The following is a 55,688-nucleotide window of genomic DNA, read 5'->3' on the forward strand; positions in this document are numbered from 1 at the left end:
TGACGCTCACCCTGCGGGCCTCGGCGGCGGCCGCGCACGCCGGTGAGACGCACCGGGCCGTCTCCCTCACCCGGGCCGCCCTGGCGGGGATCGGCGCGGACGCGGACGCCGAACTCGCCGCCCGGGTCCGCTACACCCTGGCCGGCAACCTCATGAGCGTCGACAGTCTCACGGCCGCCTTCGCCTACAGCAGCGAAGCGCTGTCGCTGATCCCCGCCGAACCGCCGAGCCGCACCTGGGTGTGGGCCGCCGCCACGCACGTCATCGCCGCCCGCCACATCGGCGAGAACGACGTCGCGCTGCGGGTGGCGCGGCATGCGCTGGGCGTCGCCGAGCAGTTGCGGGTGAAGGACGCGCAGGCCGACCTCCTCGTCTCCCTGGCCGTCCTGGGCCCCGGCGGCCGCGGCGGGGCTGCGGGGCGCGCACAGCTGGCACAGGCCCGGGAGCTGGCCCGCGCCGCGGGCAACGCGCCCGTGGAGATGCGGGCCCTGTTCAACCTCGCCATCGGCAGCTTCGAGGCGGGCGACCTCGAGGAGTGCCTGCGCTGGGTGACGGAGGGCCTGGAGCGCGCCCGCCGGGCCGGACTGCTGTCCTCGCCGTACCCGCTGGAGATGCGGTACCTGCATCTGGTGGCGCTGTACACGCTGGGCCACTGGGACGAGTGCCTGCGGGCCGCGGCCGCCGACGCGGCGGTGCTCCCCGCGGCGGGCGGGTACGCCATGGCCCCGGCCCTGTACGTGGCGCTGGCGCGCGGTGATCTGGAGGCCGCCGAGCGGGCGCGGTCCCTGCTGGAGGGGCCGTTCGACTGGATGGCCACGCTGGTCGCCGGCATCGTGCTGACCGAGGCGGCGGTGCTGCGCGGCGACCCGCGGGAGGCGGTGGAGCGGGTGCGGGCCACGGTCGGAGCGCTGACCGACGAGACGGGCACCCGCCCCGACGTGACCGTCCGGCTGGCGGCGCTGGCGCTGTCGGCGGTGGCCGACGCCGCGGTGGAGCTGCGGTCGGCGGGCGGCGAGCCCCACCCGTGGCGGGAGAGCGCCGACGAGCTGCTCGCGCTGGCCCGCGAGGTGGCCCGGCGTGACGCGGACGCCCCGCCGCAGGGCCCCGAGGGCCGGGCGTGGCTGGCCCGCGCCGAGGCGGAGTGGACGCGGGCGGTCTCCGGGCCGGACGCGGCGGCCTGGGAGAAGGCGGTGGCCGCGTTCGACTACGGAGACGTGTACGAACGGCTGCGCTGCCAGGTGCGCTACGCGGAAGCCCTGTTGGCGGCCGACCAGCGGCAGGAGGCGGCCGCCGAGGCGAGCGCGGCGCGGGCGGTGGCCGAGCGGCTCGGCGCGGCGCCCCTGCTGGAGCGTCTGGACGGGCTGATACGCCGCGGCCGGCTCGCCGCCGGCCCGGCGGACGGGGAGCGCAGTTCGCCGCTCACGGCCCGCGAGCAGGACGTGCTGCGGCTGCTGGCCCGGGGCCGCAGCAACCGGCAGATCGGCGAGGAGCTGTTCATCACCGGCAAGACGGCGAGCGTGCACGTCTCCAACATCCTGGCCAAGCTGGGCGCGGCGAGCCGTACGGAGGCGGTGGCGATCGCCTACCGGCAGGGGCTCGTCACGCCCGAGCACCAGGCATCCGGCTGAGCCGGCGTCCTCACCTCCGTCCGGTGCAGTCGAGGCGCGCGAGGTCGACGGCGTCGGCCATCGCCTGCATGCCCTTGTCGTTGGGATGGATGTGGTCGCCGCCGTCGAAGAAGGGCAGCATCCGTTCGTGGTCGTAGGGGCTGCGCAGGATGTGGTCGAAGTCGGTGACCGCGTCGAAGTCCCCGCTGCCGCGCAGGTAGGTGTTGACCTCCCGGCGTACCGCCTCCGCCGCCGGGTCCCACTCGGACCAGCCCTTGAAGGGGGCGACGGTCGCGGCGACGACGCACTTGCCCGCCGCGTGGACCCGCCGGGCGATCTCGCGGTAGCCGGCGATCAGGTCCTGGGCGGTGACCCCGGTGTGGGCCTTGAGGTCGTTGACGCCCTCGAAGAGGAAGACGGTGCGCACGCCCGGCTGGGACAGGACGTCGCGCCGCAGCCGGTTCAGGGCGCTCTGGCCGGCGCCGTCGGCGAGGACCTTGTTGCCGGAGATCCCCTCGTTCGCGACGCCCTTGACCTGGGTGTGGGCGGTGCGCAGGCGGCGGGCGAGGTAGTCGGGCCAGCGGCGGTCGAGGTCCGTGGTGGACTGCCAGCCGTCGGTGATGGAGTCGCCGAGGGCGACGACCGCCGCCGTGCCGGTGGGCGGGCGTACGGAGACGGCGTCGAGGTAGGTCCAGGACCCGGTCGTCTCCGTCCAGGACCGGGCGCTCTCCTCCGCGGTGTGGTCGCCCTGGGTGGCGTAGGAGGTCTGCATGGCCATCCAGTGGCCGGTCGCCGGGCCCGCGGCGTCCGGTGTGTGGATGCTGATCACCAGGTCGGCCGCGGCCGGGACCCGGCCCGGCAGTGGGTCGCTGAGGGCGACGCCGCCGGCGGGGACGACCACGGAGCGCGCGCCGGAGAAGGTCAGCGGGCGGTTGCTGCCGTGGACGAGTTCCGCGCCGTCCCCGCGCAGACCGGCGTAGACGCTGTCGAAGGTCACGGGCCGGTCCCCGAAGGCGTTGGAGAGCCGGATGCGCAGATCGCCGCCGCCTACGCTGGTACGGACGACCAGCCGGTAGCTGCGGTCGGCGACGGCGTCGCCCATCCGGTCGGCGCTCGCGCCCCAGGTCACGACGTCCCGCCGGTCGGGGGTGCCCAGGACGGTGAACGGGTGCGCCACCTCGGATGCGTGCACCGGTGCCGCCTGGACGGTGCCGGCCAGCACCAGCAGGGCGGCCAGCCGGGCGGCTCGCGCGAATCGGCCCCTCACCGCACGAAGTCCTTCCCCTTGAGGATCATGGAAGCGCCGGGTTCCACGATCACGGTCCGGGATGCGCCGCGGTAGGCCACCGTCGTACTGCGGCCGCCCACGCTGCGGATGCGCACCTCGGTCGGCCTGCCGTCCGTCCAGCGTAGGTCGACGACGAATCCGCCGCGCGCCGGAGCCCCGGTGAGGGAGCCGGAGGCGGCCCAGGCGTCGGGCAGGGCCGGGAGGAGCTCCAGGTGGCCCGGGCGGGAGTACAGGAGCATCTCGGTCACGGCCGCCGGGGTGCCGAAGTTGGCGTCGATCTGGAAGATGCCGTCGCCCGGGCCGAGTTCGTAGATGTCGAAGAGGTTGAAGGCGGTGCCGTTGCCGCCGCCGGTCGACGGGCGGAGGTTGTTGACGATCAGCCGGTAGGCGTTGTCGGCGTGCTTCAGGCGGGCCCAGCACAGGCTTCGCCAGGCGTTGGCCCAGCCGAAGCTGTTCATGCCGCGGGCGGTGAGCAGCGCGGTGGCGCCGGCCACGATGTCGGCCGGGGTGGAGCCGTCGGGGCGGATGCGGTCGCCGGGGAACAGGCCGACGAGCGGGGAGAGATGACGGTGGGTGGTCTCGCCGAGGTTGTCGGGGGACATCCACTCCTCCAGCCAGCCGGTCGTGGGGCTGACCTGGGGAAGGTAGAGGCGCTTGCGCAGGCCGGCGACGGTCTGCGCGAAACCGCCGTCGCGTTTCAACGCGGCCGCGGCCACGAGGTAGTTGCCGAACAGGGCGTGCACGAGCTCCTGGGCGTACGTGATCCCCTTGGCGTCCAGCGGGCCCTGTTCGGGCGACCAGTCGCTGTCGGCGATCAGCACCTCGCGGGTGGTGCCCGGCAGGGTCGTGGTCAGCAGCCGCGCCTCCCAGAACTCGCAGGCACCCTTGAGGAGCGGGTAGATCTTCTCCAGGTGGGAGCGGGAGAGGGTGTACTCGTAGTGCTCCCAGAGGGTGTTGCACAGCCAGGCGTTGCCCGCCGGGTGCCACCACCAGCCGCCTCCGCCGTAGGGGTTGGTGGAGATGGCGACGGTCCAGCCGGCGTTCTTGCCGGTGGAGTTGCGGTAGCGGTTGCGCGGATCGTCGAACAGGCGGCGGGTCAGGTCGGTCCAGGACGGCAACTGGGCGACGCAGTAGTCGGTGAACGCCTCGAAGCAGCCGGACAGGCCGACGCGGTCGGCCATCCAGTAGTTCATCTGGATGTTGATGTCGGTGTGGTAGTCGCCCATCCACGCCGGGTCGTTGCCGTCGAGCCACAGGCCCTGCAGGCCCATCGGCAGGCTGCCGCGCGACCCGGAGATCATCAGATAGCGGCCGAAGTGCACGTACGCGGCTTCGAGTTCGGGATCGGGCTCGCCGTCGCGGGCGCGGGCCCGGATGCGCTCCCAGGTGTCCAGGGAGCGCTGCTCGGGAGTCGAGGCGCCCAGGGTCAGGCCGAAAGCGCCGGACTCCGCGCGGTAGTCGGCGACATGGGTGCGCAGCAGGGTGTCGGCCGAGTGGGCGACGGCGTCACGCACCTTGGCGCGGGCGAGCTTTCGGGGGTCGAGCGAGGGGTCGCGGTAGTTCCTGGCCGCGTCCGGCGCATAGTTGGTGCCGCCGCCGACCACGACGGTGAGGTCCTTGCAGCCGGAGAAGGAGATGTGATCGCCGTCCACGGTGACGCGGCCCGCGGTGCTTCGGGCGGTGACGGCGGCTCCGTACTTCAGGCCGTTGGGGAAGGCCGCCCCGAACGAGACGTCGGGGTCCTCGCCGTGGGTGCCGGCCAGCGTGACGGTGCCGGTGTAGCGCCCTCCCCCGCTCTGGGTGAAGTGCAGGACGATGACGTCGTCGGGGCGGCTGGCGAAGATCTGCCGCCGGTAGGTGACGCCGGAGCGGACGTACGACGTGGTCACCACGCCCCGCTCCAGGTCGAGGGCGCGGCGGTAGCCGGAGACGGCGCCGAGGTCGTGGTCGGGGAGGTCGACGGCGAGCCGGGCCAGCAGCGTGAGGGAGCCGAAGTCGTCGCGGCCGTAGGGGAACTGGCCGTCGGCGTCGAGGGTGTCGTTGAGGCCCCCGGTCCACATCGTGGCGTCGGTGAGCAGGAGGAGTTCGTGGCCGGGGTCGTTGCTCGCGAGGGCGCCGAGGCGGCCGTTGCCGACCGGGAGGCCCTGTTCGATCAGGGAGTTGTCGTCGGCGGGGGCCTGCCACCACAGCTCGTGGCGTGGGTCGGCGCCCTGGGCGGTCTCGGCGGTGGTGGGCCGCTGGGGTGCGGCGGACGCGGTGAAGGCGGGCAGGGTGGCGAGGGCGGCGCCGGTCGCGGTGGCGAGGGCGAGCACGTCGCGTCTGGGCAGCGGGGTGTTCATGGCGGCTCCTGGTGGCTCGGTCAGGACGACTTGGGTACGTCGATCCGGTCGATGTCGGGCGCGTAGCCGTTGCCGCTGTCGAAGGTGATCGTGTTGGAGCCGGCCTTGAGCGTCAGGGGCACGCTCACCGTTTCCACCGTCGACCAGTCGCCGGTCGAGGGGAACTTGTGATGCGTCGCGCCGCCGCCGTTCACGGAGACGGCCGCCGAGCGGGCGTCACCGCTGACGTAGGCGATCTTCACCTGGTAGGTGCCCGCCTTGGGGACGACGACGTCGTTGACCGTGAGCTTGCCGCCCAGGTAGAGGTTGCCGACCTTCTTGCCGCCGGAGCAGGCGGAGCAGTCGGCGACGGAGGCGTTGCCGCCGAGCGTGTTGCCGCTCGCCTCGGCCTCGTAGCCGGTGAAGGCGAGGGCGGTGCCGTGCGGGGTGACGGTGAACAGGCGGGAGCCGTGGGCGGGCAGGGCCTCGGTGACCTTGTCCTTGAAGCTGCCGAGGTTCTCGTGGTTCCACAGGTCCCGTACGGCGGCCTTGCCGGTGAAGCCGAGGGAGGCCCAGGAGGCGGAGACGGCGGCGGGGCTGTCGGCGAGGTTGAACAGGGCGACGGTGTAGCTGCCGTCGGGGTTCTTCGCGGCCCACACCTGCTGCGGGTCGGAGGGGGTGATCGGGCGTGCGGGCGGGGTGCCGCCCTGGTTGAGGGCGATCACCTCCTTGTTGGTGAGCAGCGAGAGGCCGTAGGAGTCGAGGCGGGTGAGGTCGTCGCCGGTGTAGAGGGGGGACTTGGCGATGGCCCACAGGGTGGCGTAGCTCTGGCGCTCGGCCTTGGTCAGGCCGTCCATCGCGCCGTTGCCGACGTCGAGGGAGTCGAGGTCGTTCCAGCCGCCGGGGCCTGCGTGGCGGGTCCAGCCCGGGGCGTCGTCCCAGCGGTCGTCGACGGAGTTCTCCCAGCTGACGAGGGTGTTGCAGTAGCACTCGACGTCCGTGTCGATGCGCCAGCCGTTGGAGTACTTCTTCCAGTCGGCGGCGTGGCCGATGTCCAGCGACCAGGAGACCTCGAGGTGGATCGGGCGGCCGCTGGTGGCGATGGCCCGGTGCCAGGCGGCCACGTCGGCAACGTTGTCGTACTGGTCGCCGCTCTTTCCGGAGCCGGGGCCGACGCCGTCGAGCTTGAGGAAGTCATAACCCCAGCCGGCGATCAACTGGGCCTGGGAGTCTATGTACTTCTGGGTGCAGGGGCGGGAGAAGTCCAGCTTGTAGGAGCTGTCCCAGCCGTTGGTGGTGCGCAGGTCGCCGTAGACGATGTCGGCGGTGGTGCAGCCGTCGGCGTTCCAGATCGGTGTCCTGCCGTCGTTGTACGCCTCCTTCTCCAGGCCGGCGGGGAGGTAGATGCCGGCCTTGAGGCCCTTGGCGTGGATGCGGTCGGCGACGGCCTTCATGCCGCTGGGGAACCTCTTGGGGTCGGCCTGCTGACGGCCGTACCGGTCGTACTCGGGTTTCCAGGTGGTGTCGCGCCACCAGCCGGCGTCGATGTTGACGTACTCGTAGCCGAACTTCTTCAGCTTGGCGGCCAGGGCGTCGGTCTGCTTGGTGACGTTGGCCTCGGTGAGGTAGCTGTAGTCGCCGTCCGGGTTGAGGCCGGGGTACTTGGACGACTGCATGCTCCAGCTCGACCAGCCCATGTAGGGCTTGGCGGCGATCGGTGCCGGGTCGGCGCTCGCGGCACGGGCCGCGGGGGCGACGGTGACGGCGCCCGCGGCGAGGGCCAGGACCACCGCGGTTCTCAGGGCGCGTGCGGGCAGGACGGAGTACGAGGATGACCGCATGGGTCGTACCTCCAGGGGGAGTCGGTTCAGCGGCTCGGGTGCGGGTCGTCGGGGGTGATGAAGGACTGGATCGCGGTGGCGGCGGCACCGCGGGCCCACTCCTCGAAGGGCAGCGGGCGGGTCTGTACGTCGCACTGGGCGGCGGAGCCGAAGGCGGCGGCGGTCAGGGTGTCGCGGATCTGCTCGGCGAAGAGGTCGTAGGCGGCCAGGCCCTCGCCGGAGATGATCACGCGTTCGGGGCCGAGGAGGTTGGCGACGGTGGCGATGCCGCGGCCGATGGCCTCGCCGGCCCGGGCGTACACCTCCCGTACGCCGGGGACACCGCGGTGGGCGAGGGTCACGGCCTCGGCCGCGTCCCGGACCTCGACGCCGGTGGCCTCGCGGACCTGCCGGACGATCGCCTCCTCCCCCGCGATCGCCTCCACGCAGCCGCGGTTGCCGCAGTGGCAGGGCGGGCCCGCCGGGTCGACGGTGACATGGCCGATCTCGCCGGCCACGCCGTGGGCGCCGGCGACGACCCGGCCGTGCACGACGAGTCCGCAGCCGATCCCGGCGCCGACGGTCACCACGGCGAAGTCGGACAGGCCCACACCGGCTCCGAACCACTGCTCGGCGACGGTGAGGGCGCGTACGTCGTTGTCGACGGTGACCGGCAACCCGACGGTGAGGGAGGCGAGTTCGGCGAGGGGCACGTCACGCCAGTTCAGGAAGGGCGAGTAGCGCACGACGCCTTCGGCGCGGTCGACGTCCCCGGAGACGGCGACGCCGACGCCGTGGACGCCGACGCCCAACTCGTTCGCCTGGGAGAGGAGTTCGGCCACGACGTCCGCGATCGCCGTGAGGACCGGCTGGGGGGCGCGGTCGGCGAGCGGCGCGCGGCGGGCGCCGCGGGTGCGGCAGCACAGGTCGGTGAGGACCCCGATGATCTCGTCGCCGGTCACCTTGACCCCGAGGAACAGGGCCCGTCCGCCGTCGACCCGCACCGGGTTGGCCGGCCGGCCGAGGGCCGGGCGCGCCTCGTCGGCGGCGTCCTCCACCAGGTACCCGGCCTCGATGAGGGGCTTGACCGCCTTGGTGACGGCGGCCGGCGACAGCGCCGTGCGCCGGGCCACCTCCAGCCTGGTGAGGGGCCCTTGTGACAGGACCGTGGTGAAGATCTGCGAGGCGGCCGGCGTGTTCGCCGGGAACGTCTCGACGCGAGGGGTCGGGCGCATGGCCGGGAACCTATGCCCCTTCTTTTCCCTCGTCAATAAAAGAAGCAGGATTGGTCTGTGAGAGGGCTGTCAGCGCCGGAGGTGGCGAGAGGGGACGCCGGTCCGGGGAGGACCGGCAGGGCCCACTGCCCCTCCCGCGGCGCCGAGTTCGGCGTGTCCGACGAGACGGAGGGGCAGTGGGCGGGACGCGGGTGGTGCGGCGTCAGTGCCGGTCGGCCGGGGTGTTGGCCTCGGTGACGTTGACGGCGGCCCAGGACTGGTCCACCGTCCGGTACTCGACGCTGTTCGCGCCGTACAGGTCCTGCGCCGCCTTCAGCGTCGCGACGCGCGCGTCGTGGAAGTCGGTCGTGGAGACCATGTAGCGGGTCAGGGCGCGGTAGTAGATCGCCGTGGCCTTGGTGCGGCCGATGCCCTTGACCGTGGAGCCGTCGAAGGTCGGCGAGTCGTACTTGACGCCGCCGATCGTCTTCTGGCCGCTGCCCTCGGCGAGCAGGTAGTACGCGTGCGAGGAGACGCCGGAACCGGCGTGCACCTCGGCGTCGTACACCTCGGGCGCCCAGTAGTCGATGGTTCCCTCGAGCTTGTCCAGCGACGGGTGGTCGAGGCGGCGCAGGAACTTCTGCGCCAGGCCCATCTTCTCGCCGATGAGGTAATCCGGCTTGTCGGTCGCGTTGTTGGTGGCGAACTCGACGTTGGAGGCGAAGATGTCGGCCAGGGACTCGTTGAGCGAGCCGGGCTCGCCGTACTGGTTGCCCTGGTCGTCCACCCGCGTCGGCTCCAGCTTGGCGGTGGCGTCCACCACGCCGTGGGTCAGCTCGTGGCCGGTGACGTCCAGGGCGACCAGCGGCTTCTTGAACATGTCGCCGTCGCCGTCGCCGTAGAGCATGCAACCGCAGTCGGAGTCCCAGAAGGCGTTGGCGATCTTCTTGCCCCAGTGCACCATCGCCTTGGCGGGCTTGCTGTTGTTGGCGATGCCCTTGCGCCCGAAGGTCTTCTTGTAGAAGTCCAGGGTCTTGGTGATGCCGTACTGGGCGTCGGCCGCCGCGCTGTTGCGGCTGGTGGTGGCGCCGTTGCCGAAGACGTCGTTCTTGGTGGTGATCTTCGTGCCGCGGCCGAAGCTCTCCGTGTAGCTGCCCTTGGCGTCCCGGGTCTCGCTGCCGTAGCGGGTGGGGTCCTTCAGCTGGAAGGTGGTGCGGGCCGTCTGCGTCGTCTTCAGCGGGACCTTGCCGACGAAGAGGGACTTGCCCGTGCCGTTGGCCGTCACCGGGTAGCGGGTGGCGGCGGCGGCCGATCCCGCGAGGAGCCCGGCGCTCTGCGCGCCGGCGCCGGTGACGGGCGCCGAGGTCTCGCCGCGCTCGCGCAGGGTGTCGAGCAGCTTCGGCGAGAGGAACTCGTCGTTGTCGGGCAGGTTGCTGCGTACCTTGCCGCTGACGGCGTCGACGACGACCGTGCGGGAGCCGGCGCCCTGCGTGGTGGTGCTGTCGCTCACGGACACCCGGTAGGCGAGCGCGGAGGCTCCGTCGCGGGCGTCGACGACGAGTTCGGCCGGGCCGGCGTCGCCCTTGGCGACCGATGCCGCCTTCTGCTCCGCCTCGGCGGCGGAGAGCTTGGCGCCGGAGGCCGGGGCGGCCTTCACGGCGTGGTCGGCGGCCCGGGTCACGCCCGCGTACGAGAGCTGCCGGGTGAGGTGGACGACGAGGTCGCCACCGAGGACCGGCAGGCCCTGGTGCGTCCGGGTGAACCGGACGTGCCGCGCTCCCTCGGGGTCGATCATGACGTCCTGGGCCTCAAGGCCGTCCCCCTGGGAGACGCCCGTGGCGGAGGCGTGGGCGAAGGCGGCGGACTCGGCGGCCTTCACGACGGCGGAGGCCGAGGCGTCGGCGGCGGTCGCGTGGGTCCCCGTGTCCGGGCCCGCGAAGGCGGTGCCCGCAAGGCCGGTGGCGGCCGTCGTCACGGCGACGGCGACCGCCACGCTGCGTATGTGCGGTCTGCGCACTGGTGAGGGTTTCCTTCCTCGCAGAGCGACTGGGATCACCAACCGCCCTGAGGGATGGCGCCGTTGGGCGCCATGGGGCTGGTCGGGCCCTGGAACGGAACCCTTTCGGATGAGTCATGCACATGTAAAGCCCAAATGATCGCTTTCCATGCGATAGAGGGCAATACTTTGCAAATCCACACCGCTCGGTGATCGAGCGGTCACCAACTGTGTGTCGTCTGTAGAGATGTGACGAGACGGAAGCAGGTTGCCTCCAGTGAATGTGACTCATCTCGCAACAAGGGGAACGGCCCTGGGCGCGGCCGCGCTCTTCCTCCTCGCCGGAACCGCGCACGCCGCACCGGCGGCCCGGCTCCCCAAGCCGGATCTCGCGGGCGTCGACAGCGTGTTGCGCACCGCGCTGCGCCAGGGCGCGCCCGGGGCGATCGCCCGCGTCGACGACAACGGCACGGTCAGCACGACCGCCTTCGGCGTCGCAGACCGCGGCACCGGACGGGCCATCTCGAACGCCGACCGGTTCCGCATCGGCAGCGTCACCAAGGTCTTCTCGGCGGTGGTCCTGATGCAGCTCGCCGACGAGGGGAAGCTGAACCTGGACGCGTCGGTCGACCGCTACCTGCCCGGCCTGCTGCCCGACAGCCGGATCACGGTGCGTCAGGTGCTGGGCCACCGCAGCGGCCTGTACGACTACACGAACGACATGTTCGCGAAGTCGGTCTCCGGCTTCGAGTCGGTCCGCTCCAAGGTCTTCACCTACCGCCAGCTCGTGGACCGCTCCCTGCGGCACGCCCCCACCAACGCCCCCGGCGCCGCGTACGCGTACTCCAACACCAACTTCGTGGTCGCCGGGATGCTCATCGAGAAGCTCACCGGTCACTCCGTCGGCACCGAGTACACGAACCGCATCATCGAGCCGCTGAAGCTGCGCGACACGTTCTACGTGCATCCGGACAAGACCATCCCGGGCCGTTACGCCCGCGGCTATCTCACCCCGGACTCGGCGGGCGCCCCGCTGGTGGACGCGACGCAGCAGACGGTGTCCTGGGCGCAGAGCGCCGGCGCGCTCATCTCCAGCACACGGGACCTGGACACCTTCCTGTCGGCCCTGCTGGGCGGCCGGCTGATGTCGGCCACGCGGCTCGGGCAGATGGAGCGCATGATCCCGGTGAACAGCACGCAGGCCTACGGACTCGGGCTGCGGCGCCGCGACCTGTCGTGCGGGGTCTCGGTGTACGGCCACACGGGCGCCGTCCAGGGCTACTACACGTACGCCTTCGCGACGAAGGACGGCCGCCGCAGCCTCACCGCACTCGCCAACACGTCCAACAACGGCGCCGTCCTCAACACCATGCTGGGCACGCTGGAGTCGGCGTTCTGCGGTAAGCCGGCGAAGGTCCGGCGCGGCTCCGCCGCCGTGGAACGCCAGGGGGACATGGCCCCCGAGGCCGCGCGGGACTGACCTCGGTCCTCCCCGGTCCGGTGCGGTCGCCGCCGGACCGGGGGCGGCGGGTGGCGGGCCGGGGGCGACGGGTGGTGGGCGGCGGGTGGCGGGCCGTGGGCGGACACTGGTACCCGTGACGCGCATCTCCCGTCGCGCCGCGCTGCTGGGCGCGGCCGGCTGCGTGTGCGGGGCGGCAGGCTGCACCGAGCGGTCGCCCCGGGCCGCCGCGCGCCCGCGGGGGACCACCCGGACGGGGCCCGCCTCGCCGTCGCCGCGTCCGTCGCACGGCGGCGAACTGCCGCGCACGACACCGTGGCGTCCGAGTGCGGCCGAGGTCACCCCCGCCGCGAAGCTGCGCGCCGTCCAACTCGTCGAGGCGCTCGGCGCGTGGCGCCCGGGGGAATCCGGCACCGCCGCGGCCAGGTCACGGGTGAGTGCCCTGCACCTCGGCCCCGCTCTGGCAGACCAGGCGGGCCCCCTGCTGCCGACGGCGGACGCGGCCGCCGTGCAGGTGATCGACGCCCAGTACGGCGGCATCCTCGCCGACTCCGCGAGCGTCCTGGTGGTGTGCCGCCAGTGGACCCGCACCGGGGACCGGGTGAGCGCCGTCGGGACGACCGTGGACGTACGGCTGGTCCGCACGGCCTCCGGCTGGACGGTCACCGCCCTGCACCCGGCCCACCCCGGAGCGGCCGAGCCGCGACCGCCGTCCCGGGTCCGCCAGATCCTGTCCGACCCGCACATCGAACTGCCGCCCGCCGCTCGGGCGGACCTGCTCGCCGGGCGGGTCCACGACAGCGTCCTCGCCGCGATGCTGCGGCTGGCGGGCACCTACCGGATGTCCGTCAGCGTGGTGCGCTCCGGCCATCCCCTCGATGTCTTCGGCACCCGACGCCCCAGTGACCATCCGCGCGGTCGGGCGTTCGACGTGTGGCGGATCGACGGCCATCCGGTGGTCGACCCGGGCACCTCCCGCGCGCTGGTCGAACGCTTCATGCGGGACGCGGCATCCGCCGGCTCCTACAACGTCGGAGGCCCGCTGCGGCCGTCCGGCGGCGCCACCGCGAACCAGTTCTTCAGCGACGCCACCCACCACGACCACGTCCACATCGGTTTCCGCGCCTGAAGCACGCACTCCGCTCCGCGATCTTGGCGGAACGAACCCCTCCGGGACAGGATGCCCGCATGAAGGGTTCCCTCTTTTCCAGCGAGCACATGGTGCAGCCGGCCACCGCGCCCGGCATGACCGTCGAGAACGCCAAGTGCATCAAGTACGCGGTCAACGGCGAGATGCTCGCCCGCCAGGGCGCGATGATCGCCTATCGCGGCAACCTGCAGTTCGAACGCAAGGGCCAGGGCGTCGGCGGCATGCTCAAGCGGGCGATGACCGGTGAGGGGCTGCCCCTCATGGCGGTGCGCGGGCAGGGCGAGGCCTGGTTCGCGCACGAGGCGCAGAACTGCTTCATCGTGGACGTCGACCCCGGTGACGAGTTCACGGTCAACGGCCGCAACGTCCTGTGCTTCGACGCCTCGCTGTCGTACCGGATCTCCACCGTGAAGGGCGCGGGCATCGCCGGCGGCGGACTGTTCAACAGCGTCTTCACCGGGCAGGGCAGGCTCGGCCTGATCTGCGAGGGGAACCCGCTGGTCATCCCGGTCTCGCAGCAGTACCCGGTGTTCGTCGACACCGACGCGGTCGTGGGCTGGACGGCCGGTCTGCAGACCTCGCTGCACCGTTCGCAGTCCATAGGCTCGATGCTGCGCGGCGGCTCGGGCGAGGCGGTGCAGCTGATGCTGCAGGGCGAGGGGTGTGTGGTCGTGCGGCCCAGCGAGGCGACCCCGCAGAAGCCGCAGCAGCACTGACGCCCCGTCGGGTGATCTACGCCTCACAGGCAACCTCGCCGACGCGCGCGACGTCTTGACCGACATCAGGTGATGCCCTGGCCCCTTGGGCCAGGGCACTTCTTCGACGCTCTATACATGCCATGTATACACAGAGTGTAGAGATGGCGGGTAGACATGGCGTGTATAGCGACCGAAAGGGATGCATGTACGGCAAGGCATTCGCTCCGGAGTACCAGGGCGCCCTCACCAAGCTGTCCGTCAACGCCTCACTGACCGACGTACTGGACGCCGGGACACGGCAGTTGAAGGAGGCCGAGCGGGAGGGACGGCACGGGGAGGCGGCGCGCTCCGGTCTCGCGGTCGCCGAGGCGCAGCGCCGGCTGGGCCGGATCGGGGACGCGGACCGCGCCTGGAAGGCGAGCTACCGCGCCGCCCGGCAGGCCGGTGACACCGCGGCGATGGCCTGGGCGCTGTGGAGCGGCGGCACCCTGGCCCGGCAGCGGGGCGCGTTCCCGCTGGCCCGGCGGCTGCTGGCGCTGGCGGCCGAACTCGGCGAGCGCGGCGGCGACGTGGTCGTCCGCGGCTACTCCCTCGCGGGACTCGCCGAGACCGGGCGCATCCAGGGCGACTACGAGGAGGTCGCCCGGCTGCACGAACAGCTGCTGGCCGAAGCCCGGCGGCGCGGCGAGGCACGGCACACGGTGTGGGCGCTGGAGGGCATCGCGCAGATCCACCGCAACCGGGGGGACTACGACACCGCCCTCGCCCTGTTCGAGGAGGCGGCCGAGATCGCCGCGCAGGCCGACGACCGGCGCGGACACGCCTGGGCGCTGCGCGGCCTGGCCGACATCGTCTCGGTCCGGGACGGCGACGTCGAGCGGGCGCTCGGACTGCTCTCGGAGGCGGAGCGCACCTGCCGCGCCATGAACCTGTCCAGCGCGCTGGCCTACAACCACAAGATGCGCGGCAACGTCCTGTACCGCGCCGGGCGTTACGCCGAGGCCCGGGACCTCTACGAGCAGGCGCTGGCGGAGTTCCGGGCGATGAGCGAGCCGCGCGGGCAGGCACTGGCACGGCTCGGGCTGACCAAGTCACTGGCCCGGCTGGGCCGCGACCGCTCCGAGACCGTCGCCGAACTCGCCTCGCTCGCCGACGAGTTGGACCGCATAGGTCTCCGGCACGCCCGGCAGATGGTGGCGCGGGCGCAGGAGGAGCTCTTGGGCTCCGACGCGCGGCGCACCGGCCCGTGCCCCGCCCCGGCCGGCGTCCGGGCGGAGGCGGCACGGTGACCGCGCCCGTCTCGGCACTGCCCGCGCCCCTCGACACGGCCCTGACGCTCGCACGCTGCCGGGAACTGGTGCGGCCCGCCCTCGCGGACGCGGTCGGGCGGCTGCATCCATGGGTCGGCGAGATGGCCGCGTACTCCTTCGGCTGGTGCGAGGTGGGCGGCACGCAGGCCGCCTGCTCCGGCGGCAAGGGGGTGCGGCAGGCACTGGCCGTGCTCGGCGCCGAGGCGTCGGGCGCGGCCGGTCGGGCCGGGGTGCCGGCGGCGGTCGCGGTGGAACTGGTGCACGCCTTCTCACTGCTGCACGACGACATCATGGACGGTGACGCGGCCCGGCGCGGCCGCCCCGCCGTGTGGCGCGCGTACGGCACCGGACCGGCCGTCCTCGCGGGCGACGGCCTGTTCGCCCTGGCCGTCGAGACGCTCGCCGCGGTGCCCGGCGGCGGGCGGGCGGTACGGATGCTGTCCGTGGCCCTGGGCGACCTGGTGCACGGGCAGGCGGACGACCTGCTGTTCCCCGGACGGCCGTGGACGGGGCCCGGGCGGGTCCGGCCGGAGGAGTACCGGTCGATGGCCGAGAGGAAGACCGGTTCCCTGCTGGGCTGCTCGCTCGCCCTGGGCGCGCTGCTCGGCGGTGCCGCGCCGGCCACGGTCGCCGCGCTCGACCGGGCGGGGCGGCAGCTCGGCATCGCCTTCCAGATCGCCGACGACGTACTCGGCATCTGGGGCGACAGCGCCGTCACCGGCAAGCCCGTCCACGCCGACCTGCGGGAACGACGCAAGACGTTCCCGGTGCTGGCCGCGCTCGCCTCGACGGCCCCCGAGGCCGGCCGGCTCGCCGCGCTGCTCGACGCCGGCGGCGAGCCCGAGGAGGCCGCTGCCCTGATCGAGGCGGCCGGCGGGAAGGCGGCGGCCCTGGCCGAGGCACACCGCCACATCGCCGCCGCCGAGGCCACCCTCGCCGGCACACCGCTGGAGGACGGCGCCCGGGAGGAACTGCGCTCCCTGGTGGGCTTCCTGGTCCGGCGCGAGCGGTAGGACGGACACGGGGACCGGGCGGTCCGTCGGCGCGCCGGGGACCGCCGGAGTCGTCGGCGCGCCGGACTCCGCCGTCCGCCCGCGGGCCCTGGCGGGTCCGGGTTGACCAGGGGCGTTGCCGGGGGTCAGGGTGCAGACGGTGCGGATCGTCGTCCCGTGCCGGAAGGATGAGTGCCTTGATCGGGATCTCGGAGATCGAAGCCGCTGCCGAGCGCATCGCCGGGCATGTCGTGCGCACCCCGACCCTGCCGAGCCCCGGCCTGTCCGGCCTGCTCGGCGCCCCGGTCACCGTCAAGCTCGAACTGCTCCAGCGCACCGGCTCCTTCAAGGCCCGTGGGGCGACGGCCAAGCTGCTGTCACTGGGCGAGCCGGAACGCGCTGCCGGTGTGGTGGCGGTCAGCGGCGGCAACCACGGGATCGCCCTCGCCGTCATGTCCGCCGCCCTCGACGTGAAGGCGACGATCGTCATGCCGCGCTCGGCGCCCGCGCGGGCCGTCGAGATCGCCCGGGAGTCCGGCGCGTCGGTGCGGCTGACCGAGGACATGGCCGGGGCGTTCGCGCTCATGACCCGGCTGCAGGAGGAGGGGCTGACGCTGGTGCACCCCTTCGACGACCCGGTCGTGATCGCCGGACAGGGCACGGTGGGGCTGGAGTTCGCGGCCGACGCCGGCGAGCTCACCGACGTCCTGGTCAGCGTCGGGGGCGGCGGGCTGATCTCCGGTGTGGCGGCCGCGCTGCGGGAGCGGCGGCCGGAGGTGCGGATCTGGGGTGTGGAGACCGAGGGCGCCGAGGCCATGTCCCGGGCGCTGGCGGCGGGCGGCCCGGTGCCGGTCGCGCTGTCGTCCCTCGTCTCCACGCTCAGCGCGCCGTCGGTGTCGGAGCTGACGTACGCGCATGTGGCCGCGCTGGTCGACGATGTGCTGGTGGTGCCCGACCGGGAGGCGGTGCGGGGCACGCTGGATCTCGCCGACCACGCCAAGGTGTGGGCCGAGCCCGCCGCGGGCTGTCTGCTGCCGGCGGCCCGCCAGGTGCTCGAGCGGGTCGGCGAGGGGGCCCGGATCGGGCTGGTGGTGTGCGGGGGCAACGCCACGACCGGTGATGTCATGGGCTGGGCGGAGCGCTTCGGCCTGCGCTGACCCCTCTCGCCGGTACGCCGGAACACCCGCTTCTTGAATTGCGGTCAGCAAAAAGGGGAATTGCGCGAACGCGGGCGGCTCCCGGTGAACAAAACGCTTCATCCACGGGCGAGTTGCAGATTCTTTGAACACATCCCGTCGTACCCCCCGTACCTCTGCGTGAAAGGTGAGAGCCAGGGGTTCAGCGAGGGATGACCATGGTCAAGGCGCACGTCTTCACACACGAGTTGGTCGCCGGAAGGTACCGGCTCGTCGATGTCGTCCATCGCGAGACGAACCGCGTCTGCTGGTACGGCAAGGCCGTGGAAGGCGCTCAACGCCCCTATCTGCTCACCGAGACAGCCCTGCCGGCCGACTCGGAAGGGGAGGCGCCACCGCGGGCGAGCGCGACCGTCATCCGGATGTCGGAGACCATGGGGACACTGTGCCCGGGCAGGGTCGCCCCGGTCGTCGACGCCGTGGAGGAGAACGGCACCCTGTGGACCGTCACCGAGTGGATCGACGGCACGCCGCTTGGCGAACTCCTCGTCCAGCAGGGCACGTTCAACTACGTGCGGGCCGCGCGCATCGGCCTGGAGCTGCTGGACGTGCTGGAGGCGGCGCACGGCGAGGGCATCACCCACGGCGAGCTCAGCCCCGGGCAGGTGTTCGTGCCGGACCGCGGCCCCGTCGTGGTCACCGGCTTCGGGCTCGCGGGCGCCACCCTGGCCCCCAGGCTCACCGCACCGTCGTACGCCTCCCCCGAGCAGGCCCGTGACGAGCGGATCGGACCGGCGGCCGATCTGTGGGCGCTGGGCGCCATCCTCTACACGATGGTCGAGGGACGGCCGCCCTTCCGGGACCGGGACCGGCCCGAGGCCACGCTGAAGGGAGTGGACCGGCTGCCGCTGCGCACACCGGTGCACGCCGGCCCGCTCACCCAGACCGTGCTCGGACTGCTGCGCAAGAACTCCCGGGAACGGCTGACCCGTCATGTGGTCCGCGAGGGCCTGAACCGCGTCCTGACCGAGGACCCCGACACGCTCGCGGACGCCGCCGTCCCCCGGCCGCGGCTGCGCGGCGTGTACACCGCCGCCGCCCACGCCGTCCCCGGCTGGAGCCGGACCACCCTGGCCGTCGGCACCGCCCTCGCCGTCGTCACCATCGCCGTGGCCGCGCTCGCCGCCACCCACGAACTGCCCGGGACCGGCACGTCGTCGACCGACGCGGGCTCCCGGCCGACCGCCTCCGCTCCCCCGCCGCCGCCCGCCGACCGCACCGACGGCAGAAGCGGCACCCCTTCCGCCTCGCCCACGCCCGGCCCGTCCGCGAGCCGCACCTCGTCGGCGCCGCCCTCCTCACCCCCGCCGTCCGCCTCGGCCGCCCCGCAGCAGGTCTTCCACCGATACACCGCGCCCGAGGGCTTCTCCGTGGACCTCCCCAGCGGCTGGAAACGGACCGGCACCAAGCGCGTCGGCGACCTGTCGTACCGCGTGACCTTCGGCGCCAAGGGCGATCCGCGCTCGCTCGCGGTCACCTACAGCACGGTGCTGGGCCCGGACCCGGTGGCCGTCTGGCGGGACGACGTCGAGCCCGAACTGCAGAAGGAAGGCGGCTACCAGCGGATCGGCGCCATCGAGGCGACCACCTACCAGGGGCACAAGGCCGCCGACATGGAGTGGTACTCCGACGCCGGCGGCGTGCGGACACGGACGTTCGGACGCGGTTTCCTCCTCGGCGGCGGCCGCGGCTTCTCCCTGCGCTGGACGACTCCGGCCGACGACTTCGGCGCCACCGCGAACCAGCAGGCGCTCAAGACGTTCCTACGGACGTTCCGGGTGACGTCGGTCTGAGGCACGCGGCGCCCGCATCCGGCGCAGCGGTGTGCTGCGCAGCGGTGTCGTGTGCCAGCGGGCGGTGAACGTCCCCTCGGGCAGCGAGCAGGTCAGCGTCAGCCGGTGGGGCGTCTCCAGGAACACCAGATCCACGGCGAGCGTGTCCGCGTCGGCCCATCCGCCGCTGACCGCCACGGGCAGCGGCTCCTCGGCGAGGCTCCAGCCGCTCGCACCGAGCGGCACCTGGAGGGGCTCGGCGTCCTCGGTGAGCGTCAGGCTCCAGCCGTCCGCGGCCGGCGCCACGGCGACCGACGTCAGCGCGGGCAGAGCGGCGCAGGCGCCGCCCCGCGGGGTGAACTCGGCCCCCGTCCACCGCGCCGTGCGCTCGGGCGGGGCGGGCTTGCCGGCGGCCGGCGCCAGCGTGAGCCGGGCAAGCCGCTCCCGCAGGGCCGCGTCCGCCGCGTCGGCGCCGGTCAGCGGTTCGGGACGGAAGGCGGGCAGCAGATGCTCCCAGACCAGGTCGAGCAGCTGCGGCATCTGCTCGGTGGCCGCCGTGGTCGCGATCACGGCGTCCTGCTCCGGCAGCACCAGGCAGTACTGCCCATAGGCGCCGTCGCCGCGGTAGCCGTGCCGGGACATCCAGAACTGGTAGCCGTAGCCGCGCTGCCAGTCCGAAACGACCGACGCGCCGCCGGAGTTGTCGATGTGCGGACGCGTCGCCTCGGCCACCCAGCCCTCCGGCAGCAGCCGCTTCCCCTCCCAGACGCCGTCGCGCAGATACAGCTCGCCGAGCCGGGCGACGGCGTCGGTGCAGGCGTGCAGCCCGCTGAAGCCGATCTCGCGGCCGGCCCGGTCGGTCTGCCAGACGGCCTCGCCGATGCCGAGCGGATCCAGCAGGCGCGGGCGGAGGTAGTCGGTGAGCGACTGCCCCGTGACCCGCTGCACGATCGCGGCCAGCGTGTACGTGGTGGGCTGGTTGTAGGCGAAGACGGTCCCGGGCTCGCGCTCGGGCGGCAACAGGAGGAAGCCGCGCACCAGTTCGTCGCGGTCGGCGGCGAGCGCCCGCTCCAGGGTCTCGGCCTCGTGGCCGCTGGACATGGAGGCCACGTGCCGCACCAGCATCGCGCGGCTGCGCGGGTCGGTGATGTCGGCCTCGAACTCGGGGAAGTAGGAGATCACCGGATCGTCGAACCGCAGCAGCCCCTCGGCGGCGGCCAGGCCGGCGGCCGTCGCGGTGAAGCTCTTGCTCAGCGAGTACAGCAGATGGGGGCGGTCCACGGTGTACGGCGCCCACCAGCCGGAGGCGACGAGCCGGCCGTGCCGGAGGATCATCAGGCTGTGCGGCTCGATGTCGGGAGCGGCTTCGAGGGCGTCGAGGAAGGCGTGGACACCGGCGGCGTCGACGCCCTGGGAGGCGGGGGCAGCGGGCGGCAGCGGGGATGCGGTCATGACCGCATCCTCGCCAATGATCGCCCGTGAATCGAGACCCGTTTTCCGTCGCCCGCCCAGGGGACTCGGCTCTCATGGTGCAAATCGGATACACGATGATGACCGAGCAGGCGGGTCCGCGTGAGCTGGTGGACCACGTGGTGCGCGCCGAGGAGGCCGGTTACGACTTCTCGGTGACCTCGGACCACTACTTCCCCTGGCTGCGCTCGCAAGGGCACTCCCCGTACGCGTGGAGCGTGCTGGGCGCCGCGGCCCAGGCGACCTCGCGCATTCCGCTGATGACGTACGTGACGTGCCCGAGCGTCCGCTACCACCCGGCGATCGTCGCCCAGAAGGCCGCCACCATGCAGCTGCTGTCCGAGGGCCGGTTCCGGCTGGGCCTCGGCTCCGGCGAGAACCTCAACGAGCATGTGGTGGGCGGGGGCTGGCCGTCGGCCGACGTGCGCCACGAGATGCTGGAGGAGGCGGTGGAGATCATCCGGGCGCTGTTCGAGGGCGGCCACGTCAACCACCGCGGCAAGCACTTCGACGTGGAGTCGGCCCGGCTGTGGGACCTGCCGGACGAGCCGCCGCCCATCGGCATCGCCGTCTCCGGCGAGCAGTCCTGCGCCCTCGCTGGCCGGCTCGCCGACCTGGTCATCGCCACGGAGCCCAAGGAGGGGCTGCTGACGGCGTTCGACCGGCACGGCGGCGAGGGCAAGCCCCGGGTGGGCCAGCTGCCCGTCTGCTACGACCCCGACCGGGACGCGGCCGTCGAGCGGGCGCACGCGCAGTTCCGCTGGTTCGGCAACGGCTGGAAGGTCAACGCCGAACTGCCGCATCCGGACGCGTTCGAGTCGGCCACCCAGTTCGTCACCCCCGACGACGTCGCGGCGTCGATCCCGTGCGGCGACGACCCGGAGGACTTCGTCGAGGCCGTACGGCCGTACGCCGAGGCCGGGTTCGGCGAGATCGCGCTCGTGCAGATCGGCGGCGAGTCGCAACCGGCCTACCTGGACTGGGCGGAGAAGACGCTGCTGCCCGCGCTGCACGACGCGTTCGGCTGACGCGTCAGCGCGCCGCCTTCCGGGTCTGCCAAACGGTGGCCAAGCGGTGCATATAGGCTGCCGGTCTGCACGTTCGCAGCCCGACCAGCTTTGCACAGGAGAGTCATCGGTGACACTGGCGATCGACCCGTCCGAGGCGTCTGAGACCTCTGAGCCCGACCCGGCCCCCGTGCCGCTGTCCGACCTCGTGGCGCGCGACGCCCGGGAGTTCGGGGTGTACGCGCGCACCGGCGGCTGGGCCTTCGGCCTGATGGTGGCGCGCAGCGTACGGCCCGGCGGTCAGGGCGCCCAGGAGACGCCGAAGGTGTCCGCGAAGGAGTTCGCGGAGCTGGCCGGCTGCTCCCCGGAGCGCGTGATGCGCTACTACAAGGCCTGGGACCGGGCCGCCGACGACGGTCTCGTCCCGCACTTCGAGGAGCTCGCGCCGGGCCAGGAGGTGGAGCTGCCGGACGCCGACGTGTGGCTGGGCTACTACGTCTCCCGCAACAGCGCCGCCTCCGAGCGCGGCACCGCCATCGCGGAGGCCGCCGAGGCCGAGGGCATCCGGCCCACCAAGGCGCTGGAGGTCGCCGAGAACCCCACCGCCCTGCGCGCCGCGATCCTCGCCGACCCCTCCACCGCCCGCGCGGCCCGCCAGGCACTGCTCGACCGCGTCCGCGAGGACCCCGACCTGCAGGCCGAGCTGGCCCGGGACGTGGTGCGCACCGACGACCTGAAGAAGGCGGTCGCCACCGAGAGCCGGGCCGCCGACCGCATCGGGTACGTCCGCCAGATCGCCGAGTCGGGGCAGGTGAAGACCCCCGCCGGACAGACCATCGACGCTCCGGCCGACGTGCGCCAGGAGGCCGAGCGGCATCTGTCGCTCATCGACGAGCTGGACGAGGACGAGGACACCGGCGAGTGGGCCACCGAGGCCTACGACAGCATGAAGTCCCTGGTCGCCGAGGCGGTGGAGGCCGATCCCGAACTGCGCGTCACGGAGCGGCGCACCAGGTTCTACAGCAGCCTGCAGAAGGCGACGAAGGCGTTCGAGGAGCTGACCTTCGACGATGTGCAGGAATTCGTCGAGGACGACATGGTGCAGCAGCTGGAGGAGCTCCAGCAGGCCATCGCCTCGTGCCTGAGCGCGCTGCGCGGCACCAGGGACTGACGCGCGCGTACCCGGCCGGGGCTGAGTAGCGGTACTCATGCCACCGGCCGGCCGCCGCGGCCAGCATGGGGGCTCCCGGTGGAAAGGAACCCCCATGTCGATCGCCGTGCAACCGGCCGTCCCGCGACGGCACGTGCCCGCCGTGGCCGTCGCCGTCACCGTGGTGGGACTCGCGGTCTCGGCCTGGAACCCGCACGACCGCACGACCTGGTTCCTGGAGACGGTGTGGGCGCTGGTCGGCCTGCCCGTCGTGGTGCTCACCCGGCGGCGCTTCCCGCTGACCGACCTGCTGTGCTGTCTGCTGGCCGCGCACGCGCTCGTGCTGGCCGTCGGCGGCCACTACACCTACGCGCAGGTTCCCCTGGGCGACTGGGTGCGCGACACCTTCGGCCTGGACCGCAACCCCTACGACCGCTTCGGCCACCTCATGCAGGGCTTCGTGCCCGCGGTGCTGGTGCGTGAGCTGCTCAGCCGCACCTCGCCGCTGCGCGGCAGCCGCTGGCTGGCTCCCCTGACCGTCTGCGCGTGCATGGCCTTCAGCGCCGTCTTCGAGCTGCTGGAATGGCTGGCCGCGGAGGTCGGCGGACACTCCGCGGACGCCTTCCTCGCCACGCAGGGCGACGTGTGGGACACGCAGTGGGACATGTTCTGCGCGCTGATCGGCGCGACGGTCTCGGTGCTGGTGCTCTCCCGGCTGCACGACCGGCAGCTGGACGCGCCGGGCGTCAGCGCGACGTATGGCGGCGCAGCGTCCACATCGGCACCACGAACCAGCACAGGCCGTACCACGCGACCACCCCGCTGACGATCCAGGGGACGATCGCGTTGTGTGTCGCGACCCGCAGCACCAGCAGGAGCGAGGAGGTCATGGTCGCGAGCAGCAGCACCAGGCCGGCCAGGGTCATCCTGGAGGCCCACTGCACCGCTTCCGCCTTGACCCGCTGCCCGGACACCAGACGGTGCAGCGAGACCGGCCCGATGAGCGCGCCCGTCGTGGCGGCGCCCAGGATCACCGTGACTATGTAGATGGTCTTGTCGGTCTGTGCCAGCGTGGCGTACTTCTGCTGGAAGACCACGGTGAGCAGGAATCCGAACAGGATCTGCACGCCGGTCTGGGCGACCCTGACCTCCTGGATCAGCTCACCCCACTTGCGGTCGGCTCTCTCCTCCTCGGTCTCGTTCCGACCCCAGTCGTTCACGTCCGCACCGCTTTTCGAGACCGTCAACGTTCCTCCTGCTCATCGGCCCGCGCCTTTGCTGATCCGAGTTCCCTGATCGCGCGATTTTGACCGTCCCTTTGCGGAAGGCGGCGGCTGTTTGGACGATCACGGGACGGTTACACGGTGCGGACGGCCCACGACGACCATCCGAGGAGTCCGACGACCATGTCCGGCAGCGAACTCACGCTCACTCTCAGCGGCGCCACCCCCGCCGACGCGCGCGCCGTCGTGCACGTCCTGGAACCGGCCTTCGGCAGTCCGGAGGAGGAACTTCCCGCCGACGACCGCGTGACGGTGTACACGGCGAGGTTCGCGCACGATCCGGCGGCCCGGCCGTCCGGGACCGCGCCGGCCGGTGGCACCGGCCATCTGTCCGGGGCGGTCACCGTGACCGTCCAGGGCGCCCCGGACGCGGTGGCCAAGGCACGGGACGTGCTGACCCGCTCGTTCACCGCGCAGGACCAGGGCGCCGTCTCCGGCGACCAGGAGCAGGAGAGCCAGCTGCTCCTGGAGCCGTGAACGACCGGACCGCGGCCGCTACCAGCGGCTTTCGACCTGGTCCTTGATCCGGCGGTCGTAGAGGTCGCGGATCGCGGCGAGGGTCTCGTCGGAGAGGTCCGGCAGCTTGGCGGCGGCGGCGTTGGCGCGGGCCTGCTCGGGCGAGCGGGCGCCGGGGATCACGGTGGTGACGCCGGGCTGCTGGACGATCCAGCGCAGGGCGAGCTGCGCCGGGGTGTACCCCTCGGGAGCGAGGGCGGCGAACTCGGCGGCCGCCTCGACGCCGGTCGTGTAGTCCACGCCGGCGAAGGTCTCGCCGACGTCGAAGGCCTCGCCGTGCCGGTTGTAGGCGCGGTGGTCGTTCTCCGGGAAGACGGTGTCCTTGGTGTACTTGCCCGACAGCAGGCCGGAGGCGAGCGGGACGCGCGCGATGATGCCGACGCCGGCCTCCCGGGCCGCCGGCAGAACCTCGCGCAGCGGCTTCATGCGGAACGGGTTGAGGATGATCTGCACACTGGCCACGCCCGGCCGCGCGATCGCGGTGAGCGCCTCCTGGCAGGTCTCCACGCTGACGCCGTAGTGGGCGATGCGCTCCTCCTCCACGAGGGTGTCCAGGGCGTCGAACACCTCGTCGGTGGAGTAGACGGCCGTGGGCGGGCAGTGCAGCTGGACCAGGTCGATGCGGTCGACCCCGAGGTTGCGACGCGAACGGTCGTTCCAGGTGCGGAAGTTGTCGAGGACGTAGTTCTCCGGGATCTGGTCGACCCGGCGGCCCATCTTGGTGGCGACCAGTACGTGCAGGTCCGGCCGGCCCGCCAGAAAAGCGGCGATGGTCTGCTCGCTGCGTCCGTCGCCGTACACGTCGGCGGTGTCGAAGAAGGTCACGCCCGACTCGGCGGCCGCCTCCAGCACCGACAGGGCTTCCTTGTCGTCGACGTCTCCCCAGTCGGCGCCCAGCTGCCACGTGCCCAGACCGATGACGGAGGCGTGCTGACCCGACCTGTCGAAAGTGCGCTCGTCCATGACGTCAGTCTGTCACCCACCGCCGCCGAGTGCGGAACGAGCCGCTCCGATGCATGCCTTGTGAATCTTTCACTCACACGAGTGACGTCTTTCGGCAGCGGGTGGACTCGTGTCACCCCACGCCTAGCGTGACCCCGTGACTGATCGTTCAGTGAGCAACCTCCCCTCCGAGAGCGGGAACGACGCGCCGTGGAGCCGCCGCGGCTTCCTGTTGTCGGCCGCCGCCCTGGCTGCCCTCCCCGTCCTGGTGGCCGCGGATCCGGCGGTGGCGGCGCAGGAACTGCCGGACTTCCCCGAGGGCGTCGCGCTGTACCGCTCGGCGTACCGCAACTGGGTGGGCGAGATCACCTGCGACGGCCTGTGGGCCTGCGCTCCCGAGAGCCCGGCCCGGGTGGTCGACGTCGTCAACTGGGCCTGGCGGCAGGGCTGGACGGTACGCGCCCGCGGTGCCTCGCACGGGTGGTCGCCGCTGGCGGTCACCGCGCACACGCCGTCGGACGCCCGCGTCCTCCTCGTCGACACCGCCCCGCACCTCAGCGGCCTGAGCCTGGACTCACCGTCCGCCGTCCGCGCGGGGACAGGCGTGACGATGGACGAACTGCTCGGCCATCTGGAGGAGCACGGCCTCGGGGTCACCGCCGCTCCCGCCCCGGGCGACCTCACCCTGGGCGGCGCCCTGGCCGTCGACGCGCACGGCACCGCCTTACCGGCCGAGGGCGAACGGCGGTCGCCCGGGCACACCTACGGATCGCTGAGCAATCTGGTGCTGTCGCTCACGGCGGTCGTGTGGGCCGAGGACTCCGGGGCGTACGTCCTGCGCACCTACCGGCGTGCCGAGGCGGACTGCGCCGCGCTGCTCACCCATCTCGGCCGCTCGCTGGTGACCGAGGTCGTGCTGCGGGTGGGCGCGAACACCGACCTGCGGTGCGTGAGCCGTACGGACATCCCGGCGGCCGAGCTGTTCGCCGCGCCGGGGTCCGACGGGCGCACCCTCGAAACCTTCCTCGACCGCGCGGGGCGCGTGGAGGCGATCTGGTTCGCGTTCACCGACGCCCCGTGGCTGAAGGTGTGGAGCGTGGCGCCGACCCGGCCGCTCACCTCACGGCATGTGACGTCGCCGTACAACTACCCCTTCTCCGACAACGTGCCGACCGTGGTGGCCGACCTGGTGGGGCGGATGACCTCGCAGGCCGCCTGGTACCTGGCCCCGGTGCTGGGCAACGCGCAGTACGAGGTGGCCGCGGCCGGGCTGGTGGCGACGCTGTCGGGCGACATCTGGGGACCGTCCAAGAACACGCTGCTCTACATCAGGCCGACGACGCTGCGGCTGACCGCCAACGGCTACGCGGTGCTCACCGCGCGGAGCCGGGTTCAGCAGGTGGTCAGCGCGTTCACGTCCTTCTACCGGGAGCGGCTGGCCGTGTACGCCGCCCTGGGCCGCTACCCGGTCAACGGCTCGGTCGAGATCCGCGTGACCGGCCTGGACGATCCCGCCGACGCCGAAGTCGACGGCGCCCGCGCCCCGTTGCTGTCGGCGCTGCGGCGCGACGAGAGCCGGCCCGAGTGGGACACGGCGGTGTGGCTGGACGTGCTGACGCTGCCCGGCACCCCGCACGCGGAGGAGTTCCTGCGGGAGTTGGAGCAGTTCCTGCTGCGCGAGTTCGACGGCGAGGACGCCCTGACCCGGGTCGAGTGGTCCAAGGGCTGGGCGTACACCGAGGACGCCGCCTGGAGCGACGAGGAGGTGCTGGGCACGGTGATCCCCGGTTCGTTCGGCGAGACGGTGTGGGGGCAGGCGGCCGGGGTCCTGGACCGGCTCGACCCGCACCGGGTCTTCGGCAACGGCTTCCTCGACCGCCTGTTCCGATAAGAGGTTGCCGTCGCCGGGCGCGGCTGGAAGGCTCGCGATCATGCCTGCCTTCGCTGCGCCCGACGGGACCCAACTCGCCTACCACGTCTTCGGGGACGAGGGGCCGCCCGTCGTCTGTCTGCCCGGGGGCCCGATGCAGGCGTCCGCCTACCTCGGTGAGCTCGGCGGTCTGTCCGCGCGCCGCCGGCTCGTCCTGCTGGACTTCCGGGGCACCGGCGACTCCGCGCTCCCGGAGGACCCCGCGACCTTCCGCTGCGACCGGCTGGTGGACGACGTCGAGGCCCTGCGCGCGCACCTGGGCCTGGAGACGATGGACCTGCTCGGGCACTCCGCGGGCACCAATCCGGCCGTCCTGTACGCCGCCCGGCACCCGCGGCGTGTGGACAGGCTCGCCCTGATCACGCCGAGCGCCGTGGCCGTAGGGCTCGGCGTCCCGCCCCAGGTGCGGCGGGACACCGCGCGCTCACGCCAGGCCGAGCCGTGGTTCCCCACCGCGTTCGCCGCCCTGCAGGCCATCACCACCGGCCGCGCCACCGCCGCCGACTGGGAGGCCATCTCGCCTTTCCTGTACGGCCGTTGGGACGACACGGCGCGTGCCCATCATGCCGCCGGAGCCGCTCAGCGCAATCAGGAGGCCGCCGCGGTCTTCGGCGCCGAGGGGGCGTTCGACCCGGCCGCCACCCGGGCGGCGCTCGCCGGTCTGGCGGCGCCGGTGCTCCTGCTGGCCGGCGAGGTCGACCTCAACTCCCCTCCGCCCATGGTCGCCGAGTTCGCCGGGCTCTTCGCGAAGGCCGAGTCGGTGGTGCAGCCGGGAGCCGGTCACTTCCCGTGGCTGGACGACCCCGAGCGGTTCGTGGCTACGGTCGGGGCGTTCCTGGCGTGAGCTGCCCCTGGACGAGCGGGGCGTACCGCTCCACGATCTCGTCCAGCTCCGCCGCGCGCACGTGGGTTCCGCGGGCGACGCCGTAGATCACGCCGAGGCCGAGCAGCGCGGCCACGGCGAGTTCGGCGCGCAGGCCCGCGTCGGCGCCCGTGAGGCGCTCGGTGAGGCGCTCGGTGACCTGGGTGCGGAAGTTGGCGCGCAGGATGTCGCCCTGTTCGGCGTGCAGGGGCGCGAACACGATACGCAGCAGCGGGTCGGCGCCGTGCCGGGACTGGCCGATCAGCACGTGCCGGACCATGTGCCGGCCGAGGTCGTCGAGCGGGGCGTCCAGCAGGGCGTCCGCGTCGGTCTCGAAGGACATCACGCGGGCGAAGAGCGCGTCCTTGTTGCCGAAGTACTTCAGGATCAACGGCGGGCTGACACCGGCGCGTTCGGCGACGGCCTTGAGGGTGATGTCGGCGTGTGCGTGCCGAGCCAGCAGGTAGCGGGCGGCCTTCAGGATGGCCGCCTTGGTGGCCTCGGCGTCCCTGCGGGCGGGCGCGGTCGCGGTGGGGGGAGTGCTCACGGCACTCATGCTCCCTCCAACGCCTCGTCCCGCGCATCCAGGGTGCCGCTGCCGGCCCGGCGCGAACCCCGCCGCCCGGCGTCACCCGGGATGGTCAGCGCCGTGGCGCTCGCCACCAGGGCGACGATGCCGGCCACGGTGAAGGCGAGCAGGTAGCCGTGCAGGGTGGGCACCGGGACGCCTCCGACCGGGCTGGTGTGGTGGATCAGGACGGCGGCCACGGCGGCGCTGGAGGTGGCCTGGCCGATCGTGCGCATCAGGACGTTGACGCCGTTGGCGGACGCGGTCTGCTCGGCCGGTACGGCGCGCAGGATGAGGGTGGGCAGGGCCGAGTAGGCGAGGGTGGTGCCGGTCGCCACGACGGTCGCACCCAGGATGATCATCCACAGGTCGCGGCTGTCGGCGATGCGCAGCGCGTAGCCGCAGGCGATGACCGCGGCTCCGATGGCGAGCGTGACGCGCGGGCCGCGTGCCGCGGAGATCCGGGCGGACAGCGGCGAGAAGAGCAGCATCGTCACGCCGCCGGGCAGCAGGCACAGGCCGGTCTCCACGATCGACAGCCCGAGTCCGTACCCCGTGGCCTTCGGCGCCTGCACCAGCTGGGCGGTCACGAGCGAGTTGGCGTAGAAGGCGAATCCGGTGAGCAGGGCCGCGACGTGGGACAGGCCCACCCGGGGCCGGGAGACCAGGCGCAGGTCGACCAGCGGCCGCTCGGTGCGCAGCTGCTGCCACCACCACAGCGCGAGGACGGCCACGGCGGCGGCGAACAGGCCCAGGATCCGGGCGCTGGTCCAGCCCCACTGTCCGCCCTGGGACACCCCGAGCAGCAGGCAGACCAGTCCGGCGGCCAGCCCCAGGGTGCCGGCGACGTCGAACCGGCCGGGCTCGCGGACGGGCGACTCCTTCACCGCCCACCACACGGCGGACACGCCCACCGCGCCGAGGGCGCTGGTGAGCCAGAACATGGTGTGCCAGTCGTAGTACTGCACGACCAGCGCGGCGAGCGGCAGGCCGAGGGCGGCGCCGATCCCGACGGTGGAGCTCATCAGGGCGACCGCGGAGCCGCGGCGCTCCGGGGGCAGCTCGTCGCGCAGGATGCTGATGGACAGCGGCACCACGGAGGCGGCGGCGCCCTGGAGGGCACGGGCCGTGATGAGGACGGCGATGTCGGAGGACAGGGCGCACATCACCGAGCCGACGGTCATCAGCAGCAGGGCCGAGGTCAGCACCCTGCGTTTGCCGTACATGTCGCCGGCCCGGCCCAGGACGGGGGTGAGGACGGCGCCGGACAGCAGCGTCGCGGTGACCGTCCAGGAGACCGCGCCGGGCGAGGAGTGGGTGAGCCGGGGCAGGTCGGGCAGCAGGGGGACGACGACCGTCTGCATGACGGCCATGAGGATGCCGCCGAACGCCAGCACCGGGATCGTGAACCGACCCCGCAGGCCCGGCCGCACGGTGGGCTGGGCTATCGGCGCGGGCTGCTCCATCGGTACTCCAGCGGGTGACAGGCGGAACAAACGGGTGAATGGCAATTCACCTTAGCCGGTGAATTGCCATTCACCCAAGAGGGGTGCCGGCCGTCAGCCCTGCTTCCGCGAGGCGAGTTCCCGGGCGTGCACGGTGCGCGCGACCCTCGGCCCGAGCCAGCGCTTGAGGCGGCGCAGCGCCTCGAGCCGGCCGGCCGCCCGGTCGATCCGGTAGTAGAGCTGCGGCGGGACGTACGGCAGCAGGGGCGAGTGCCGCTGGCCGAGCAGGGAGAACATCTGCTCCGGGGGCAGGTGGATGTAGCGGGGCAGGTTCTCGTACCACCGGGCGCTGTAGCGGGCCGCGCTCTGGATGGACAGCAGCTCCGCCTTGCGCTGCCGCTCGTATCCGGCCAGCGCCTGCGGCAGGGAGGGCTGTTCGCGCAGGGCGCCGGCCAGCGCGATGGCGTCCTCCAGGGCGAGGGTGGTGCCGGCGCCGATCGAGTAGTGCGTGGTGTGGGCGGCGTCGCCGAGGAGGACGAGGTTGCCGCGGGACCACGTGCGGTTGGTGAGGGTGCGGAAGTTCAGCCACTGGGCGCTGCCGTCGGACGAGGAGCGCCCGATGAGGGGGTGGCCGTCGAGGACGTCGGCGAAGAGCTTCTCCAGCACGGCGAGTCCGTCGGCCTCGTTCGCGGTGCCGAACCCGAGGCCGGTCCAGGTCTCGGGGGCGCATTCGACGACGCAGGTGCTGCGTTCGGGGCTGAAGGGATAGCCGTAGCACCAGATCCAGCCGTGGTCGGTCTCCACGAAGGCGAAGGTGAAGGCGTCGAAGACCTTGGTGGTGCCGAGCCAGATGTAGGGATTGCGGCCCTCGCCGACCTCACTGCCGAAGTGGCCGGCGTGCCGGGTGCGCAGGGCGCTGTTCACGCCGTCGCCCGCGACGAGCAGATCGGCCGCGGGCAGGTTGCCGTCGGTGATCTCGTGCTCGAACTCCAGCCGTACGCCCAGCGAGCGGGCGCGTGCGGCGAGGATCTCCAGGAACCGGTGGCGGCCGATGCCGAAGCCCTCGTCGCCGTCCTGCCGGGTGGCGAGGTCGCGGACGTGGGCGACGCCGGCGTTCCAGCGGACGGAGGCCTGCTCCAGTGCGCGCGCCGACTCGGGGTCGTGCTCGTGGAGCTTGTCGAGCAGGCCCCGCCAGTACGTCACGCCCCAGCCGTAGGTCGATCCTTCCGGATCGCGTTCGTGGACGGTGATGTCGTGGGACGGGTCCTGCCGTTTCAGCAGGATCGACAGATACAGGCCGGCGGGCCCGCCGCCGATGCAGGCGACCTTCACGCACACCCCTAGGAATTACCCAAAGCGGTCATTTGGCAACGCAGGGTAGCAGGAGGCCGCGGCGCCGCCCGGCGTTCGGGATCGCGCCAGTTTTCCGAGGTGAGGCGGGCCACAGGCGGCGCCGCCGGCCGGGAAGGATCTTCCGGATCACGGCTCCCCGGCGAAGGAATTCCCTCTTCCGGGGACGGCGGGCCCCGCCCACAGCAAGATCAACTTCGTTCAACCTTGCACGACATGTAGGCAATTGTCCTGATCGCAGCCAACCGGTCTCGGCCGATTTCTCCCGCTCTCACCAGGGCGGATAGGCATGCCGGGTCGTCAATCGAACGAATTCCCGGGAGATCCCGTATGCCCGAACTCAGCCGCCGCCGCGCCCTCGGCACCGCCGCCGTGCTCACCGCGGCCGCCGCCGCCCACACCCTCTCGGCGCCCGCCGCCTCGGCCGCGCCCGCCGCCTCTCACCACGACTCCCCCGAACCCTTCGACGAGGTCTACAAGGGCCGCCGGATACAGGGCCGCCCGGCCTCCGGGCCGATGCACCACCACCACGGCGACGGCTTCGAAGTGCTCGTCGACGCGGTCCCGTTGCACGTGATGCGCAACGCGGACGGCAGCTGGATCAGCGTCGTCAGCCACTACGCCCCGGTCCCCACGCCACGGGCCGCCGCACGGGCCGCGGTCGACGAACTCCAGGGCGCGGTCCTGCTGCCCTTCCCCGCCAACTGACCCACCCCGCACGACACTTCGGAGCAACCACCACCATGACCGTCCGCAAGAACCAGGCCGGCCTCTCCGCCGACGAGAAGCGCCGCTTCGTCGCGGCCGTCCTGGAGCTGAAGCGCAGCGGCCGTTACGACGCCTTCGTGACGACGCACAACGCCTTCATCCTCGGCGACACCGACAACGGCGAGCGCACCGGCCACCGTTCGCCGTCCTTCCTGCCCTGGCACCGCAGATTCCTGCTGGAGTTCGAAAGAGCGCTGCAGTCGGTGGACGCCTCGGTCACGCTGCCCTACTGGGACTGGAGCACCGACCGTTCACCCCGCTCCTCGCTGTGGGCGCCGGACTTCCTCGGCGGGACGGGGCGCAGCCGCGACGGGCAGGTGACGGACGGCCCGTTCGCCGCGTCGGCAGGCAACTGGCCGATCACCGTGCGGGTGGACGGCCGTACCTTCCTGCGCCGCCAACTGGGCGCCAACGTACGGGAGTTGCCGACCCGCGCCGAGGTCGACTCGGTGCTGTCGACGGCGACCTACGACATGCCGCCCTGGAACAGCGCGTCGGACGGCTTCCGCAACCACCTGGAGGGCTGGCGGGGGGTGAACCTGCACAACCGGGTCCATGTGTGGGTCGGGGGCCAGATGGCGACCGGCGTCTCCCCCAACGACCCGGTGTTCTGGCTGCACCACGCCTACATCGACAAGCTGTGGGCCGAGTGGCAGCGACGCAATCCCCGCTCCGGCTATCTGCCGACCGGCGGGACGCCGAACGTCGTCGACCTGGGCGAGACGATGAAGCCGTGGAACGACGTCCGGCCCGCCGATCTGCTGGACCACACCGCGTTCTACACCTTCGACACCGACTGACCGCCGGGATCGGGTGGTTCGCCCCGCAGGTCACGGGTACCCGCCGGGGACACAACCGACAGCAGAGCGAAGGAGGGGTTCACCCGTGTCGCAGGTCGAGGAATCCATCGAGGTCGGCGTCCCGGTGCGCACCGCTTACAACCAGTGGACGCAGTTCGAGTCGTTCCCCGAGTTCATGAACGGCGTGGACCGCATCGAGCAGCGCACCGAAACGCTCACCCACTGGGTGACCAGTGTGAACGGCGTCCACAAGGAGTTCGACGCCGAGATCACGGAACAGGTCCCCGACGAGCGGGTCGCATGGACGACCGTCGCCGGTGAGGCCAAGCAGGCCGGGGTGGTGACCTTCCACCGCCTCGACGACGCCCACACCAAGGTGATGCTGCAGATGGACTTCCATCCGGACAGCCTCACGGAGAAGGTCGGCGACACGCTGGGCTTCGTGAAGCGGCAGGCCAAGGGCGACCTGGAGCGCTTCAAGACGTTCATCGAGAACCGCGGCCGGGAGACCGGCGAGTGGCGCGGCGAGGTCAGCTGACCGCCGCCCGCTAACCGGCCTCGGCCGTACGGCACTCCGGGTGCCCCCAGCCCTGACCGTTCTTGGCGATGGACTCCCCCGCGGCGTAGGAGCGGCCGCACAGGCAGCGGCCGGGGAACTTCGCCTTGATCGTGCGGGAGGACGAGGCACCCTTGCGCGCCGCGCCGGACTTCCGGCGCGGCGCGTCCGTCTTCGCCTTCGGCGTGTCCGGGGAGGGCGGCGGCTCCGGCGAGCCCAGTCCACTGCCCGCGGCCTCCTGCACGACGGCCGCCTGGCTGGCCGCCCGGTCGGCGAAGTCGTTCAGCGGATCGCCGTCGACCTGGTGGGCGGGCACGTAGCGGAAGTCCACCGAGCGGCCGTCCAGCAGCTCGTCGATGCGCACCACCAGTTCCTGGTTGGCGACCGGCTTGCCGGCGGCCGTCTTCCAGCCGTTGCGCTTCCAGCCGGGCAGCCAGGTCGTGACGGCCTTCATCGCGTACTGCGAGTCCATCCGCACCTCGAGCGGAACGGCCGGGTCGGTCGAGGCCAGCAGCCGTTCCAGCGCGGTGAGTTCGGCGACGTTGTTGGTGGCTCTGCCGAGCGGACCGGACTCCCAGCGGGCCGGGGTCTCCGACTCGTCCGCAACGACCCAGGCCCAGCCCGCCGGACCGGGATTTCCCTTCGAAGCCCCGTCGCACGCGGCCACCACACGTTCACGCATGGGCCCGATCATGCCATGGCCCGGCGGGCCGCTCGCGCCTGGTTCAGGAGACGTCCGTGACCTGCGGCATCTCCCCGGCCGTCGTCGTGATGTCGATCACCGAGAAGCTGGCACCCTGCGGGTCGCTGAGCGCCGCGAACCGCCCGAACGGGCTGTCCATCGGCCCGAACCGCAGCACGCCACCCAGCTTGGTCGCCCGGGCGACGGCATCGTCGCAGTCGGCGACGGTGAAGTAGACGTTGATGTACGGCGGCACCTCGGGCGGGAAGTCGTCCGTCATCTTCATCCGGCCGAGAACCGTGTTCCCGTCGAGGTCGAACATGCGGAAGTCGATCGCCTCGTCCTGCATCTGCTTCGCCGTGTAGGGAAACACCGAGGTGAAGAAGGCGTCGGACTTCTCGGGTTCGCGGGTGAAGACCTCGGCCCAGCAGTACGCGCCGGGCTGCTGCGGCGATGCCTCGAACCCCTCGTGGACCCCGGCCTGCCACAGGCCGAAGGCCACCCCGCTGGGATCGCGGGCCAGGCACATCGTCCCGAATTCGCCGACCTTCATCGGCTCCATCAGCACCTCGCCGCCGTTGTCACGGATCTTCCCGGCGGTCGCGGCGGCGTCCTGCGACGCGAAGTACAGGCACCACTGCGAGAAGCCTTCCTGGCCCGGCATCGGCGGTACGACGGCGGCGACGGCCTTGCCGTCCGCGTAGGCCTGGGTGTAGTTGCCGTACTCCGACGACGCCTCGCCGAAGGTCCAGCCCAGGACGTCGCCGTAGAAACTCTTGGCTCCCTCGACATCGCTGAACATCGCGTCGGCCCAACAGGGTGTTCCCTCAGGTTGCACGGCCATGACTGCGGCCCTCTCCTGTGTCGGCGGTTGGTCCGCTTCCTCACGCTAGTCACCCCTTCGCCGAAGCGCGCGCCGAACGTGCGCGCGCGTCCCACACTGGTCGGGACAGGGGTTTCGAGCGCTCGGGACGGGGTGCGGGATGGCTGACGCAACGATGCGCGCGTGGTCGGTGACGGTGCCCGGCCCGGTGGAGGAGGCGGGAGGGCTCCGCCTGGTCGAGAAGCCGGTTCCGGAGCCCGCAGGCGACGAGCTGCTCGTGCGGGTGCGCGCGTGCGGGGTGTGCCGCACCGATCTGCACGTGGCCGAGGGTGATCTCGCGGTGCGCCGGCCCGGTGTGACGCCCGGACACGAGGTGGTGGGCGTGGTGGCGGGCCACGGCGCGCGGGTCGAGGGCTTCGAGGCCGGTGACCGGGTCGGCGTGGCCTGGCTGCGGCGCACGGACGGCACCTGCGTCTACTGCGCGCGCGGGGACGAGAACCTCTGCCCGGCCTCCCGCTACACCGGCTGGGACGCCGACGGCGGTTACGCGGAGTACACGACCGTGCCCGCCGCCTTCGCCCACCGGCTGCCGGCCGCCCTCGGCGACGCCACCGCCGCTCCCCTGCTGTGCGCGGGGATCATCGGCTACCGGGCGCTGCGCCGGGCCGCGCTGCCGCCGGGCGGACGGCTCGGGCTGTACGGATTCGGGGGCAGCGCCCATCTGTGCGCGCAGGTGGCGCTGGCCGAGGGCGCCACCGTGCACGTGCTGACGCGCGGAGCGGCGGCCCGGCGGCTGGCGCTCGACCTGGGCGCCGCCTCGGCGCGCGACGCCTACGACATGCCGCCCGAGCCGCTGGACAGCGCGATCCTCTTCGCCCCGGTCGGCGACCTGGTTCCGGTCGCGCTGCGCGCCCTGGACCGCGGCGGCACCCTGGCGGTCGCCGGCATCCACCTCAGCGACATCCCGTCCCTGCACTACGAGACGGAGCTGTTCTACGAGAAGCAGGTGCGCAGCGTCACCTCCAACACCCGTGCCGACGCCCGGGAGTTCCTCGCGTTCGCCGCCCGGCACGGGGTGCGCGCCACCACCCACACCTATCCCCTGTCCCGCGCCGACGAGGCGCTGCGGGACCTGAAGGCGGGACGCTTCGACGGGGCCGCGGTCCTGGTCAACGACCTGTCCTGACACGCACATCGGGGCCATGGCCCGCGAACTGCCTTGTCCGTCTTCCCTCTTGGGCCCGGCTGTGCTTGCCTGGGGAGCCGTTTTTCGGTTGCCGGGGCGGGAGTCGCCGCATGCGCGGACCGTGGATCGTGGGGATGCTGCTGACCGGTGTGCTGCTGCTCGGCGCGTGCGGCGACCCGTCGTCCGGGCCTGAGGCCGCGCCGCCGTCCCCCGTCGTACCGGGGGCCTCCGCCGCGACCACGCACCAGCGGGCGCCGGCCTCGCCCCGCGTCCCGGCCGTCGGGCCCCGGGTGCTGTACCTGGGCGACTCGCTGGCCGTGGAGGCCCAGAAGGTGCTCGGGCAGGAGCTCCGCCACGGCCTGAACGCCACCTACACCGGCGCACCGTACTCGGGCACGACGCCGTGCGACTACCTGGAGGGCACGGGGGCACGCTCGCTCGTGCCGGACGCGGCCAAGGCCGCCGCGCTGGTCCGCGCGCGGCACCCGGACTACGTGGTGCTGCAGTTCTGGGGCAACGCCTGGGTGTACACGTGGTGCATGGACGGCATCACCTACGACGCCTCCCCGCAGCGGTACTTCGACCGCTACCGCGCCGACCTGCGCCGGCTCACCGAGCAGATCGCCGCGGCGGGCGGCGCGAGACGGCCGCGGATCGTGTGGGTGCTGCAGGGCCCGGACCCGATCACCCCCGACCGGGTGCGCCGCGTCAACGAGATGTACGAACGGCAGGCGGCTGCGTCCGGTGACCTCGTCGCCGACGCGGGCCGCACGGTCGCTCCGGCCGGCGCCCGCTACACCTGGAGCCAGTACCTGCCGTGCACCGCCTACGAACACGAACACGCCGGCTACTGCACCCAGCCGGGGCGCGACCGCACCGCGCTCCACCTGGACTCGGACTACCTGCACTTCTGCCTCGCGCCCACGACGTCCACCCCGAAGCCGTGTCCGGTCCGCTCCCCCGGCATCCTGCGCATCTCCCGGGAGATCACCGGGGTGATCCGCCGGGCCGTCAGCCGGTGATCCGCGCGCCCGGCCGCGTCACCCCGCGGTGGGCCGGCGGCCGATGGTCGAGTAGGTGAAGTGGCTGCGCACCACCAGCCGGGGGTCGGCGGCCAGCCGGTGCACCTCGTCGAGCTGCTCCGGGGTCATGCCGGCCGCCAGGAAGTCCTTCCTGGCCTGCGCGATGTTGGCGGCGATCAGCAGCGCGCCCGCCGTGCCGCCCGGCCAGGAGCGGGCGTGCATGACGGTGTCCACATCGGTCAGCCCCTCCTCCCGCATCAGCGCGGGCACCCGGCCCGCCCAGCTCGGGTCGTTGCCGTGGGCGGGCAGGACGTGCTCGATCAGAAGCGTGTGGTAGGTGTCGATCAGCTCGGCCGCCTCCGGGCTCGGGGCGGCGAGGACCATCTTGCGAAACGTCGCCTCGAAGTCCTCCACGACGAGCGCTCCCCCGGGAGCGAGTGCGGCGGCCAGGCGCCCGAGGATCTCCCGTCGCCCGGGCAGGTGGAGCAGCACCAGCCGGGCGTGGATGACGTCCCACGGCCCCTCGGGCACCGGTTCGGTCTCCAGGTCGTGGCGCAGCACCTCGTACGGTGGATTTGGCGGCAGATGACGGGTGTTGAGGTCCGTCGCGAGCACCCGGCCGCCGGGCCCCGCCGCGCGGGCGAGCCAGGCGGCGATGCTGCCGCCCCCGGCGCCGACCTCCAGGCACCGCCTGCCGGTCAGATCACCGAGCCCGGACAGCCGCTGGACGGTGAACTCGTCCAGCAGGGTGGCGAGATGGACGTGCCGGCCCACGGCTTCGGGGTCGTCGTTGTCGAAGGCGTACGTCAGCGGGGTCGCGGGCACGGGCGGCTCCTTCGGGCGAGGGGCGGTCGGCGGGCGTGCGCCGTCGCGCGGTGGACGGCGCCGCCCGGTGTCCTACCCACTCGGCGGCCGGCGCCGCCCTCCGGCGTGCCGCCTACTCGCCCTCGTACGCCCGGCGCAGGGCGGCGATGTCGAACTTGCCCATCGCCATGAACGCCTTGGTGGTGCGGGAGGCCTTCTCCTGGTCGGGGTCGCTGATCATGTCGATGAGGGTGTCCGGGACGACCTGCCAGGACAGGCCGAACTTGTCCTTCAGCCAGCCGCAGGGTCCGGGCTCGCCGCCGCCCTCGGTGAGCTTGGCCCAGTAGTAGTCGATCTCCTCCTGGTCCTTGCAGAAGATCTGGAAGGAGACCGACTCGTTGAACTTGAACATCGGGCCGCCGTTGAGCGCGACGAACTTCTGGCCGTTGGCCGTGAACTCCACCGCCAGCACGGAGCCGACCGGCCCCGCTCCCCCTTCGACGTTGCGGCCGACGCGGCCGATGCTGGAGTTCTTGAAGATCGACACGTAGTGGTGGGCGGCCTCCTCGGCCTGGCCGTCGAACCAGAGACACGTGGTGAATCCGTCGGTGGTCATGGGCACCTCCTGGGCGTGGAACGCGGTCACCTGTACCGACCGATCCTCGGCGCGAAACTCATCGGTGGGGCGGCCGGTTAATCCATGTGGCCCCGTCGCCGTCGCGATCTAGGCTCCCGCCATGACGTCATCCCCCGCGGACCCCGCCGTCCAGGTCCGGCCGTTCCGGCTCGACATCCCGCAGAGCGACCTCGACGACCTGCACGACCGCCTCGACCGCACCCGCTGGCCCGACGACCTGCCCGGCACCGGCTGGGCCTACGGCGTACCGGCCGACTACCTGCGCGAACTCCACCACCACTGGCGCCACGTCTACGACTGGCGGGCCGCCGAGGCCCGGCTGAACGAGTGGCCGCAGTTCACCACCACCATCGACGGCTCGAACGTCCACTTCGCCCATGTCCGCTCCCCCGAGCCCGACGCCACACCGCTGATCCTGACGCACGGCTGGCCGGGGTCGATCGTGGAGTTCCTCGACGTCGTCGGGCCGCTCACCGATCCCGCCGCGCACGGCGGAGACCCGGCCGACGCCTTCCACGTGGTGGTGCCGAGCATCCCCGGGTTCGGTCTGTCCGGGCCGCCGGCGGACACCGGCTGGGAGGCCGCCCGGGTGGCGGACGCGTGGGCCGAGCTGATGCGGCGGCTCGGCTACGAGCGGTTCGGCGCGCAGGGTGGCGACTGGGGCGCCGCCATCTCCCGCGAGCTGGGCCGGGCCCATCCCGACCGGGTGATCGGTGTCCACCTCAACCTCCTGCCGGGCGGGCAGCAGGCCACCGAGCCCACGCAGGAGGAGCTGGACGAGCTGGACACCGAGGGGCAGGAGCGGGCGCTGCTGTCGTGGCGCCGGTGGAGCGAGTGGTCGCGCGAGGGCACCGGCTACGCGGTGTTGCAGGCGACCCGGCCGCAGACCGTGGCGTACGCCCTGACGGATTCGCCGGTCGGTCAACTGGCCTGGATCGTGGAGAAGTTCCAGGAGTGGACGGACTCGCAGCGGCTGCCGGAGGAGGCCGTGGACCGGGACCGGCTGCTGACCAACGTGATGCTGTACTGGCTGACCGGGACCGCGGGTTCCGCGGGCCGCATCTACTACGAGCGCGCCCACGCGACGACCGGCGGCGCCCGTCCCACCGAGCCCTCCACCGTGCCCACCGCGCTGGCGCTGTTCCCCGCGGAGCCGCAGCTTCCGCTGCGGCACAAGGCGGAGCGCACGGAGAACCTGGTGCGCTGGACGGAGTTCGACCGCGGCGGCCACTTCGCCGCGATGGAGGAGCCGGACCTGCTGGTCGGGGATGTCCGGGCGTTCTTCCGGCAGTTGCGCGAGAAGGACTGAGCGCGGGGCTCTGCCCGTGGCGAATCTGCCGCGGGCAGAGAAACCGCGTCGGCGGCCGCCCGCGGGCCGAGAGTGGGGTGGACGGCATCACCGCACCGACGGGAGACACCATGACCGCACTCGCCCCGCTCACGCCCCGGGCCGAGGAGGGCGACACCGCGCCCTCCCGGTTCGACGACCATCTCGCCGCCCAGCTCCTCGGCCAGCGGATCGTGTTCCTCGGCACCCAGGTCGACGAGGTGTCCGCCAACCGGGTCTGCGCCCAGCTGCTCCTGCTCTCCGCCGAGGACCCGCGCACCGACATCAGCCTGTGCATCAACAGCCCGGGCGGCTCGGTGTACGCGGGCCTGGCCATCTACGACACGATGCGGCTGATCCCGAACGACGTCTCGACGCTCGCCATGGGCTTCGCGGCCAGCATGGGCCAGTTCCTGCTCTGCGGTGGCGCGCCCGGCAAGCGCTACGCCCTGCCGAACGCCCGGATCATGATGCACCAGGGGTCGGCGGGCATCGGCGGCACCACCGCCGACATCGAGATCCAGGCGGAGAACCTGGAGCACAGCAAGCGGACGATGGAGCGGCTCATCGCGCAGAACACGGGCCAGACCCCGGAGACCATCGCCCGGGACGGCGACCGCGACCGCTGGTTCACGGCCGAGGAGGCCAGGGAGTACGGCATGGTGGACCAGGTCGTGGAGTCGCTCGCCGACGTCCGCCCGGCCGCCTCGAAGCGACGGATGGGGCTGTGACATGGGCAACTACACGATTCCGTACGTCGTCGAGCGCACCGCGCACGGCGAGCGGTCCTCCGACGTGTTCAGCCGGCTGCTGTCCGAGCGGATCATCTTCCTCGGCACCGAGATCGACGACGGAGTGGCCAACGTCGTCATCGCGCAACTGCTGCATCTGGAGTCGGCGGCCCCGGAGAGCGAGATCGCGATCTACCTCAACTCCCCCGGCGGCTCGTTCACCTCGCTGATGGCGATCTACGACACGATGACCTTCGTGCAGGCGCCGATCTCGACGTTCTGCGTCGGGCAGGCGGCGTCCACCGCGGCCGTCCTGCTGGCCGGAGGCGATCCCGGACGGCGGTTCGTGCTGGAGCACGCGCGCGTGCTGCTCGGCCAGCCCGCCAGCGGAGGCAGCCGGGGCGCGATCTCCGACCTGACGCTCCAGGCCAAGGAGATGGTCCGCATCCGCTCCCAGGTCGAGGAGGTGCTCGTCCGCCACACCCACCACGACGTCGCCACCCTGCGGGCCGACATGGACCGCGACAAGGTGTTCACCGCCGCGGAGGCGGTCGCCTACGGGCTGGCCGACGAGGTGCTGAGCCGGCGTCTCGTCGCGGTCTGAGGCGCCGGCCCGTCCGGTGCCGTCAGGCGGCCAGGCACAGTCCGTCGTGGCGGGGTGCGGAGGCGCCGCGGCCCCGGGCGGCGTGCCGGCTCGTGACCCGGGTCAGCTCGCCGTGCGCCAGCGACAGCAGATCGCCGAGGCCCAGTCCGAGGGCGTGAGCGGCGGCCGCGAGGACCTCCGACGAGGCCTCCTTGCGGCCCCGCTCCACCTCGGAGAGGTAGGGCATGGAGATCCGGGCCGCGTCGGCGACGTCCTTCAGGGTGCGCTCCTGGGCGAGGCGCTCGCGCCTCAGCACGTCACCGACCAGGTCGCGCCACAGGGGCTCCTTCGGTGCCGGGGCCGCGGGGACCGCCGACGCCTTGCGCGGCGGCGGGGCGGCCGGAGCACCGGCCTGCGGGCGGCGCAGGGGGATGACACGGGCTTCGTCGGGCGCTTGGCTGGTCACCGCTTCAGACTAAATTCCCTCGCCGCGAAGGGAAGGGGTCGGCATTCTGCCCTGGGTGAATCACCGGAAGCGGAGGGTGCCATGACGGCGTTGCGGGAGACGTTCAACGAGGACGCCGAGTTGTACGACCGGGCACGGCCGCGCTATCCCCCGGCGCTGGTCGCCGAGTTGGCGCGGGTCGCGGCCCTCGGCCCGGACAGCAGGGTCCTGGAGATCGGCCCGGGCACGGGTCAGCTGACGCTCCCGGTGGCCGAGCTGGGATGCCGCGTCACCGCGGTGGAGCTCGGTGACGCGATGGCTGCCGTGGCCCGTCGGCGGCTGCGCGACCATCCGCGCGCCGAGGTCCGGGTGGCGGAGTTCGAGAGCTGGCCGCTGCCCGAGGAGCCGTTCGACCTGGTGGTGTGCGCCACCGCGTTCCACTGGATCGACCCCGGGGTGCGGATGGTCAAGGCGGCCCGGGCGCTGCGTCCGGGCGGACGGCTGGCCCTGGTCCTCACAGAACACGTGGCGGGCGGCACGGAGGAGTTCTTCGCCCGCGTCCAGGAATGCTACGAGCGATGGGATCCGGCCACCCCGCCCGGCCTGCGGCCGCTGCCGGCGTCGCAGATCCCCGCCGGCACCGCCGAGGCGGCCGGCTCCCCCTACTTCGAGCGGGTGACGGCGGCCCGCTTCACGCAGGACATCACCTACACCACCGACCAGTACCTCGACGTCCTGCTCACCTACTCCAACCACCGCGCCCTCGACCAGGCGGCCCGCCGGGGCCTGCTGGCGTGCATCCGGAATCTCGTCGACAGTGGGTTCGCCGGCAGCGTGACCAAGCGCTACCTGCACGAACTGGTCCTCGCCACCCGGGTCGCGGAGTGATTTTGCGCCGCATCGGAAAATGGTGGGAATGGCCTGCCCGACTCGGGGTACCCGCAGGACGAGGATTCGAGCGGACAGACGTCGGATCGTGACTCGTGGGAGAGGAAATGAATACCGCCGTGAATCGGTCGAAGACAGCGATCGCCCAGACGACCGCCGGGACCGGCACGGAGAACGGTGTGCTGCCGGGCATCGAGGAGCCGCGTTCGGTGGCGCCCCGTGACGCCCGGGAACTGTCCCGCCAGTTCTTCCAGCGCCTGTCCGAGCTGGAGGAGGGCACGCGCGAGTACCAGTACGCGCGCAACACCCTCATCGAGATGAACATGTCGCTCGTGCGGTTCGCCGCCGGGCGTTTCCGGGGTCGCGGGGACGAGATGGAGGACCTCGTCCAGACGGGCATGATCGGCCTCATCAAGGCGATCGACCGGTTCGAGCTGTCCCGCGAGGTGGAGTTCACGTCGTTCGCGCTGCCGTACATCGTCGGCGAGATCAAGCGGTTCTTCCGCGACACCACCTGGGCGGTGCACGTGCCGCGGCGGCTGCAGGAGCTGCGGGTGGAGCTGGCCAAGGCGCGCGAGGAGCTCGGCAGCCGGCTCGACCGTCAGCCGACGGTCGCGGAGCTCGCCACGCTGATGAACATCTCCGAGAGCGAGGTCGTCGAGGCGCAGATCGCGGCCAACGGATACAACTCCTCGTCCCTGGACGCCGCGCTCACCGGTGACGGGCCCGAGGGCGGCGAAGCGGTCCTCGCGGACTTCATCGGGGTGGAGGAGGACGGGCTGCGGCTCGTCGAGGACTTCCATTCGCTGGCCCCGCTGATGGCGGAGCTGGGCGAGCGCGACCGGCAGATCCTCCACATGCGGTTCGTGGAGGAGGCCACGCAGGCGGAGATCGGTGAGCGGCTCGGCTGCTCGCAGATGCACGTGTCCCGCCTGATCAAGCGGATCATCGCGCGACTGCGCGAGGGGATGCTGGGCGAGCTCGGCTGCGCCTGAGGGAGCGGTACGCACGAGGGTGACCGTCGCGGGTCCGACCGCGGCGGTCACTTCGCGTTCAGCGACACCACAGCGGTGACCCGCTTGCCGACGGGCACTCTCTCGACGACGACCTGGGAAGCCAGCGCGTGCACTATCTCCAGGCCGTGCCGGCCCACCCGGTTCGGATCACGCGGGAAGCGCCGCGGCAGGGCGACGCTGCTGTCGCAGACGCACACGGTCACGGCCGCGTCCGTGCCCTCGAGCTCCAGGATGTAGGGGCCGTTGCTGTGCCGGTCGGCGTTCGTGACCAGCTCGCTGACGACCAGCAGCACCTCGTTCTCGGCCCGCTCGTCGACCGCGGCGCACCACTCTGTCCGCAGACTGTTCACGAAGTGGGCGGCGAAGGAGCGGGCCTCGGCGATGCAGCCCTGTTCGCCGGTGTAATGGGCGGCCCGCCTCAGTGGTTCCACCGGCACGTCGAAACCCGTCGGTATCACTGCCCCGCCCACCTGGTCGTTCATGCGTTTCTCTCTCGGAAGCCGGACTGGCCGGACGCTGTTGCACCAGTGCTGATACCCCGAGCCGGGCCGTGCAGTCCCCTGTTGCGGGTGATGTGTCCCTCTCGGCTCACGCGGACGGTGACGTGGCGGAGGAGACCGGTGCGCTCACCGTCGTGCTGTCGGAGGCGAGCGGAGGCTGGGGCGGGGAGCTGCCCGGGGAGCTCTCCGGCTTCGCGGGCGGCTTGCTGGAGCTCGAGGGCGGCGTGGGGCCGGACGACGACGAGGACGGCGGGGACGACGACGGGGTGGAGGTCGACGGGCACGGGCTCGGCTTCGCGGTGCCCGGTCCCGGCGAGGAGACGCACGGGGACGGCGAGCCCGACGACGAGGGTGCCGAGGGGGTGGTCACGCTCACGGACGGCGAGGGCCGCACCGGCGGCTTGACCGGCCGGTCCTTGTGACCGGTGTCCCCGCGGTGCCGGGCGATCCACTGGTGGTGATCCGGGTCGTAGATCACGAAGATCTTGATGATCTGCGGGGCGGGCGTGACCACCACGACGTTCGAGGAGCGGTACGACGGCCAGGAGTCGCCCGTCGGCGTGGGCGTCGTCTGCTGGGCGACGGGCGGGGTCAGCGGGTTGCCGCAGGCGCACCGCGTGCGGGGCACGCCGTGGCCGTCGACGAGGACGGCGGTGCCGGCCTGCAGGACGGCCTGGTAGCCGGTCGCGGTGCCGTCCTGGTAGCCGTGGTTGGTGACCCGGGTGTCCATGCGCAGCTGCACGGGGGTGAGGGAGCGCAGGTAGGCGGGGACCTGGGAGGGCTGGACGCCCACGACGGAGGCGAAGGCCCGGTTCTTCGCAGGGACGGCCTGCAGGTACCTGATCTGCTTCTCGACGTCGCAGCTGGAGACATTGCGGCTGCCGCCGTACAGTCCGGCCGCCCCGCCGTCCACGCCGCGCACGGCGTTCGCGGGCGTCGACTCGGGGGTGGTCGGGGAGGCGGAGACCGTGGCGGTGGAGCTGTCGTTCGCCGTCGAGGGGGTGAACGGGTCGGGGCCGGTCTTGCCCGCGGCCTGCAGGAAGACCTCGCCCCCCTTGGCCGAGCCGGCACCGCCGCCGGACCGCGAGAGGACGACGGCCAGGACGACGGCGGCGACGACCGCAGTGGTGAGCACCGCGATGCGGGGCGCGGACTTCCACCAGGGGTGGCGGGGCTCCGGCGCGGGGGTGTTGCCGCTGCTGCCGGGCGGCGGCTGGGAGGGCGGGCCCGAGGGCGGCTGCGAGGGGCCCGAGAGCGGGCCGGAGGGCGGTCCTGTGGGGCGGCCGGACGACGGCGGTTCGACGCTCACGAGCTCTTCTTCCCGACGTGGTTCCTCTGCGGCTCTCCCCGATTTCTGCCGCTTTTCTGCCATTCCTCCTTATTGTGTGCTCCGGTTGCCCGCCGACCGCAAGCCGACGCGGACGGACCTCCCGGCGGGCGGGGCGGGCCGGACCTGCCTAGCGTGGCAAGGGTGACCCCGCGAGCCCCCTCCGCCCCGGCCGTGGCCCGGCACGGCTGGGTGCAGGCCCTCGTCGCGGTGCTGGCCCCGCTGATCGCCATGGGGGTCGTCGCCGCACTGGGGCTGTGGGCGGCCGGGGCGACGGACCTGCCGGACGGGGCCTTCCCGAGGGTCGTCGCGGCGACGGTGGTCACCGCGGTGGGCGGCACCGTGAAACTCTCCGGCGACGCCGGAGCGCTGGCCGGCGCCGACGCCGGGCTGACCGTGATCCCGCTGTCCGTCACCCTGGTCGGCGCCCTCGTCCTCGCCGCCGGTTTCCTGCGCCCGCTGCGGCACCGGGCGGTGGCGGGCGCGCAGGAACTGGCGGGCTGGGCCGGCCGCGTCGCCGTGCTCTGGCTGCTCGCGCTGCTCGGCCTGGCCTTCGGCGCCCGCCACACCTTCACGCTGTCCCTCGGCGACAGCACCATCAGCGACATCGGCGGCCTGTTCGGTGTCTCGCCGAAGGTCGGCTTCACGACCGACGTTCCGCTGACGGTGCTGTTCGGGCTGCTCTGGCTGGCCGGTGTGCTGGTGCTGGCCCTGCTGGTCTCGCGCGGCGCCCCGCTGCCGGGGCGGCTGCTGCGCTTCCAGGAGTCGGTGCGCCCGGCCGCGTACGCGATGGTCGCGCTGCTCCTGGCCTACGTCGCTCTGGGCGTCGTCGTCGGTCTGGTCGTGGCGGTGACGCGCGGGCATCGCGCCGAGACGCTGGCCGTGATCCTGCTGGGCCTGCCGAACCTGGCCTGGCTGGCCCTGACCCTGGGCCTCGGGGTGACCTGGAACGGGCGGGTGCAGGGCCCGTTCGGGCTGCCGATGCCCCATGTGCTCGACGAGGTGCTGCGTACCAAGGACGTCTCGGCCCTCAACCTGAGCACGCTCTCCGAGCACGACGGCCGCGTCTGGTGGCTGCTGGTGGTCGACGTGGTGCTGCTGCTGGCGGCCGCCTTCGTGCTCGCGGCCCGCTCGCCGGCCCGGATGCGGGCCTGGCAGCACGCCCTGCACATGGCGGTCGCCCTGGCGCTGACCGTGCTCATGATCTGCCTGGTCGGCCGGATCTCCGCGCACTTCGGGCTGTCGGTGCTCGGCATCGGCGACCTGGGCGGAGGACTGGCCGGGAAGGTGCTGCTCGAACCCGAGGTGTGGTCCGCGCTGGGTCTCGCCCTGCTGTGGGGACTGGTGACCGGATTCCTCGGCGCGCTGCTGGCGAGGCCCGTGCGGCGGCGGGGACCGGCGGAAAAGAGGTGGGACGGATGACGTCGTCCGTGGGAGTGTGCGCCGAGTCGAGGGAGGGGCACACCATGGCGTTGGCAGTCGAGGACCGTCTGGCCGTCACGGAGCTGATCGCGTTGCACGGCCATCTGGTCGACGCGGGGGAACTGGACCGCACGCACGAGGTGTTCACCCCGGACGTCGTCTACGACCTGTCGGACTTCGGCCAGGGCGAGGTCGTCGGTCTGGCCGCCCTGACCCGGGCGGCGCTGGCGCTGGGCGCGGCGAACCCGGTGGCGCACCACGTGACCAACGTGGTGGTCGAGGAGGTGGCCGAGGGCCGGGTCCGGGTCCGGTCCAAGGGGCTGGGGATCATGGCGGACGGGTCGTGCGGCTCGGTGACGTACGAGGACGTGGTGGTGCGGACGGAGGCCGGCCGGCGCATCCGCCGGCGCAGGGTGGTGGCCCGGCGGGTGCCGCTCAACGGGCGGGGCCAGGGGTCCTGAAGACCGGCTCGGCCCAGCGCGGCGGCGGCTCGGGCCGCTCCTCCCCCGCCGCCCCCGCCACCACGGTCGGCGGATGGCCGGTGTCCTCGCGGCCCGCCACGGCCGCGCGCAGCGCGGCGACGAAGGCGAGGCAGGAGTCGTGGCGGTCGTCGGGGCTCTTGGCCAGAGCACGGTCGAAGACCGTGTCGACGGCGGCGGGGAGGTCGGGGCGGAACTCCGTCAGCGGGGGTGGCTGGTCGTACTGGTGGGCCCAGAGCAGTGCCATGTCGTCGTCGCGGCGAAACGGCGGGCGGCCGGCCAGGGTCTCGTAGATCACGCAGGCGAAGCCGTACACGTCGCAGCGGCCATCGACGGGGCGGCCGGAGATCTGCTCGGGGGCCACGTAGTCGAGGGTGCCGACGAACTGCCCGACACTGGTGAACCCGGTCAGCGACAGGGACTTCTTGGTCAGGCCGAAGTCCGTCAGGTAGGTGTGCTCGGGGTGGTCGCTGTCGGTGCCGCGGGCGACCAGGATGTTGCCCGGCTTGACGTCCCGGTGCACCAGCCCGTGCTCGTGGGCCGCGTCGAGCGCCGAGGCGACCTGCGCGGCGATGCGCAGGGTGGTCGAGGGCGCGAGCGGGCCCCGCCGGTCGAGGAGGTGGCGCAGGTCGCTGCCGTCGACGTAGCGCATGGCGATGTACAGGACTCCGTCCGTCTCGCCCGCCTCGTAGACCGGAACGATGTGCGGGTGGTCGATCGCGGCGGCCGCCCGGGACTCGTGGGTGAAGCGCCGGCGGAAGGTGTCGTTGCGGGCGAGTTCCGGGGCGAGCAGCTTGAGGGCGACGGTGCGTTCCAGGCGCAGGTCGAGGGCGCGGTAGACGACGGCCATGCCGCCGCGGCCGATCTCGCGCTCGATGCGGTAGCCGGCCACCTGGCGGCCGACCAGCTCCGAGGGGCGGCCGGAGAACAGGCTGGTGTCACGGGCCATCGGGCGTCACGACCTGGGTGGGCGCGTGCCCGTGGTCGGCGGCGGAGCGGGGCGCGTCGTCGGTCGCGTAGGTGCTCAGGCGTGCTCCGTCGCCGTAGACCCAGCGGCCCTGTTCGGTGTCGTAGAGCCAGACGGACTCGCCGTCGACGACGATCCCGACGCGCAGCCCCCTGGTGCGGCCGCGGAAGGACTCCCCGTCCCCGCCCGCGGCGAGGTCCTCGACGGCGGCGCGGTAGCGGGCCAGGGTCTGTTCCGCGCGGGCGAGCAGGGGGCGCGGGTCGGGGGTGCGGGCCTGGGGGCCGCCGGCGGCGGGCGGGTCCTGGGGTACGGCGACCAGGAGGCGGCCGTCGACCCAGGCCGACCAGCCGTTGGCGCACAGGACGTGGGCCCAGTCGCCGCGCCGCTCGACGAGCTGGACGGGCAGCAGCGGGTCGAGCGCGACGGTGGGCCGGGCGGGGTCGGGGGCCTCCCAGGCGGGCATGCCCTGCTGGGGGACGACGTGGGTGGGCCGGAAACCGGGGGTGGTCATCGCGGCTCCTACTTCCGCATGACGGCCGGTTCGTGCCGGCGCAGCAGCCGGGAGACCACGAAGCCGAAGAGCGCCGAGAGCACGACGAGCATGGCGATGTTCAGCAGCCACGCCCCGGCCGAGTGCCGGAACAGCGGGTCGGAGGTCAGGTCGCCGGGGACGATCCGGGCGAGGCCCACGGTGCCGGCCATCGCGCCGAGCGCCCACCGGGAGGGCACGAGCCAGGAGAGCTGTTCGAGGACGGCCACGCCGTGCAGTTGCAACAGGGCGCCGCAGAAGACGACCTGGACGATGGCGAGCAGCACGAGCAGTGGCATCGTCACCTCCTCCTTGCGCACCAGCGCGGAGACCACCAGGCCGAGCATCATGGCGGTGAACGCCAACAGGGCGACGGCGACGATGATTTCCACCAGGGGCGGCATCAACACGCCTTCGCCGCCGGGTGCGTTCAGGTCGACGCCGAGGAGTGCCACCAGGGTCAGCACCACGGCCTGGAGCACGGTGACCGTGCCCAGCACGACGACCTTCGACATCAGGTACGCCGATCTGGACAGGCCGACCGCCCGCTCCCGCTGGTAGATGCCGCGTTCCTTGACCAGTTCGCGCACCGCGTTCGCGGCGCCGGTCAGGACGCCGCCGACGCACAGGATGAGCAGCGCGTTCATCGCCGTCTCGCGGGTGAGGGCGCTGCCGGCCAGGGCGCGGGCCATGGCGCCCATCACGAACGGCAGGGCGATCATGATGGCGAGGAAGGTGCGGTCGGCGCTCAGGGCGGCGGCGTAGCGGCGGACCAGGGTGCCCAGTTGGGCGCCGCGGCTGCGCGGCCGGGCGGGCGGGGTGATCACGACAGGGCCGGAGCGGGGCACGCGGGGCTGCGCGCTGGCCTCGGTGACGTAGTACCGGTGGAACGGCGAGTGCAGGAAGTCGCCGCCCCAGTCGCGGTCGCGGTCCTGCTCGAAGGCTTCGAAGGCCTCCGGCCACTGTTCGAAGCCGAAGTAGGCGAGGGCGTCGTCGGGCGGGCCGTAGTAGGCGATCCTGCCGCCGGGTGCGAGGACCAGCAGCCGGTCGCACACGTCGAGGCTGAGCACGCTGTGGGTGACCACGATGACCGTGCGGCCGTCGTCGGCGAGGCCGCGCAGCATGTGCATCACCGAGCGGTCCATGCCGGGGTCCAGGCCGGAGGTGGGCTCGTCGAGGAAGAGCAGGGAGGGCTTGGTGAGCAGTTCCAGGGCCACGCTGACCCGCTTGCGCTGGCCGCCGGAGAGGCTGTGCACGGGCTGGTCGGCGCGCTGTTCGAGACCGAGTTCCCGGATCACCTCCTCGACCCGGGCCCGGCGTTCGGCCTTGACGGTGTCCTCGGGGAAGCGCAGTTCGGCGGCGTAGGACAGGGCGCTGCGGACGGTGAGCTGGGCGTGCAGGATGTCGTCCTGCGGGACCAGGCCGATGCGCTGGCGCAGCTCGGCGTAGTCGCGGTAGAGGTCGCGGCCGTCGTAGAGGACGGTGCCGTGGTCGGCGGGGCGCTGTCCGGTCAGGGCGTTCAGGAGCGTGGACTTGCCGGCGCCGCTCGGGCCGACGACCGCGAGCAGGCACTTCTCGCCCACCGGGAACGACACGTGGTCCAGCAGCGTCTTGCGTCCGCGGTCGACGGCGACCGCGAGGTCCTGCACGTCGAGGGAGACCTCGCCGCTGTCGACGTACTCCTGCAGTTCGTTGCCGACGAGGCAGAACACCGAGTGGCCGATGCCGACGATGTCGCCGGGGCCGAGGGGGGCGGCGACGACGGGGGCGCCGTTGAGGTAGGTGCCGTTGTGGCTGCCGAGGTCGGCGATCTCGTACGTCCCGTCGGGCAGCGCGCGCAGTTCGGCGTGGTGGCGCGAGACGACGAGGTCGTCGATGACCAGGTCGTTGTCGGCGGCGCGGCCGATGCGGACGGTGCGGGCCGGCAGCGGGCGGACGCTGGTGGGCTGCCGGAAGGTGCCGGTCAGACCCGGCATCGAGACGGCCGAGGGGCGCTCCCGGACCGGGGAGGGACAGGCGAGCAGGACCAGGCGCGGACCGTCGGACGGGCTGCCGAACCGGATCTCGCTGCCGGGGCCGACGCCCCACTCGTGGACGCGACGGCCGTCGGCGAAGGTGCCGTTGGTGCTGTTCTCGTCCTCGATGGTCCAGTGGTCGGCCTCGGGGCGCAGGACCGCGTGGTGCCAGGAGACCCGGGCGTCGTCGATGACGATGTCGCTGAGCGGGTCGCGGCCCACGTGGTAGTCGTGGCTCGGACTCATCACCGTGGAGCCCGACTCGGTCTCCAGGACCAGTTCGGGCGCGCCCGGCATGAACGACCGTTCCGCCATGCGGGTGATTCTACCGATTTGTGCATGTACGCGCCCGGCGGGCGGCCGAGCTCGGCGCACTCGGCAGGTGCGACCGGGGCGGTCTCAGCCGACCGGCATCACCAGGGCCGGAATGATCCGCTGCATGCGCAGCGCGTCGACGGACTCGGCCAGCAGCTCGTACTCCGTGGTCTCGTCGCAGAGGGCGACCCGCACGAGCCGCCCGGCCGCCAACTCGTCGGCCACCAGCTCCTGTTGGCCGAGATCGGCGCACCACCAGCGCAGTGCGGCCGGGACGTCGGGCACGGTGTCGGCGACCGGGACGAGCGAGCTCGGCGGAAAGTGCTCGGCCTCCGGCCGCGGATCGAGCCGGTCGGCCATCCAGTTGGCGCGGTCGCGCAGCCACCACAGGGCGAGGGCGAGCGTGGGGGCCCGATAGGTGCCCAGGGGGACGCCGATGCGCTGACCGGCGCAGACGCCGTAGGCGGTGACGTGGCATAAGAACTCGTCATGCATGGTCATTCCCCCGCTGCTCGTTCGCCTCTCGGCCTTTCCTCGCTTTCCGTGCGGCTCATGTGCGGTACGTGACGGCGCCTTCGCTCGCCGTTAAGTGCCTCAACTGTTGAGTATGTTCACCGCTGAATCACTGTCACCATGAATTTCCGGCCAGTCTCCTGGCATATTCACAGCGGCAGTTGGCCGAAACGTGACGGGCGCCGTCATTACGTGCGGGGTAATCGACCCTTCCGCCCCGGCCGGGCATGGTGGTTCCACCGGGTCGCCGAGACCGCGAAACGGTACCTGACCAGCAACGACTACCTCTGTGGAGGCTGATCGCCATGTCCGCGAACACCGAGCGCTACGAGAACGCCGTCGCCCGCTACTTCGAGGCCTGGAACGCCGCCGGCGAGGAGGCGGTGGCGAAGGCCGTCGCCGCCGCCTGGACAGCGGACGGCTCCTACACCGACCCGCTCGCCGATGTCAGCGGGCACGACGGGATCGCCGCGGTGATCACGGCCGCCCACGCCCAGTTCCCGGGGTTCGCCTTCCGGCCCGTCGGCGCCGTGGACGGCCACCACGACACGGCCCGCTTCGCCTGGGAGCTGGTCAGCGAGGCCGACGGCTCGGCACCGGTGGCAGGCTTCGACGTCGTCACGCTGGACGCGGACGGCCGTATCCGCACCGTGCTGGGCTTTCTGGACCGGGTGCCCGCCGGAGCATGAGGAGGTGCTTGCCGAGGTCCGGCCGCCGTCGCGGACGCAAGCCGGGGCGACGGCGGCGGGACCCCTCCGGCGCGGCCGAAGACCGCCGTGCTCCCCCGCGCGGCCGAAGACCGCCGCGCCGGAACGGGCCTCAGCGCCCGCCGGCCTCGCGGTAGCGGCGGGGCGCGACGCCCGTGGACCGCTTGAACGCGTTGCTGAAGGCGCTCTCGGAGCCGTAGCCGACGCGGCGGGCGATCGCCGCGACGGGGGCCGTGTCCTGCCGCAGGGCGCGGGCGGCCAGGCTCATCCGCCAGTTGAGCAGATAGGTCAGGGGCGGCACCCCGGCCGCCTCCTTGAACCGGACGGCGAAGGTGGTGCGGGACATCGCCGTCGCCCGGGCGAGTTCACCGAGCTGCCAGGGGTGCGCCGGATCGCCGTGCATCAGGCGCAGGGCGGGGGCCAGGCGCTCATCGGCCAGGGCGCGCAGCCAGCCGGGCGGCAGCCCTTCGGACTCGCTGAGGCAGACCCGCAGCACCTGCACGAACAGAAGCTGGGCGAGATGGTCCGAGGCGAACTCCACCCCGGCCCGGTGCGCCCTGACCTCGTCGGCCAGCCGGCCGATCAGCCAGCCGAGCACCGGCGCCTCGGCCGCGTCCGCCCGCACGTGGATCAGCTCCGGCAGCGCCCGGCGCAGCAGTTCGCCGCTGTCCCGGCTGAGGTCGATGTGCCCGGAGACGCAGACCACGTCCTCGTCCACGCCCTCGCCGAGCCGCGCCATGCGGCTCGCGGGGTCCATGACCGCCCGGCCGGAGTCCAGCGGTTCGATGCCCAGGTCGCTGCACAGGACGTAGGGCCCGGCGCCGTCGGAGACGACGACGTCCCCCTCGGACACCTTCAGCGGCTCCCCGCCGCCCTCCCGGACCAGCAGACACCCGCCGCGCACCACGGCGACCACCTTGAGCCGGTCGCGCCCGCGCAGCCGCACCGCCCAGCTCCCGCCGGCGGTGAAACCACCGGAGAAGACACTGCGGGCGTCGGCGACGGCCAGGGCGTCGGACAGCGGGTCGGCGGACACGCTCGAACTGTCACGCAAGTAATCCGAACTCACAAGCATTCATCGTACGGCTCCGCGTTCCTACGGTGGCAGGGACGGCAACTTCAGAGGAGACACGCACCATGACCACCGCACAGCAGCCCCTGCCCTCCGGCTTCGGCGCCGCATCCACCGCCGAGGAGGTGATCGAGGGCGTCGACCTGACCGGGAAGGTCGCGATCGTCACCGGCGGCTACTCCGGGATCGGCCTGGAGACGGCACGGGTGCTGCGCTCCGCCGGCGCCGAGGTCGTCGTACCGGCGCGCGACCTGCGGCGGGCCCGGGCCGCCCTGGAGACGGTGCCGGGGGCCGAGGTCGAGTACCTGGACCTGCTGGACCCGGCGTCGATCGACGCCTTCGCCGAGAAGTTCCTCGCCTCCGGGCGCCCGCTGCACATCCTGGTGAACAGCGCCGGGATCATGGCGACCCCGCTGACCCGCGACGCGCGCGGATACGAGGCGCAGTTCGCCACGAACCACCTGGGCCACTTCCAGCTCGTCGCCCGGCTGTGGCCCGCGCTGGTGGCCGCCGGCGGCGCCCGCGTGGTGTCGGTGTCGTCGCGGGGCATCCGGTTCGGCGGCGTCGACTTCGACGACCTGCACTTCGAGCGCCGCCCCTACGAGCCGTTCGTCGCCTACGGCCAGTCGAAGACGGCCAACGCGCTGTTCGCCGTGGAACTGGACCGGCGCGGGCGCGATGTGGGCGTGCGGGCCTTCTCGGTGCACCCGGGCATCATCATCGACACCGGGCTCGCCAAGCACGTGTCGGCGGAGACGGTCCACGCCTCCGGAGCCGTCGACGCGCAGGGACGGCCGGTGCGCGACCCCGCCCGCCAGCTCAAGACGGTCGCGCAGGGCGCCGCCACCAGCGTGTGGTGCGCGACCGCCGCGCGGCTGGACGGGCGGGGCGGGGTCTACTGCGAGAACTGCGACATCAGTCCGCTGGTGGCCCCCGAGGAGGAGGCCGCCTGGCGCTCCGGGGCGGAGACCGCCGGGGTCCTGCCCTACGCCGTCGACCCGGAGGCGGCGGCCCGCCTCTGGGAGGTCAGCGAACGGCTCACTGCTTGACGATCGCGTCGATGCGGGCGAGCTCGTCGGCGTCGAAGTCGAGGTTGCGGGTGGCCGCGACGCTGTCCTCGATCTGCTGCGGGCTGCTCGCGCCGACCAGGGCGGAGGTGACCCGGCCGCCGCGCAGCACCCAGGCCAGGGCCATCTGGGCCAGGGTCTGGCCGCGGCCCTCGGCGATCTCGTTGAGCGAGCGGAGCCTGCCGACGAGGTCCTCGGTGACCGCGTCCGAGTTGAGGAAGGGGCTGTCGCTCGCCGCCCGCGAGTCCTCCGGGATGCCGTCGAGGTACCGGGAGGAGAGCAGGCCCTGCTCCAGCGGCGAGAAGACGATCGAACCGACCTTGAGCTCGTCCAGGGCGTCGAGCAGGCCCTCGTCCTCGGGACGGCGGTCGAGCATCGAGTAGCGCGGCTGGTGGATCAGCAGCGGGGTGCCGAGCTCGCCGAGGATGCGGGCGGCCTCGCGGGTCTGCTCCGCCGAGTAGTTGGAGACGCCGACGTAGAGCGCCTTGCCCTGCTGGACCGCGGAGTGCAGGGCGCCCATCGTCTCCTCCAGGGGAGTCTCCGGGTCGGGACGGTGGGAGTAGAAGATGTCGACGTAGTCCAGGCCCATCCGCTTCAGGCTCTGGTCCAGCGAGGACAGCAGGTACTTGCGGGAGCCCCATTCGCCGTACGGGCCGGGCCACATGAGGTAGCCGGCCTTGGTGGAGATCACCATCTCGTCGCGGTAGCGCGTGAAGTCGTCCCCCAGCGCCTCGCCGAAGGCCAGCTCGGCGGCGCCGGGCGGGGGGCCGTAGTTGTTGGCCAGGTCGAAGTGGGTGACGCCGAGGTCGAAGGCGCGGCGCAGGATGGCCCGCTGGGTCTCCACGGTGCGGTCGGCCGGGCCGAAGTTGTGCCACAGGCCGAGCGAGATCGCGGGCAGCTTCAGGCCGCTGCGTCCGGTGCGCCGGTAGGGCAGGTCCGCGTAACGGTCGGGGTGTGCGGTGTACAACGCGACTCCAGTGGGGTTGGCACACGGATTGACGGTTCCGGGGAACCGGTCACCACTCTTTCGTGACCTGCGGCCATGGGTCCAACAGGCGAATGCGATGGAATTCAGCGGGTCGGCTTCTCAATCGTGGGCCGTAGGGCCCGCCGGGGGGCCGTTCGGTACCTGCCGGTGGTGGCGTTCGCGGGCGCTCCATGGAG

The 55,688-nt window shown here is 72.6% G+C and carries 52 protein-coding genes (1 of these 52 cut by a window edge); 28 read left to right on the plus strand and 24 right to left on the minus strand.

The annotated features are described in order from the left end of the window. Window positions 1-1,628, plus strand: partial view of a helix-turn-helix transcriptional regulator gene (locus M8J74_RS17840; RefSeq protein WP_249837368.1) — the 3' portion only. It extends 1,327 nt beyond the left edge of the window; 1,628 of the gene's 2,955 nt are visible here — the last part of the coding sequence; its start codon lies off the left edge, out of view; the stop codon is at window positions 1,626-1,628. A 10-nt stretch (window positions 1,629-1,638) separates the two neighbouring features. On the opposite strand, the gene M8J74_RS17845 is transcribed toward M8J74_RS17840, so the two are convergent. The 5 genes from M8J74_RS17845 to M8J74_RS17865 form a co-directional block, all read right to left on the minus strand. Continuing rightward, window positions 1,639-2,874, minus strand: coding sequence for an SGNH/GDSL hydrolase family protein (locus M8J74_RS17845; protein WP_249837369.1), 1,236 nt, complete (start codon window positions 2,872-2,874; stop codon window positions 1,639-1,641). Then, window positions 2,871-5,234 (minus strand): glycosyl hydrolase family 95 catalytic domain-containing protein, encoded by a 2,364-nt coding sequence (locus M8J74_RS17850; RefSeq protein ID WP_249837370.1) that lies wholly within the window; start codon window positions 5,232-5,234, stop codon window positions 2,871-2,873. Before M8J74_RS17850 ends, M8J74_RS17845 begins: the two co-directional genes overlap by 4 nt. A gap of 20 nt (window positions 5,235-5,254) precedes the next feature. Next, window positions 5,255-7,054: an alpha-galactosidase D gene (locus tag M8J74_RS17855; RefSeq protein ID WP_249837371.1), complete on the minus strand. Its 1,800-nt coding sequence runs from the start codon at window positions 7,052-7,054 to the stop codon at window positions 5,255-5,257. A 26-nt stretch (window positions 7,055-7,080) separates the two neighbouring features. Further along, window positions 7,081-8,268: an ROK family transcriptional regulator gene (locus M8J74_RS17860; RefSeq protein WP_249837372.1), complete on the minus strand. Its 1,188-nt coding sequence runs from the start codon at window positions 8,266-8,268 to the stop codon at window positions 7,081-7,083. Between the two features lie 202 nt (window positions 8,269-8,470). Next, on the minus strand, window positions 8,471-10,264 hold the full coding sequence (locus M8J74_RS17865; RefSeq protein ID WP_249837373.1) for a M4 family metallopeptidase: 1,794 nt from the start codon (window positions 10,262-10,264) through the stop codon (window positions 8,471-8,473). 262 nt (window positions 10,265-10,526) lie between these two features. Between M8J74_RS17865 and M8J74_RS17870 the strand changes: the two genes are divergently transcribed. From M8J74_RS17870 to M8J74_RS17900, 7 genes are all read left to right on the plus strand, one after another. Next, window positions 10,527-11,723, plus strand: a complete 1,197-nt coding sequence (locus M8J74_RS17870) for a serine hydrolase domain-containing protein (RefSeq protein ID WP_249837374.1) — start codon at window positions 10,527-10,529, stop codon at window positions 11,721-11,723. Window positions 11,724-11,838: 115 nt separating this feature from the next. Further along, window positions 11,839-12,831 (plus strand): hypothetical protein, encoded by a 993-nt coding sequence (locus M8J74_RS17875; protein WP_249837375.1) that lies wholly within the window; start codon window positions 11,839-11,841, stop codon window positions 12,829-12,831. A gap of 59 nt (window positions 12,832-12,890) precedes the next feature. Then, on the plus strand, window positions 12,891-13,568 hold the full coding sequence (locus M8J74_RS17880; protein ID WP_249837376.1) for an AIM24 family protein: 678 nt from the start codon (window positions 12,891-12,893) through the stop codon (window positions 13,566-13,568). Window positions 13,569-13,753: 185 nt separating this feature from the next. Then, entirely contained in the window at window positions 13,754-14,839 is a 1,086-nt protein-coding gene (locus M8J74_RS17885) for a tetratricopeptide repeat protein (protein WP_249837377.1), read from the plus strand. Further along, on the plus strand, window positions 14,836-15,873 hold the full coding sequence (locus M8J74_RS17890) for a polyprenyl synthetase family protein (protein ID WP_249837378.1): 1,038 nt from the start codon (window positions 14,836-14,838) through the stop codon (window positions 15,871-15,873). The genes M8J74_RS17885 and M8J74_RS17890 overlap by 4 nt, the downstream gene beginning before the upstream one ends. A gap of 176 nt (window positions 15,874-16,049) precedes the next feature. Then, window positions 16,050-17,009, plus strand: coding sequence for a threonine/serine dehydratase family protein (locus M8J74_RS17895; protein ID WP_249837379.1), 960 nt, complete (start codon window positions 16,050-16,052; stop codon window positions 17,007-17,009). A gap of 197 nt (window positions 17,010-17,206) precedes the next feature. Continuing rightward, window positions 17,207-18,841 (plus strand): protein kinase domain-containing protein, encoded by a 1,635-nt coding sequence (locus M8J74_RS17900; protein WP_249837427.1) that lies wholly within the window; start codon window positions 17,207-17,209, stop codon window positions 18,839-18,841. On the opposite strand, the gene M8J74_RS17905 is transcribed toward M8J74_RS17900, so the two are convergent. After that, window positions 18,812-20,272, minus strand: a complete 1,461-nt coding sequence (locus tag M8J74_RS17905) for a serine hydrolase domain-containing protein (protein ID WP_249837380.1) — start codon at window positions 20,270-20,272, stop codon at window positions 18,812-18,814. The two genes, M8J74_RS17900 and M8J74_RS17905, sit on opposite strands and share 30 nt — an antisense overlap. A 74-nt stretch (window positions 20,273-20,346) precedes the next feature. Between M8J74_RS17905 and M8J74_RS17910 the strand changes: the two genes are divergently transcribed. The 3 genes from M8J74_RS17910 (at window position 20,347) to M8J74_RS17920 (ending at window position 23,273) form a co-directional block, all read left to right on the plus strand. Continuing rightward, window positions 20,347-21,318, plus strand: a complete 972-nt coding sequence (locus M8J74_RS17910) for an LLM class F420-dependent oxidoreductase (RefSeq protein ID WP_249837381.1) — start codon at window positions 20,347-20,349, stop codon at window positions 21,316-21,318. A gap of 109 nt (window positions 21,319-21,427) precedes the next feature. Next, a complete protein-coding gene (locus M8J74_RS17915; protein WP_249837382.1) occupies window positions 21,428-22,468 on the plus strand; it encodes a hypothetical protein in 1,041 nt (346 codons plus the stop codon). 94 nt (window positions 22,469-22,562) lie between these two features. After that, a complete protein-coding gene (locus M8J74_RS17920) occupies window positions 22,563-23,273 on the plus strand; it encodes a DUF2238 domain-containing protein (RefSeq protein ID WP_249837383.1) in 711 nt (236 codons plus the stop codon). Here M8J74_RS17920 and M8J74_RS17925 read toward each other — a convergent pair. Further along, complete coding sequence (locus M8J74_RS17925; protein WP_249837384.1) at window positions 23,194-23,667, minus strand: DUF6328 family protein; 474 nt, start codon at window positions 23,665-23,667, stop codon at window positions 23,194-23,196. The genes M8J74_RS17920 and M8J74_RS17925 overlap by 80 nt on opposite strands. A 186-nt stretch (window positions 23,668-23,853) precedes the next feature. On the opposite strand from M8J74_RS17925, the gene M8J74_RS17930 reads away from it, so the two are divergent. Beyond that, window positions 23,854-24,207, plus strand: coding sequence for a hypothetical protein (locus M8J74_RS17930; protein ID WP_249837385.1), 354 nt, complete (start codon window positions 23,854-23,856; stop codon window positions 24,205-24,207). A gap of 18 nt (window positions 24,208-24,225) precedes the next feature. On the opposite strand, the gene M8J74_RS17935 is transcribed toward M8J74_RS17930, so the two are convergent. Continuing rightward, window positions 24,226-25,209, minus strand: a complete 984-nt coding sequence (locus M8J74_RS17935) for an aldo/keto reductase (protein WP_058927293.1) — start codon at window positions 25,207-25,209, stop codon at window positions 24,226-24,228. Window positions 25,210-25,345: 136 nt separating this feature from the next. On the opposite strand from M8J74_RS17935, the gene M8J74_RS17940 reads away from it, so the two are divergent. Together M8J74_RS17940 and M8J74_RS17945 are read left to right on the plus strand one after the other, a co-directional pair. After that, window positions 25,346-27,079: a cholesterol oxidase substrate-binding domain-containing protein gene (locus M8J74_RS17940; RefSeq protein ID WP_249837386.1), complete on the plus strand. Its 1,734-nt coding sequence runs from the start codon at window positions 25,346-25,348 to the stop codon at window positions 27,077-27,079. A gap of 40 nt (window positions 27,080-27,119) precedes the next feature. Continuing rightward, complete coding sequence (locus tag M8J74_RS17945) at window positions 27,120-27,962, plus strand: alpha/beta fold hydrolase (RefSeq protein ID WP_249837387.1); 843 nt, start codon at window positions 27,120-27,122, stop codon at window positions 27,960-27,962. Here the strand turns inward: M8J74_RS17945 and M8J74_RS17950 are convergent. From M8J74_RS17950 to M8J74_RS17960, 3 genes are all read right to left on the minus strand, one after another. Continuing rightward, window positions 27,937-28,536, minus strand: a complete 600-nt coding sequence (locus M8J74_RS17950) for a TetR/AcrR family transcriptional regulator (RefSeq protein ID WP_249837388.1) — start codon at window positions 28,534-28,536, stop codon at window positions 27,937-27,939. The two genes, M8J74_RS17945 and M8J74_RS17950, sit on opposite strands and share 26 nt — an antisense overlap. Next, window positions 28,533-30,014, minus strand: coding sequence for an MFS transporter (locus tag M8J74_RS17955; RefSeq protein WP_249837389.1), 1,482 nt, complete (start codon window positions 30,012-30,014; stop codon window positions 28,533-28,535). Before M8J74_RS17955 ends, M8J74_RS17950 begins: the two co-directional genes overlap by 4 nt. Before the next feature lie 93 nt (window positions 30,015-30,107). Next, window positions 30,108-31,331: an FAD-dependent monooxygenase gene (locus M8J74_RS17960; protein ID WP_249837390.1), complete on the minus strand. Its 1,224-nt coding sequence runs from the start codon at window positions 31,329-31,331 to the stop codon at window positions 30,108-30,110. Between the two features lie 342 nt (window positions 31,332-31,673). Between M8J74_RS17960 and melC1 the strand changes: the two genes are divergently transcribed. The 3 genes from melC1 (at window position 31,674) to M8J74_RS17975 (ending at window position 33,449) form a co-directional block, all read left to right on the plus strand. Further along, entirely contained in the window at window positions 31,674-32,051 is a 378-nt protein-coding gene (melC1, locus tag M8J74_RS17965) for an apotyrosinase chaperone MelC1 (protein WP_249837391.1), read from the plus strand. 35 nt (window positions 32,052-32,086) lie between these two features. After that, entirely contained in the window at window positions 32,087-32,911 is an 825-nt protein-coding gene (gene melC2 / locus M8J74_RS17970; RefSeq protein ID WP_249837392.1) for a tyrosinase MelC2, read from the plus strand. Between the two features lie 85 nt (window positions 32,912-32,996). Continuing rightward, a complete protein-coding gene (locus M8J74_RS17975) occupies window positions 32,997-33,449 on the plus strand; it encodes an SRPBCC family protein (RefSeq protein WP_249837393.1) in 453 nt (150 codons plus the stop codon). A 10-nt stretch (window positions 33,450-33,459) separates the two neighbouring features. On the opposite strand, the gene M8J74_RS17980 is transcribed toward M8J74_RS17975, so the two are convergent. Both M8J74_RS17980 and M8J74_RS17985 read right to left on the minus strand, forming a co-directional pair. Continuing rightward, window positions 33,460-34,161: a ribonuclease H family protein gene (locus tag M8J74_RS17980; RefSeq protein WP_249837394.1), complete on the minus strand. Its 702-nt coding sequence runs from the start codon at window positions 34,159-34,161 to the stop codon at window positions 33,460-33,462. Between the two features lie 31 nt (window positions 34,162-34,192). After that, window positions 34,193-34,993, minus strand: coding sequence for a VOC family protein (locus tag M8J74_RS17985; protein ID WP_249837395.1), 801 nt, complete (start codon window positions 34,991-34,993; stop codon window positions 34,193-34,195). A gap of 154 nt (window positions 34,994-35,147) precedes the next feature. Between M8J74_RS17985 and M8J74_RS17990 the strand changes: the two genes are divergently transcribed. Further along, window positions 35,148-36,158, plus strand: a complete 1,011-nt coding sequence (locus M8J74_RS17990; RefSeq protein WP_249837428.1) for a zinc-binding alcohol dehydrogenase family protein — start codon at window positions 35,148-35,150, stop codon at window positions 36,156-36,158. 110 nt (window positions 36,159-36,268) lie between these two features. After that, window positions 36,269-37,180, plus strand: a complete 912-nt coding sequence (locus tag M8J74_RS17995; RefSeq protein ID WP_249837396.1) for an SGNH/GDSL hydrolase family protein — start codon at window positions 36,269-36,271, stop codon at window positions 37,178-37,180. A gap of 18 nt (window positions 37,181-37,198) precedes the next feature. Here the strand turns inward: M8J74_RS17995 and M8J74_RS18000 are convergent, their stop codons facing one another. Next, a complete protein-coding gene (locus M8J74_RS18000) occupies window positions 37,199-38,005 on the minus strand; it encodes a class I SAM-dependent methyltransferase (protein WP_249837397.1) in 807 nt (268 codons plus the stop codon). A gap of 112 nt (window positions 38,006-38,117) precedes the next feature. Then, on the minus strand, window positions 38,118-38,600 hold the full coding sequence (locus M8J74_RS18005; RefSeq protein ID WP_058928609.1) for a VOC family protein: 483 nt from the start codon (window positions 38,598-38,600) through the stop codon (window positions 38,118-38,120). A 121-nt stretch (window positions 38,601-38,721) separates the two neighbouring features. Here M8J74_RS18005 and M8J74_RS18010 point away from each other — a divergent pair, with 121 nt between their 5' ends. The 3 genes from M8J74_RS18010 (at window position 38,722) to M8J74_RS18020 (ending at window position 41,283) form a co-directional block, all read left to right on the plus strand. Continuing rightward, entirely contained in the window at window positions 38,722-39,930 is a 1,209-nt protein-coding gene (locus M8J74_RS18010) for an epoxide hydrolase family protein (protein ID WP_249837398.1), read from the plus strand. A gap of 110 nt (window positions 39,931-40,040) precedes the next feature. After that, entirely contained in the window at window positions 40,041-40,679 is a 639-nt protein-coding gene (locus M8J74_RS18015; RefSeq protein WP_058928608.1) for a ClpP family protease, read from the plus strand. 1 nt (window position 40,680) lies between these two features. Next, a complete protein-coding gene (locus M8J74_RS18020) occupies window positions 40,681-41,283 on the plus strand; it encodes a ClpP family protease (protein WP_249837399.1) in 603 nt (200 codons plus the stop codon). A 22-nt stretch (window positions 41,284-41,305) separates the two neighbouring features. Here the strand turns inward: M8J74_RS18020 and M8J74_RS18025 are convergent, their stop codons facing one another. Continuing rightward, complete coding sequence (locus M8J74_RS18025; RefSeq protein ID WP_308406061.1) at window positions 41,306-41,728, minus strand: helix-turn-helix domain-containing protein; 423 nt, start codon at window positions 41,726-41,728, stop codon at window positions 41,306-41,308. Window positions 41,729-41,809: 81 nt separating this feature from the next. Here M8J74_RS18025 and M8J74_RS18030 point away from each other — a divergent pair, with 81 nt between their 5' ends. Further along, the gene (locus tag M8J74_RS18030) at window positions 41,810-42,595 is read left to right on the plus strand and encodes a class I SAM-dependent methyltransferase (protein ID WP_249837400.1); all 786 of its coding nucleotides are present in this window, start codon (window positions 41,810-41,812) and stop codon (window positions 42,593-42,595) included. Window positions 42,596-42,702: 107 nt separating this feature from the next. After that, entirely contained in the window at window positions 42,703-43,590 is an 888-nt protein-coding gene (locus M8J74_RS18035; protein WP_249837401.1) for an RNA polymerase sigma factor SigF, read from the plus strand. Window positions 43,591-43,637: 47 nt separating this feature from the next. Here the strand turns inward: M8J74_RS18035 and M8J74_RS18040 are convergent, their stop codons facing one another. Then, the gene (locus M8J74_RS18040) at window positions 43,638-44,093 is read right to left on the minus strand and encodes an ATP-binding protein (RefSeq protein WP_249837402.1); all 456 of its coding nucleotides are present in this window, start codon (window positions 44,091-44,093) and stop codon (window positions 43,638-43,640) included. A 106-nt stretch (window positions 44,094-44,199) separates the two neighbouring features. Further along, window positions 44,200-45,420, minus strand: coding sequence for a DUF6777 domain-containing protein (locus M8J74_RS18045; protein WP_249837403.1), 1,221 nt, complete (start codon window positions 45,418-45,420; stop codon window positions 44,200-44,202). A gap of 162 nt (window positions 45,421-45,582) precedes the next feature. On the opposite strand from M8J74_RS18045, the gene M8J74_RS18050 reads away from it, so the two are divergent. Next, the gene (locus M8J74_RS18050) at window positions 45,583-46,860 is read left to right on the plus strand and encodes a streptophobe family protein (RefSeq protein WP_249837404.1); all 1,278 of its coding nucleotides are present in this window, start codon (window positions 45,583-45,585) and stop codon (window positions 46,858-46,860) included. 44 nt (window positions 46,861-46,904) lie between these two features. After that, window positions 46,905-47,321: a nuclear transport factor 2 family protein gene (locus M8J74_RS18055; protein WP_249837405.1), complete on the plus strand. Its 417-nt coding sequence runs from the start codon at window positions 46,905-46,907 to the stop codon at window positions 47,319-47,321. Here M8J74_RS18055 and M8J74_RS18060 read toward each other — a convergent pair. The 4 genes from M8J74_RS18060 to M8J74_RS18075 all read right to left on the minus strand — a co-directional run bounded on the left by M8J74_RS18060 (window position 47,296) and on the right by M8J74_RS18075 (window position 51,660). After that, window positions 47,296-48,288, minus strand: a complete 993-nt coding sequence (locus M8J74_RS18060; protein WP_249837406.1) for a serine/threonine-protein kinase — start codon at window positions 48,286-48,288, stop codon at window positions 47,296-47,298. The two genes, M8J74_RS18055 and M8J74_RS18060, sit on opposite strands and share 26 nt — an antisense overlap. Next, window positions 48,278-48,817: a hypothetical protein gene (locus M8J74_RS18065; protein ID WP_249837407.1), complete on the minus strand. Its 540-nt coding sequence runs from the start codon at window positions 48,815-48,817 to the stop codon at window positions 48,278-48,280. Before M8J74_RS18065 ends, M8J74_RS18060 begins: the two co-directional genes overlap by 11 nt. Before the next feature lie 8 nt (window positions 48,818-48,825). Continuing rightward, window positions 48,826-51,165 (minus strand): FHA domain-containing protein, encoded by a 2,340-nt coding sequence (locus tag M8J74_RS18070; RefSeq protein ID WP_249837408.1) that lies wholly within the window; start codon window positions 51,163-51,165, stop codon window positions 48,826-48,828. Between the two features lie 84 nt (window positions 51,166-51,249). Then, window positions 51,250-51,660: a hypothetical protein gene (locus M8J74_RS18075; RefSeq protein ID WP_249837430.1), complete on the minus strand. Its 411-nt coding sequence runs from the start codon at window positions 51,658-51,660 to the stop codon at window positions 51,250-51,252. Window positions 51,661-51,983: 323 nt separating this feature from the next. Between M8J74_RS18075 and M8J74_RS18080 the strand changes: the two genes are divergently transcribed. Next, window positions 51,984-52,367 carry a nuclear transport factor 2 family protein gene (locus tag M8J74_RS18080; protein ID WP_058927271.1) on the plus strand — a complete coding sequence of 128 codons (384 nt, stop codon included), beginning with the start codon at window positions 51,984-51,986 and terminating at the stop codon, window positions 52,365-52,367. Window positions 52,368-52,497: 130 nt separating this feature from the next. Here M8J74_RS18080 and M8J74_RS18085 read toward each other — a convergent pair whose 3' ends face one another. Beyond that, a complete protein-coding gene (locus tag M8J74_RS18085; protein WP_249837409.1) occupies window positions 52,498-53,421 on the minus strand; it encodes an AraC family transcriptional regulator in 924 nt (307 codons plus the stop codon). A 101-nt stretch (window positions 53,422-53,522) separates the two neighbouring features. On the opposite strand from M8J74_RS18085, the gene M8J74_RS18090 reads away from it, so the two are divergent. Beyond that, the gene (locus tag M8J74_RS18090; protein WP_249837410.1) at window positions 53,523-54,506 is read left to right on the plus strand and encodes an oxidoreductase; all 984 of its coding nucleotides are present in this window, start codon (window positions 53,523-53,525) and stop codon (window positions 54,504-54,506) included. Here M8J74_RS18090 and mgrA read toward each other — a convergent pair. Further along, window positions 54,496-55,491, minus strand: a complete 996-nt coding sequence (gene mgrA / locus M8J74_RS18095; protein WP_249837411.1) for an L-glyceraldehyde 3-phosphate reductase — start codon at window positions 55,489-55,491, stop codon at window positions 54,496-54,498. The genes M8J74_RS18090 and mgrA overlap by 11 nt on opposite strands. Window positions 55,492-55,688 lie beyond the last annotated feature (197 nt).

The sequence above is a fragment of the Streptomyces panaciradicis genome, assembly GCF_023516615.1.
Taxonomy (GTDB): Bacteria; Actinomycetota; Actinomycetes; order Streptomycetales; family Streptomycetaceae; genus Streptomyces; species Streptomyces panaciradicis.

What these genes read in the sequence shown, in the direction of transcription:
- M8J74_RS18075 (WP_249837430.1), bottom strand. Translation starts at nt 51,660, where the DNA reads ATGCATGACGAGTTCTTATGCCACGTCACCGCCTACGGCGTCTGCGCC.
- M8J74_RS17880 (WP_249837376.1), top strand. Translation starts at nt 12,891, where the DNA reads ATGAAGGGTTCCCTCTTTTCCAGCGAGCACATGGTGCAGCCGGCCACC.
- M8J74_RS17855 (WP_249837371.1), bottom strand. Translation starts at nt 7,054, where the DNA reads ATGCGGTCATCCTCGTACTCCGTCCTGCCCGCACGCGCCCTGAGAACC.
- M8J74_RS17955 (WP_249837389.1), bottom strand. Translation starts at nt 30,014, where the DNA reads ATGGAGCAGCCCGCGCCGATAGCCCAGCCCACCGTGCGGCCGGGCCTG.
- M8J74_RS18070 (WP_249837408.1), bottom strand. Translation starts at nt 51,165, where the DNA reads ATGGCGGAACGGTCGTTCATGCCGGGCGCGCCCGAACTGGTCCTGGAG.
- M8J74_RS17905 (WP_249837380.1), bottom strand. Translation starts at nt 20,272, where the DNA reads ATGACCGCATCCCCGCTGCCGCCCGCTGCCCCCGCCTCCCAGGGCGTC.
- M8J74_RS17945 (WP_249837387.1), top strand. Translation starts at nt 27,120, where the DNA reads ATGCCTGCCTTCGCTGCGCCCGACGGGACCCAACTCGCCTACCACGTC.
- M8J74_RS18080 (WP_058927271.1), top strand. Translation starts at nt 51,984, where the DNA reads ATGTCCGCGAACACCGAGCGCTACGAGAACGCCGTCGCCCGCTACTTC.
- M8J74_RS17995 (WP_249837396.1), top strand. Translation starts at nt 36,269, where the DNA reads ATGCGCGGACCGTGGATCGTGGGGATGCTGCTGACCGGTGTGCTGCTG.
- M8J74_RS18015 (WP_058928608.1), top strand. Translation starts at nt 40,041, where the DNA reads ATGACCGCACTCGCCCCGCTCACGCCCCGGGCCGAGGAGGGCGACACC.
- M8J74_RS17980 (WP_249837394.1), bottom strand. Translation starts at nt 34,161, where the DNA reads ATGATCGGGCCCATGCGTGAACGTGTGGTGGCCGCGTGCGACGGGGCT.
- M8J74_RS18030 (WP_249837400.1), top strand. Translation starts at nt 41,810, where the DNA reads ATGACGGCGTTGCGGGAGACGTTCAACGAGGACGCCGAGTTGTACGAC.
- M8J74_RS17920 (WP_249837383.1), top strand. Translation starts at nt 22,563, where the DNA reads ATGTCGATCGCCGTGCAACCGGCCGTCCCGCGACGGCACGTGCCCGCC.
- M8J74_RS17985 (WP_249837395.1), bottom strand. Translation starts at nt 34,993, where the DNA reads ATGGCCGTGCAACCTGAGGGAACACCCTGTTGGGCCGACGCGATGTTC.
- M8J74_RS17935 (WP_058927293.1), bottom strand. Translation starts at nt 25,209, where the DNA reads ATGGACGAGCGCACTTTCGACAGGTCGGGTCAGCACGCCTCCGTCATC.
- M8J74_RS17990 (WP_249837428.1), top strand. Translation starts at nt 35,148, where the DNA reads ATGCGCGCGTGGTCGGTGACGGTGCCCGGCCCGGTGGAGGAGGCGGGA.
- M8J74_RS18065 (WP_249837407.1), bottom strand. Translation starts at nt 48,817, where the DNA reads ATGACCACCCCCGGTTTCCGGCCCACCCACGTCGTCCCCCAGCAGGGC.
- M8J74_RS17885 (WP_249837377.1), top strand. Translation starts at nt 13,754, where the DNA reads ATGTACGGCAAGGCATTCGCTCCGGAGTACCAGGGCGCCCTCACCAAG.
- M8J74_RS17950 (WP_249837388.1), bottom strand. Translation starts at nt 28,536, where the DNA reads ATGAGTGCCGTGAGCACTCCCCCCACCGCGACCGCGCCCGCCCGCAGG.
- M8J74_RS18055 (WP_249837405.1), top strand. Translation starts at nt 46,905, where the DNA reads ATGGCGTTGGCAGTCGAGGACCGTCTGGCCGTCACGGAGCTGATCGCG.
- M8J74_RS17910 (WP_249837381.1), top strand. Translation starts at nt 20,347, where the DNA reads ATGGTGCAAATCGGATACACGATGATGACCGAGCAGGCGGGTCCGCGT.
- M8J74_RS18010 (WP_249837398.1), top strand. Translation starts at nt 38,722, where the DNA reads ATGACGTCATCCCCCGCGGACCCCGCCGTCCAGGTCCGGCCGTTCCGG.
- M8J74_RS18090 (WP_249837410.1), top strand. Translation starts at nt 53,523, where the DNA reads ATGACCACCGCACAGCAGCCCCTGCCCTCCGGCTTCGGCGCCGCATCC.
- M8J74_RS18005 (WP_058928609.1), bottom strand. Translation starts at nt 38,600, where the DNA reads ATGACCACCGACGGATTCACCACGTGTCTCTGGTTCGACGGCCAGGCC.
- M8J74_RS17930 (WP_249837385.1), top strand. Translation starts at nt 23,854, where the DNA reads ATGTCCGGCAGCGAACTCACGCTCACTCTCAGCGGCGCCACCCCCGCC.
- M8J74_RS18040 (WP_249837402.1), bottom strand. Translation starts at nt 44,093, where the DNA reads ATGAACGACCAGGTGGGCGGGGCAGTGATACCGACGGGTTTCGACGTG.
- M8J74_RS18035 (WP_249837401.1), top strand. Translation starts at nt 42,703, where the DNA reads ATGAATACCGCCGTGAATCGGTCGAAGACAGCGATCGCCCAGACGACC.
- M8J74_RS17860 (WP_249837372.1), bottom strand. Translation starts at nt 8,268, where the DNA reads ATGCGCCCGACCCCTCGCGTCGAGACGTTCCCGGCGAACACGCCGGCC.
- melC2 (WP_249837392.1), top strand. Translation starts at nt 32,087, where the DNA reads ATGACCGTCCGCAAGAACCAGGCCGGCCTCTCCGCCGACGAGAAGCGC.
- M8J74_RS17900 (WP_249837427.1), top strand. Translation starts at nt 17,207, where the DNA reads ATGGTCAAGGCGCACGTCTTCACACACGAGTTGGTCGCCGGAAGGTAC.
- M8J74_RS17850 (WP_249837370.1), bottom strand. Translation starts at nt 5,234, where the DNA reads ATGAACACCCCGCTGCCCAGACGCGACGTGCTCGCCCTCGCCACCGCG.
- melC1 (WP_249837391.1), top strand. Translation starts at nt 31,674, where the DNA reads ATGCCCGAACTCAGCCGCCGCCGCGCCCTCGGCACCGCCGCCGTGCTC.
- M8J74_RS18060 (WP_249837406.1), bottom strand. Translation starts at nt 48,288, where the DNA reads ATGGCCCGTGACACCAGCCTGTTCTCCGGCCGCCCCTCGGAGCTGGTC.
- M8J74_RS18020 (WP_249837399.1), top strand. Translation starts at nt 40,681, where the DNA reads ATGGGCAACTACACGATTCCGTACGTCGTCGAGCGCACCGCGCACGGC.